Annotated in this window: 53 protein-coding genes and 2 pseudogenes (2 of these 55 only partly in view); 22 read left to right on the top strand and 33 right to left on the bottom strand. The window is 69.1% G+C overall.

All coding sequences use genetic code 11. The features are described from left to right. A protein-coding gene (locus EL288_RS10045; protein ID WP_003812253.1) for a CerR family C-terminal domain-containing protein crosses the window boundary here: on the bottom strand, positions 1 to 442 show its 5' portion. It extends 206 nt beyond the left edge of the window; only the first 442 of its 648 coding nucleotides appear in the window; it begins with the start codon at positions 440 to 442; its stop codon lies beyond the left edge, outside the window. 118 nt (positions 443 to 560) lie between these two features. Here EL288_RS10045 and EL288_RS10040 point away from each other — a divergent pair, with 118 nt between their 5' ends. The 6 genes and pseudogenes from EL288_RS10040 (at position 561) to EL288_RS10020 (ending at position 7097) form a co-directional block, all read left to right on the top strand. Then, positions 561 to 1574 carry an HlyD family efflux transporter periplasmic adaptor subunit gene (locus EL288_RS10040; RefSeq protein WP_003812256.1) on the top strand — a complete coding sequence of 338 codons (1014 nt, stop codon included), beginning with the start codon at positions 561 to 563 and terminating at the stop codon, positions 1572 to 1574. A gap of 89 nt (positions 1575 to 1663) precedes the next feature. Beyond that, positions 1664 to 2005: pseudogene (locus EL288_RS24590) on the top strand (ATP-binding cassette domain-containing protein); the annotation flags it as partial. Further along, on the top strand, positions 1994 to 3331 hold the full coding sequence (locus EL288_RS10035; RefSeq protein WP_408609327.1) for an ATP-binding cassette domain-containing protein: 1338 nt from the start codon (positions 1994 to 1996) through the stop codon (positions 3329 to 3331). The pseudogene EL288_RS24590 and the gene EL288_RS10035, both read left to right, overlap by 12 nt. Beyond that, positions 3328 to 4467 carry an ABC transporter permease gene (locus EL288_RS10030; protein ID WP_003812264.1) on the top strand — a complete coding sequence of 380 codons (1140 nt, stop codon included), beginning with the start codon at positions 3328 to 3330 and terminating at the stop codon, positions 4465 to 4467. The genes EL288_RS10035 and EL288_RS10030 overlap by 4 nt, the downstream gene beginning before the upstream one ends. A gap of 6 nt (positions 4468 to 4473) precedes the next feature. Beyond that, the gene (locus tag EL288_RS10025) at positions 4474 to 5595 is read left to right on the top strand and encodes an ABC transporter permease (RefSeq protein ID WP_010926496.1); all 1122 of its coding nucleotides are present in this window, start codon (positions 4474 to 4476) and stop codon (positions 5593 to 5595) included. Positions 5596 to 5609: 14 nt separating this feature from the next. After that, a complete protein-coding gene (locus EL288_RS10020) occupies positions 5610 to 7097 on the top strand; it encodes an efflux transporter outer membrane subunit (protein WP_003812268.1) in 1488 nt (495 codons plus the stop codon). 9 nt (positions 7098 to 7106) lie between these two features. On the opposite strand, the gene EL288_RS10015 is transcribed toward EL288_RS10020, so the two are convergent. Beyond that, the gene (locus tag EL288_RS10015) at positions 7107 to 7583 is read right to left on the bottom strand and encodes an NADAR family protein (RefSeq protein WP_003812270.1); all 477 of its coding nucleotides are present in this window, start codon (positions 7581 to 7583) and stop codon (positions 7107 to 7109) included. 219 nt (positions 7584 to 7802) lie between these two features. Between EL288_RS10015 and EL288_RS10010 the strand changes: the two genes are divergently transcribed. After that, entirely contained in the window at positions 7803 to 8456 is a 654-nt protein-coding gene (locus tag EL288_RS10010) for a GntR family transcriptional regulator (protein WP_033459744.1), read from the top strand. A 15-nt stretch (positions 8457 to 8471) separates the two neighbouring features. On the opposite strand, the gene proC is transcribed toward EL288_RS10010, so the two are convergent. After that, positions 8472 to 9266, bottom strand: coding sequence for a pyrroline-5-carboxylate reductase (gene proC, locus EL288_RS10005; protein WP_010927974.1), 795 nt, complete (start codon positions 9264 to 9266; stop codon positions 8472 to 8474). A 111-nt stretch (positions 9267 to 9377) separates the two neighbouring features. Here proC and EL288_RS10000 point away from each other — a divergent pair, with 111 nt between their 5' ends. The 7 genes from EL288_RS10000 to EL288_RS09970 all read left to right on the top strand — a co-directional run bounded on the left by EL288_RS10000 (position 9378) and on the right by EL288_RS09970 (position 16625). After that, the gene (locus EL288_RS10000; RefSeq protein WP_003812276.1) at positions 9378 to 10568 is read left to right on the top strand and encodes an NAD(P)/FAD-dependent oxidoreductase; all 1191 of its coding nucleotides are present in this window, start codon (positions 9378 to 9380) and stop codon (positions 10566 to 10568) included. 11 nt (positions 10569 to 10579) lie between these two features. Next, positions 10580 to 11650, top strand: a complete 1071-nt coding sequence (locus tag EL288_RS09995; RefSeq protein WP_033459746.1) for an Ldh family oxidoreductase — start codon at positions 10580 to 10582, stop codon at positions 11648 to 11650. Between the two features lie 35 nt (positions 11651 to 11685). After that, positions 11686 to 12675, top strand: coding sequence for a Bug family tripartite tricarboxylate transporter substrate binding protein (locus EL288_RS09990; protein WP_003812279.1), 990 nt, complete (start codon positions 11686 to 11688; stop codon positions 12673 to 12675). Positions 12676 to 12856: 181 nt separating this feature from the next. Continuing rightward, positions 12857 to 13600 (top strand): GntR family transcriptional regulator, encoded by a 744-nt coding sequence (locus EL288_RS09985; RefSeq protein WP_003812282.1) that lies wholly within the window; start codon positions 12857 to 12859, stop codon positions 13598 to 13600. Between the two features lie 25 nt (positions 13601 to 13625). After that, positions 13626 to 14594 (top strand): tripartite tricarboxylate transporter substrate binding protein, encoded by a 969-nt coding sequence (locus tag EL288_RS09980; protein WP_003812284.1) that lies wholly within the window; start codon positions 13626 to 13628, stop codon positions 14592 to 14594. A gap of 19 nt (positions 14595 to 14613) precedes the next feature. Continuing rightward, entirely contained in the window at positions 14614 to 15474 is an 861-nt protein-coding gene (locus EL288_RS09975) for a MaoC family dehydratase (RefSeq protein WP_232018725.1), read from the top strand. Further along, positions 15471 to 16625 (top strand): CaiB/BaiF CoA transferase family protein, encoded by a 1155-nt coding sequence (locus tag EL288_RS09970; protein WP_003812288.1) that lies wholly within the window; start codon positions 15471 to 15473, stop codon positions 16623 to 16625. Before EL288_RS09975 ends, EL288_RS09970 begins: the two co-directional genes overlap by 4 nt. A gap of 40 nt (positions 16626 to 16665) precedes the next feature. Here EL288_RS09970 and EL288_RS09965 read toward each other — a convergent pair whose 3' ends face one another. Next, a complete protein-coding gene (locus EL288_RS09965) occupies positions 16666 to 17160 on the bottom strand; it encodes a DUF2938 domain-containing protein (protein WP_003812290.1) in 495 nt (164 codons plus the stop codon). Positions 17161 to 17243: 83 nt separating this feature from the next. Here EL288_RS09965 and EL288_RS09960 point away from each other — a divergent pair, with 83 nt between their 5' ends. Beyond that, a complete protein-coding gene (locus EL288_RS09960; RefSeq protein ID WP_010927967.1) occupies positions 17244 to 17702 on the top strand; it encodes a helix-turn-helix domain-containing protein in 459 nt (152 codons plus the stop codon). A gap of 8 nt (positions 17703 to 17710) precedes the next feature. Here EL288_RS09960 and EL288_RS09955 read toward each other — a convergent pair whose 3' ends face one another. The 11 genes from EL288_RS09955 to EL288_RS09905 form a co-directional block, all read right to left on the bottom strand. Beyond that, positions 17711 to 18235, bottom strand: a complete 525-nt coding sequence (locus tag EL288_RS09955; RefSeq protein WP_003812293.1) for a DNA-binding protein — start codon at positions 18233 to 18235, stop codon at positions 17711 to 17713. Positions 18236 to 18238: 3 nt separating this feature from the next. After that, positions 18239 to 18508, bottom strand: coding sequence for a hypothetical protein (locus tag EL288_RS09950; RefSeq protein WP_033446780.1), 270 nt, complete (start codon positions 18506 to 18508; stop codon positions 18239 to 18241). 198 nt (positions 18509 to 18706) lie between these two features. Next, positions 18707 to 19768, bottom strand: a complete 1062-nt coding sequence (locus EL288_RS09945; RefSeq protein ID WP_003812296.1) for a LacI family DNA-binding transcriptional regulator — start codon at positions 19766 to 19768, stop codon at positions 18707 to 18709. An 83-nt stretch (positions 19769 to 19851) separates the two neighbouring features. Next, positions 19852 to 21486, bottom strand: coding sequence for a dipeptide ABC transporter ATP-binding protein (locus tag EL288_RS09940; RefSeq protein ID WP_003812297.1), 1635 nt, complete (start codon positions 21484 to 21486; stop codon positions 19852 to 19854). A gap of 1 nt (position 21487) precedes the next feature. Beyond that, positions 21488 to 22291 carry an ABC transporter permease gene (locus EL288_RS09935; protein ID WP_003812300.1) on the bottom strand — a complete coding sequence of 268 codons (804 nt, stop codon included), beginning with the start codon at positions 22289 to 22291 and terminating at the stop codon, positions 21488 to 21490. 28 nt (positions 22292 to 22319) lie between these two features. Then, complete coding sequence (locus tag EL288_RS09930; RefSeq protein ID WP_003812302.1) at positions 22320 to 23279, bottom strand: ABC transporter permease; 960 nt, start codon at positions 23277 to 23279, stop codon at positions 22320 to 22322. A 3-nt stretch (positions 23280 to 23282) separates the two neighbouring features. Then, entirely contained in the window at positions 23283 to 24797 is a 1515-nt protein-coding gene (locus EL288_RS09925; protein ID WP_003812304.1) for an ABC transporter substrate-binding protein, read from the bottom strand. A 36-nt stretch (positions 24798 to 24833) separates the two neighbouring features. After that, the gene (locus EL288_RS09920) at positions 24834 to 26090 is read right to left on the bottom strand and encodes a M20 family metallopeptidase (RefSeq protein WP_003812305.1); all 1257 of its coding nucleotides are present in this window, start codon (positions 26088 to 26090) and stop codon (positions 24834 to 24836) included. A 174-nt stretch (positions 26091 to 26264) separates the two neighbouring features. Further along, positions 26265 to 26735 carry a DUF1801 domain-containing protein gene (locus EL288_RS09915; RefSeq protein WP_015063677.1) on the bottom strand — a complete coding sequence of 157 codons (471 nt, stop codon included), beginning with the start codon at positions 26733 to 26735 and terminating at the stop codon, positions 26265 to 26267. Between the two features lie 35 nt (positions 26736 to 26770). Beyond that, positions 26771 to 27382, bottom strand: a complete 612-nt coding sequence (locus EL288_RS09910; RefSeq protein WP_003812309.1) for a LysE family translocator — start codon at positions 27380 to 27382, stop codon at positions 26771 to 26773. Between the two features lie 30 nt (positions 27383 to 27412). Then, positions 27413 to 28036 carry an FMN-binding negative transcriptional regulator gene (locus EL288_RS09905; RefSeq protein ID WP_003812310.1) on the bottom strand — a complete coding sequence of 208 codons (624 nt, stop codon included), beginning with the start codon at positions 28034 to 28036 and terminating at the stop codon, positions 27413 to 27415. Positions 28037 to 28116: 80 nt separating this feature from the next. On the opposite strand from EL288_RS09905, the gene pdxR reads away from it, so the two are divergent. Continuing rightward, positions 28117 to 29601, top strand: coding sequence for a MocR-like pyridoxine biosynthesis transcription factor PdxR (gene pdxR, locus EL288_RS09900; protein WP_033449515.1), 1485 nt, complete (start codon positions 28117 to 28119; stop codon positions 29599 to 29601). 46 nt (positions 29602 to 29647) lie between these two features. On the opposite strand, the gene EL288_RS09895 is transcribed toward pdxR, so the two are convergent. Next, the gene (locus EL288_RS09895; RefSeq protein ID WP_003812314.1) at positions 29648 to 30718 is read right to left on the bottom strand and encodes an FUSC family protein; all 1071 of its coding nucleotides are present in this window, start codon (positions 30716 to 30718) and stop codon (positions 29648 to 29650) included. Positions 30719 to 30865: 147 nt separating this feature from the next. Then, positions 30866 to 31855 carry a Bug family tripartite tricarboxylate transporter substrate binding protein gene (locus EL288_RS09890; protein ID WP_126621917.1) on the bottom strand — a complete coding sequence of 330 codons (990 nt, stop codon included), beginning with the start codon at positions 31853 to 31855 and terminating at the stop codon, positions 30866 to 30868. Between the two features lie 193 nt (positions 31856 to 32048). Here EL288_RS09890 and EL288_RS09885 point away from each other — a divergent pair, with 193 nt between their 5' ends. Both EL288_RS09885 and EL288_RS09880 read left to right on the top strand, forming a co-directional pair. Then, positions 32049 to 33110, top strand: coding sequence for an amidohydrolase family protein (locus tag EL288_RS09885; RefSeq protein WP_010926487.1), 1062 nt, complete (start codon positions 32049 to 32051; stop codon positions 33108 to 33110). Between the two features lie 72 nt (positions 33111 to 33182). After that, the gene (locus EL288_RS09880; RefSeq protein WP_225665766.1) at positions 33183 to 34109 is read left to right on the top strand and encodes a LysR family transcriptional regulator; all 927 of its coding nucleotides are present in this window, start codon (positions 33183 to 33185) and stop codon (positions 34107 to 34109) included. On the opposite strand, the gene EL288_RS09875 is transcribed toward EL288_RS09880, so the two are convergent. The 7 genes from EL288_RS09875 to EL288_RS09845 form a co-directional block, all read right to left on the bottom strand. After that, positions 34102 to 35625, bottom strand: a complete 1524-nt coding sequence (locus EL288_RS09875) for an NAD-dependent succinate-semialdehyde dehydrogenase (protein WP_126621916.1) — start codon at positions 35623 to 35625, stop codon at positions 34102 to 34104. The two genes, EL288_RS09880 and EL288_RS09875, sit on opposite strands and share 8 nt — an antisense overlap. A gap of 11 nt (positions 35626 to 35636) precedes the next feature. Beyond that, entirely contained in the window at positions 35637 to 36989 is a 1353-nt protein-coding gene (locus tag EL288_RS09870; protein WP_015063670.1) for an MmgE/PrpD family protein, read from the bottom strand. After that, the gene (locus tag EL288_RS09865; RefSeq protein WP_003812325.1) at positions 36986 to 37891 is read right to left on the bottom strand and encodes an amidohydrolase family protein; all 906 of its coding nucleotides are present in this window, start codon (positions 37889 to 37891) and stop codon (positions 36986 to 36988) included. The genes EL288_RS09870 and EL288_RS09865 overlap by 4 nt, the downstream gene beginning before the upstream one ends. 15 nt (positions 37892 to 37906) lie before the next feature. Next, positions 37907 to 38323, bottom strand: a complete 417-nt coding sequence (locus EL288_RS09860; protein WP_010926483.1) for a Zn-ribbon domain-containing OB-fold protein — start codon at positions 38321 to 38323, stop codon at positions 37907 to 37909. A gap of 23 nt (positions 38324 to 38346) precedes the next feature. Further along, on the bottom strand, positions 38347 to 39492 hold the full coding sequence (locus tag EL288_RS09855; protein ID WP_010926482.1) for a thiolase family protein: 1146 nt from the start codon (positions 39490 to 39492) through the stop codon (positions 38347 to 38349). Between the two features lies 1 nt (position 39493). Then, positions 39494 to 40747, bottom strand: coding sequence for a CaiB/BaiF CoA transferase family protein (locus EL288_RS09850; protein WP_003812332.1), 1254 nt, complete (start codon positions 40745 to 40747; stop codon positions 39494 to 39496). A 128-nt stretch (positions 40748 to 40875) separates the two neighbouring features. Next, positions 40876 to 41874: a tripartite tricarboxylate transporter substrate binding protein gene (locus tag EL288_RS09845; RefSeq protein ID WP_033459758.1), complete on the bottom strand. Its 999-nt coding sequence runs from the start codon at positions 41872 to 41874 to the stop codon at positions 40876 to 40878. 303 nt (positions 41875 to 42177) lie between these two features. Between EL288_RS09845 and EL288_RS09840 the strand changes: the two genes are divergently transcribed. After that, complete coding sequence (locus EL288_RS09840; RefSeq protein WP_033459761.1) at positions 42178 to 43164, top strand: tripartite tricarboxylate transporter substrate binding protein; 987 nt, start codon at positions 42178 to 42180, stop codon at positions 43162 to 43164. 65 nt (positions 43165 to 43229) lie between these two features. Here EL288_RS09840 and EL288_RS09835 read toward each other — a convergent pair whose 3' ends face one another. Beyond that, entirely contained in the window at positions 43230 to 44321 is a 1092-nt protein-coding gene (locus tag EL288_RS09835) for an amidohydrolase family protein (RefSeq protein WP_080707699.1), read from the bottom strand. Between the two features lie 26 nt (positions 44322 to 44347). Further along, a complete protein-coding gene (locus tag EL288_RS09830; RefSeq protein WP_003812342.1) occupies positions 44348 to 45337 on the bottom strand; it encodes a tripartite tricarboxylate transporter substrate binding protein in 990 nt (329 codons plus the stop codon). Positions 45338 to 45620: 283 nt separating this feature from the next. Here EL288_RS09830 and EL288_RS09825 point away from each other — a divergent pair, with 283 nt between their 5' ends. Then, positions 45621 to 46526: an AraC family transcriptional regulator gene (locus EL288_RS09825; RefSeq protein WP_033449527.1), complete on the top strand. Its 906-nt coding sequence runs from the start codon at positions 45621 to 45623 to the stop codon at positions 46524 to 46526. A 19-nt stretch (positions 46527 to 46545) separates the two neighbouring features. On the opposite strand, the gene EL288_RS09820 is transcribed toward EL288_RS09825, so the two are convergent. Continuing rightward, complete coding sequence (locus EL288_RS09820; protein ID WP_015039770.1) at positions 46546 to 47904, bottom strand: MBL fold metallo-hydrolase RNA specificity domain-containing protein; 1359 nt, start codon at positions 47902 to 47904, stop codon at positions 46546 to 46548. 111 nt (positions 47905 to 48015) lie between these two features. On the opposite strand from EL288_RS09820, the gene EL288_RS09815 reads away from it, so the two are divergent. Continuing rightward, positions 48016 to 49743 (top strand): SulP family inorganic anion transporter, encoded by a 1728-nt coding sequence (locus EL288_RS09815; RefSeq protein WP_015063666.1) that lies wholly within the window; start codon positions 48016 to 48018, stop codon positions 49741 to 49743. Positions 49744 to 49803: 60 nt separating this feature from the next. Beyond that, positions 49804 to 51147 (top strand): DJ-1/PfpI family protein, encoded by a 1344-nt coding sequence (locus EL288_RS09810; protein WP_126621915.1) that lies wholly within the window; start codon positions 49804 to 49806, stop codon positions 51145 to 51147. A 39-nt stretch (positions 51148 to 51186) separates the two neighbouring features. On the opposite strand, the pseudogene EL288_RS24440 reads toward EL288_RS09810, so the two are convergent. The 6 genes and pseudogenes from EL288_RS24440 to EL288_RS09780 all read right to left on the bottom strand — a co-directional run. After that, positions 51187 to 51360, bottom strand: a pseudogene (locus EL288_RS24440) (aconitase X swivel domain-containing protein); the annotation flags it as partial. Between the two features lie 82 nt (positions 51361 to 51442). Continuing rightward, complete coding sequence (locus EL288_RS09800) at positions 51443 to 52678, bottom strand: aconitase X (protein ID WP_033452164.1); 1236 nt, start codon at positions 52676 to 52678, stop codon at positions 51443 to 51445. A gap of 7 nt (positions 52679 to 52685) precedes the next feature. Next, complete coding sequence (locus EL288_RS09795) at positions 52686 to 53480, bottom strand: ABC transporter permease (RefSeq protein WP_033452163.1); 795 nt, start codon at positions 53478 to 53480, stop codon at positions 52686 to 52688. Continuing rightward, positions 53477 to 54280, bottom strand: coding sequence for an ABC transporter ATP-binding protein (locus tag EL288_RS09790; protein WP_033455293.1), 804 nt, complete (start codon positions 54278 to 54280; stop codon positions 53477 to 53479). Before EL288_RS09790 ends, EL288_RS09795 begins: the two co-directional genes overlap by 4 nt. 28 nt (positions 54281 to 54308) lie before the next feature. Next, positions 54309 to 55286 (bottom strand): ABC transporter substrate-binding protein, encoded by a 978-nt coding sequence (locus EL288_RS09785; protein ID WP_033452159.1) that lies wholly within the window; start codon positions 55284 to 55286, stop codon positions 54309 to 54311. A 28-nt stretch (positions 55287 to 55314) separates the two neighbouring features. Continuing rightward, positions 55315 to 56091 carry the end of an amidohydrolase gene (locus tag EL288_RS09780; protein ID WP_033459764.1) on the bottom strand. The gene runs 798 nt beyond the window's last position, so the window shows 777 of its 1575 coding nt (coding positions 799-1575); its start codon lies off the right edge, out of view; it ends in the stop codon at positions 55315 to 55317.

Below are 56091 nucleotides of genomic sequence, written 5' to 3'. Positions count from 1 at the left end.
TGATGTCGCCCAGGATGCCCGCCACCAGCCGGAACTTGGGCAGCACCTCTTCGTCGATCAGCGCGGCGAAATGCGCCGACGGCGCCAGCACCTCGCGCGCGCAGACCCGCGTGTGCCAGTCCTGCTCCCACAACCCCGCCACCATGCCGTCGATGAAGGCGCACAGTTTCTCGCGCGGCGACAGATCGCTTTGCGTCAGCGCCGTCAAGGTATCAAGATTGATGAAATGCTTGTGCCCCTCGACCAGCACCGCGCGGTACAGGCCGTCGCGGCTGCCGAAGTGGTAGTTGATCGCCGCCAGGTCGGCGCCGGCGGCCGCGCAAATGGCCTTGCTGGCCACGCCCGCATAGCCGTACTGGCCGAACAGCTGGCCGGCTGCCTCGAGGATCCTGGCGCGGGTGCTGGCCCCGTCGGCCCGCAGCGAACGGCGCGGTCTGGTCATGGTGATCGGTGTGGCGGTGCATTGAAAGAACGGCCTAGTGTCACCCGAAATTACTTCAAATTCAATTTTAATTTAATGTATAGTCGGCCCATCGACCCCTCCGGTGCGAGCGCCGACCATGAAGAAACCCCTGATTGCAGCGGCGGCGGCCATCGCGCTGGCGATAGCCGGCGCGGCATGGTGGCTGACCCGCGCGCAACCCCCGGACGACATCCTCACCCTGTACGGCAATGTCGATATCCGCCAGGTGGCGCTGGCCTTCGACAACAGCGAACGCATCGCCGACATGCAGGTCGAGGAAGGCGACCGCGTGCGCGCCGGCCAGGTCCTGGCGCGCCAGGAAACCCGCACCCTGCAACTCGAGGCCGAACGGGCCCAGGCGCGCGCCAGCGCGCAGGAACAAGCCCTGCTGCGCCTGCGCAACGGCTCGCGCCCCCAGGAGATCGCCCAGGCGCGGGCGCGCGCCGACGCGGCGACGGCCGACGCCGCCCTCGCGCAGCAGGACCTGCAACGTCTGCAGGGCACCGCCCGCGCCACCGATGGACGCGCCGTCAGCCGGCAGGACATCGACCGCGCCGCGGCGCGCCTGCGGGTAGCGCGCGCCCAGGCCGAAACCCAGGCCAAGGCGCTGCAGCTGGCCCTGCTGGGGCCGCGCGACGAAGACATCGCCGAAGCGGCGGCGCAGTGGCAGGCCAGCCTGGCCGAACTGGCCCTGCTGCGGCACCGGCTGGCCCAGGCCGAACTGAAAGCGCCCACCGACGCCGTCGTGCGCGCGCGCCTGCTCGAGCCCGGCGACATGGCCTCGCCGCAGCGCCCCGTCTATACGCTGGCGCTGACCGAGCCCAAGTGGGTGCGCGCCTACCTGTCCGAACCCGACCTGGGGCGCGTGCGGCCGGGCATGCGGGCCCGGGTCTACACCGACAGCCAGCCCGACCGCGCCATCGACGGCCAGGTGGGCTATATCTCGTCGGTGGCCGAGTTCACGCCCAAGACCGTGCAGACCGAAACCCTGCGCACCAGCCTGGTGTATGAAATCCGCATCCGCGTCGACGACCCGCAGGACCGGCTGCGCCTGGGCATGCCGGCCACCGTGCGGCTGGACCTGGCCGATGCGGCGGAGCCCGGCGCATGAACGAGGCGCCCGTCATCGAGGCGCGGGACCTGGCCAAGCGCTTTGGCCAGACGCTCGCGCTCGATGCGCTGACGCTGTCGGTCGCGCGCGGCCGGCTGACCGCGCTGGTCGGGCCCGACGGAGCGGGCAAGACCACCTTGCTGCGGCTGATCGCGGGCCTGATGCGGCCCGACGCCGGCACGCTGCGCGTGCTGGGCATCGATGCCGTCCAATCGCCCCAGGCGGTGCAGGACCGCATCAGCTACATGCCGCAACGCTTCGGCCTGTACGAAGACCTCAGCGTGCAGGAAAACCTCGACCTGTACGCCGACCTGCACGGCGTGCCCGCGCGCGAGCGCCGCGAACGCTACGCGCGCCTGCTGGCCATGACCGACCTGGCGCGCTTTACCGAGCGGCCGGCCGGCAAGCTGTCGGGCGGCATGAAGCAGAAGCTGGGGCTGGCCTGCACCCTGGTGCGCTCGCCCGACCTGCTGCTGCTGGACGAACCGACCGTGGGCGTGGATCCGCTGTCGCGCCGCGAGCTGTGGCAGATCGTCCAGCAACTGGTCGAGCAAACGCGGCTCAGCGTGCTGGTCAGCACCGCCTACCTCGACGAAGCGCAGCATTGCGCGCAAGTCCACGTGCTGTACCGCGGCACGCTGCTCGCGCAGGGCGCGCCGCAGGCCTTGCGCGAGCCGGCCCAGGGCCTGTGCTTTCTCGCCGCGCCGCCGGCAGGCGTGCCGGCGCGCACCTTGCAGGCGCGCCTGCTCGACGACAGCGCGCAGATCATCGACGCCGTGCCCGAGGGCGGCGCGGTGCGCTACATCCAGCGCCCCGACGCCGACCCGGCACGCCTGCGCGCCCTGCTCGGCGGCGCGCAGGCCCACGCCACGCCGGCGCGCCTGGAAGACGGCGTGCAGATGCTGCTGCGCGCGCGCCTGGCGGCCGACGCGCCCGCGGCCACGGCCGCGCCGCGCCCGGTCCCGCCGGCGCCGCGCGCCAGCGACGCCCCGGACGCGGCCCAGCCCGCCATCGAAGTCCATGACCTGGTGCGCAAGTTCGGCGCGTTCACCGCCGTGGCCAGCACCTCGTTCAGCGTGCGCCGCGGCGAGATCTTCGGCCTGCTCGGCCCCAACGGCGCCGGCAAGACCACCACGTTCCGCATGCTGTGCGGCCTGCTGCCGGCCAGCAGCGGCCAGCTGCGGGTGGCCGGCGTGAACCTGCGCAACGCGCCGGCGCGGGCGCGGCGCCACATCGGCTATGTATCGCAGAAGTTCGCCCTGTACGGCAACCTGACGGTGGCCGAGAACCTCGCCTTCTTCGGCGGCGTCTACGGGCTGGGCGGCGCGGCGCTGCGCCGGCGCATCGACGCCGTGCTGGACGAGTTCGGCCTGCGCGGCCATGCCCAGGCGCGCAGCAGCGAGCTGCCCGGCGGCTACCAGCAACGCCTGGCCATGGCCACCGGCCTGCTGCACGAACCCGAGATCCTGTTCCTGGACGAACCCACCAGCGGCATCGACCCGCTGGCGCGGCGCGCGTTCTGGCGCCGCATCACCGCGCTGGCCCTGGACGGCACCACCATCATCGTCACCACGCACTTCATGGAGGAGGCCGAATACTGCGACCGCATCGCCATCCAGGACGCCGGCCGGCTGCTGGCGCTGGGCACGCCCGACGCGGTGCGCCGCCAGGCGGGCAATGCCGGCGACATGAACACGGCCTTCATCGGCATCGTCGAACAGGCGCGCGCCCGCCAGGGCCGGGAGACGCGGCCATGAGCCCGCGCGCAGGCGCCGGCGGTTTCTGGCCCCGGCTGGCCAGCCTCGTGCGCAAGGAGTTCCGCCAGTTGCTGCGCGACCGCAGCAACCTGGCCATTGGCCTGGTCCTGCCCATCCTGCTGATCCTGATTTTCGGCTACGGGCTGTCGCTGGACCTGCGCAACGCGCCGATCGCGGTCGTGCTGGAAGACCGCTCGCCCCAGGCGCGCGACGCGCTGGCCGGCCTGGCCGGCTCGGACTACCTGGCGCCGGTCTGGCTGGCCGATATGCATAGCGCCGAAACGCTGATGCGCCGGCACGAGGTCGAGGGCATCGTGCGCGTGCCCGCCGACTTCGCGCGCCGGCTGGCTGCCGGCGACGCGCAGGTGCAGTTGCTGCTGCATGGCGCCGACGCCAACAGCGCCGCCGCCCTGGCGCGCTACGTCGACGGCGCGCTCGGGCACGCAGCGCGCCTGCGCGCCGACCGCGCCGGCCACGCCGCGCCGCCGCCCGGCGTGACCATGGTCGAGCGGCTGTGGTTCAACGCCGCCAACACCAGCACCTGGTACCTGGTGCCCGGCCTGATCGCGCTCATCATGACCCTGGTCGGCGCCTTCCTGACGGCGCTGGTGGTGGCGCGCGAATGGGAGCGCGGCACCCTGGAGGCGCTGTTCGTCACGCCCGTGCGCCCCACCGAAATCCTGCTGGCCAAGATGATCCCCTACTTCGTCGTCGGCATGCTGGGACTGGGGCTGTGCCTGGCCGCGGCGCGCCTGCTGTTCCACGTGCCGCTGCAGGGTTCGCTGGCGGTGCTGCTGCTCAGCGCCATGCTCTACCTGGTCGTGGCGCTGGGCATCGGCCTGCTGATCTCGGCCACGACGCGCAACCAGTTCCTGGCCAGCCAGGTCGCCGTGCTCAGCAGCTTCCTGCCGGCGCTGATGCTGTCGGGCTTTTTGTTCGACCTGCGCAACGTGCCGGCGGCAATCCGCTTCGTGGGCTCGCTGCTGCCCGCCACCTACTTCATGGAGCTGGTGAAGACTGCGTTCCTGGCCGGCGACAACTGGCCCCTGATCGCCCGCAACTGCGCCATCCTGGCCGTCTACGCCGTGGCGCTGCTGGCCCTGGCGCGCCGCCTGACGCGCAAATCCCTGGACTGACACGCCATGCTCGCCCGCCTGTCCGCCATGCTGCGCCGCATCGCCTTCCTGTGCCGCAAGGAGACGCTGGCCATCGTCAAGGATCCGGCCAACCGCGTCATCCTGATCGCCCCCGTGCTGCTGCAAAGCCTGCTGTTCGGCTATGGCGCCACCTACGACCTCAACCATGTGCCCTACGCGCTGCTCGACCAGAGCCGCGGCGCCGGCGCGGTCGAGCTGGCCGCGCGCATCGACGGCTCCGGCGTATTCCAGCGCGTGGCGACCCTGCGCGCGCCGGCCGACATCGCCCGCGTCATCGACGGCGGCCAGGCGCTGCTGGTGATCCACCTGGCCGCCGACTTCGACCGGCGCCTGGCGGCCGGCCAGGACGCGCCCATGCAGGTCGTGCTCGATGGCCGCAACTCCACCACCGCCGGCATGGCCGCCGGCCATCTCGCAACGCTGGTGGCCGGCTACAACGCCGCCCTGCCGGGCGTGGGCGCGCCGCCGGTGCGCGTGAGCACGCGCGCCTGGTTCAACCCCAACCTGGAAACCCGCTGGAACATCATGCCCGGGCTGATCGCCACGCTCAGCATGATCCAGACTCTCATGCTGGCCGCGCTTTCGGTGGCGCGCGAGCGTGAGCAAGGCACCTTCGACCAGTTGCTGGTCACCCCGCTCAACCCGCTGGAGATCCTGGTCGGCAAGGCCGTGCCCGCCATCCTGATCGGCCTGGCGCAATCGACCCTGATCCTGCTGGTGACGCGCTATTGGTTCGCCATTCCCCTGGCCGGCTCGCCCGCCACGCTTTACCTGGGGCTGCTGCTGTTCACCACCGCCAGCGTGGGCATCGGCCTGTCGATCTCGGCGCTGTCGGCCAATATGCAGCAGGCCATGGTCTATACCTTCGTCCTGATGATGCCGCTGATCCTGCTGTCCGGCCTGATCACGCCGGTAGGCAACATGCCCGAGGCGCTGCAGGCCGCGACCTGGGCCAACCCGCTGCGCTTCGCCGTCGACCTGGTGCGCCGCGTCTACCTGGAAGGCGCCGGCGTACGCGATGTGGCCATCGACTTCCTGCCCATGCTGGCCGTCGCCGCCGTCACGCTGCCGCTGGCCGCGTGGCTGTTTCGCAACCGTCTCGTCTGAACCCGCCCCACGCCATGCACGCCCGCCTGCCCCTGTCCGCACTCTGCATCGCGCTGGCCTGCGCGTTGGCGGCCTGCGCCGTCGGCCCCGACTACCAGGCGCCCACCCCCGCCGCCCCGGCCGACTGGACGTCGTGGCACGGCGGCCCGCCCGAACTGGCGGGCCACGCCGGCGCGGCCGGCGCGCCGGCCGCGCAATGGTGGCGCAGCTTCGGCGACCCGGCGCTGGACCGCCTGCAGGCGCGCGCGCTGGCCGCCAGCCCCGACCTGCAAAGCGCAGCCTTGCGCTACGCCCAGGCGCGCACGCAACGCCGGACAGTGGCCGCGCAGCGCGGCCCGCAGGTCGACGCGGCGGCGGCCGTCACGCGCCAGCGCCAGAGCGAAGACGCCGCCGCCAACCGCATTCTCGACGCCATCGCGCCGGCCAATCGCCAGGCCGTCACCGAACTGCTCAGCGACCCCTACACCCTGTACCAGGCCGGCTTCGACGCCTCCTGGGAACTGGATCTGTGGGGCCGCGTGCGGCGCGCCGTCGAGGCCGCCGACGCCGACGTGGCGGCCTCGGCCGCGCTGTACGACGCGGCGCGGCTCAGCCTGGTCAGCGAGGTGGCGCGCAACTACTTCGAATTGCGCACCGCGCAGCATCAGGCGCGGCTGCTGCGCCAGGACATCGCGGCGCTGCAAGAACAACTGTCGCTCATCCAGGCGCGAGCGCGCGGCGGGCTGGCCGCCGATCTCGACGTGGCGCGCCAGCGCACGCAACTGGCCGGCCTGCAGGCCCAGTTGCCGCGCTGGCTGGAGCAGCAGGCCCAGGCCGGCAACCGCCTGGGCCTGCTGCTCGGCGCGCGGCCCGGCGAACTGGGCGACGAGCTGGCCGCGCCCGAAGGCGACGGCCCGGCGCGGCCGCTGCCCGACTACGCGCTGGGGCTGCCGTCCGAACTGGCGCGCCGCCGCCCGGACATCCGCGCCGCCGAAGCGCGCCTGCACCAGGCCACCGCCCGCATCGGCCTGGCCCAGGCCGACCTCTACCCCAGCATCCGCCTGGGCGCGCGGTTCGGCTACGAATCGTACGAGAGCGGCAAGTTCGGCGACTGGGGCAGCCGCACCTGGTCCATCGGGCCGTCGCTGGACCTGCCCATCTTCGACAGCGGCCGCCGCCGCAGCGTGGTCACGCTGCGCGAACTGCAGCAGCAGGAGGCCGCCGTCGCCTACCAGCAGACCGTGCTGCGGGCCTGGCATGAAGTCGACGACGCACTCAGCGGCTATCGCGCCGAACAGCTGCAATATGCGCGCCTGCGGGAAAAGGCCGAGAGCGCCGCGCAGGCCCGCGCATGGGCGCAGGCGCGCTATCTCGGCGGCCTGACCGACTACCTGGCCGTCCTGGACGCGCAACGCGAAGACCTGCAGGCGCGCCGCGACCTCACGGCCAGCGACGGGCGCCTGCGCACCCGCCTGGTCGTGCTCTACAAGGCCCTGGCCGGCGGCGCCGAGACGCAGCCCTAGCCGCCGCGGCTACGGCCGCGCGCGCGCCAGGATTTCCCGGCGCAGCGTTTCGAGAATGCGGCAGAACACCGTGGCGGGCAGCGAGGTATGCGGGGCCTCCGGCTTGCCGGTATCGTGCACCAGGGTCATGCCCTCGGTCGCCCGCAAGGTGCGGCGCAAGCCCTCGCATTGCTTGATGCGGGCGCGGATGGCCCGCTCGATCAACTGGTGGTGTTCGGCCGAGCCGTACCGAATGCGCGCGCCGCCCCAATAGGCCCCGCTGCGGTCCGCCGTGTCGCCCAGGTGCTTGGCGTCCCAGCCGCTGGACAGGAACGCAGTGGCGCGGCGCGGATCGTCCTCGCGGAACTTGATCCCCTGGATGAACCCTTCCACCGAGGCGAACAGCTCGCCATCGAGCACGAACGGCGACAGGGGGAAATTCGACAGCGCCAGGCCGCGCCAATCGTCGGACGTACTGGAGATGTTCAGGCGAGATGCGGAGTTCATGGCACGCTTCCTTCTAGTGTCGCTGACGGCGGCCCCGATGATACCCCGTACCCTGCGCGGCGGGTCACGCAGCGCCGACGCGGGTGGTATGATGGATCCAAAATAATATCCACGCCGTTTCACCCCCCGCAGCCGCCCGCCGGGCCGCGCGCGGTGTGTATGATCGGCCCCCATCCTCGACGGCCATCCGGCCGCGCGGCTCTTCCAGGTTGACCAGGCATGACCGACGCTAATGCAGGACCCTTGACGCTGACCGCCGATGGCGTGACCGACGAGTTGCGCGCCCTGATCCTCGACGGCTCGCTGGGCATCGGCGTGCAGCTCAAGCAGGAGGTGCTGGCCAAGCGCTTCGGCGTCAGCCGCATACCGGTGCGCGAGGCGCTCAAGCGGCTGGAAGCCGAGGGACTGGTCACGCACGCGCCGCACCAGGGCTCGGTGGTCGCGTCGCGCTCGGTCCAGGAACTGCTGGAAACGCTCGACATCCGGGTGGGGCTGGAATCGCGCGCGCTGGTGCTGGCCATTCCGCACATGACGCCCGCGGTCTTCAAGGAAGCCGAGACCATCATCGCGCGCTACGACGCCAGCGAATTCCCGCGCGAATGGAGCGAGCTGAACCTCGAATTCCATATGTGCCTGTACCGCCCCAGCGGGCGGCTGCGCCTGCTCAAGACCATCGAGAACCTGGTGCGCGGCATCGATATCCATCTGCGTGCGCACCAGTCCTATGCCGTGGGCCGCAAGTCGCCCCAGAACGAGCACCGCGCCATCCTGGACGCATGCATCGCCGGCAAGGCCAAGCGCGCGCGCGACCTGCTCGAAGCGCACATCGAGCACACGCAGGACGTGCTGCGCAAGGAACATGGCCTGATCTGAGGCAGCGCCGCCCGCCTAGGGCCGCGCCAGCTCGCGCGAGCGCGCCTGCGCCTGCCGCACCGCATCGCGCACCAGCGTGCGCAGCGCCCCCGCCTGCTCGAACACTTCGATCGCCGCATGGGTGGTGCCGTGGGGCGAGGTCACCTCGCGGCGCAGCGCGGCGAAATCGGCGCCTTCCTCGCACTGCAGGCTGGCCGCGCCCAGCGCCGTGCGGGCCGCCAGGCTGCGCGCCAGCGCGGCCGGCAGGCCCAGCTGCTCGCCCGCCTGCGCCAGCGCCTCGCTGAACAGATGGTAGTAGGCCGGACCGCTGCCGCTCAACGCCGTCACGGCGTGCAGCTGATCTTCCGTATCGACCCAGAACGCCGCGCCCACGGCCTCGAACAGGCGGCCGATCGCGGCGCGCTGCGCGGGCGCGACATCGTCGCCGCCGTACAGCCCGGTGCAGCCTTGCCCCGCCATGACCGGCGTATTGGGCATGGCCCGCGCCACCGGCCGCGGCGGCTGCAGCGCCTGCCGCAATGCGCCGGCCGGCACGCCGGCCATGATGGACACCAGGCAGGCGCGCGCCAGCCGCGCCGGCGGCACGGGGCGCAAGGCCTGCTGCGCCATGGCCGGCTTCACCGCCAGCACCACCAGGTCGTAGGCCTGCTCCGGCAATTCGTCCGCCCCGCGCACCAGGCGCGCCCGCAGGCCGGCGCCATCGCGCCCCGGATCGACCGCGTCTATCCCTGCCAGCAAACCGGCGCGCAGCCAGGCTTCGCCCAGCGCCGCGCCCATCCGGCCGTAACCCAGAAACAATGCCTGCCTCATCCTCGCGCTCCCTGTCCGGCCGCATCAGGGTTTCCCGCAACACCGCGGCCCCGCCAGCCATGATTTAATTGGATCCAATAAAGGATACATTCTCGCCAACATTGGAATCGGGTGCAAGCCATGAATCAGCCGCAGGTCCAGCAGTACGACATCGTCATCATCGGCGGGGGCATCATCGGCTCCAGCGTGGCCTACCACGTGCTGGCGCGCGACCCGGCCGCGCGGGTCTGCGTCGTGGAGCCGGATCCGAGCTACGAGTTCGCCTCGGCGCTGCGTTCATCGGGCGGCTGCCGGGTGCAGTTCACCTGCCCCGAGAACATCGCCATGTCGCTCTACAGCCTGGACGTCATCAAGAACTTCGAGAACACCATGGCCGCCAATGGCCGGCCCGCGCCGGTCGACTGGGTGCAAGGCGGCTACCTGTTCCTCGTGCCGCCCGAGCGCGTCGCCATGCTCGAGCGCAACGTGGCGCGGCAGCAGGCCATGGGCTGCCAGGTCGACCTGCTTACCCCCGCCGAACTGAAGGCGCGCTTTCCCTCCATCCATGTCGACGACCTGGGCGCTGGCGCGCATACGCCGCAAGACGGCTGGTGCGATCCCAACGGCCTGCTGTGGGGCTTTCGGCGCAAGGCCGTCGAACTGGGCGCGGTGTATCTCAAGGACCGTGTCGTGGCCGCCGACGTCACGCCCGCCCGCGCGCGCCGCGTCACGCTGGAAAGCGGCGCGCAGCTGGACGCCGAAGCCTTCGTCAACGCCGCCGGCGCCTGGTCGGGCCAGGTCGCCGAGCTGTTCGGCATGCACCTGCCGGTCGTGCCGATGCGCCGCTTCGAACACTACTTCACGTGCGGCAACCCGATCGAACCCCTGCCCTACGTGAAGGATCTCAGCCGCCTGGCGTTCCGCTCCGAAGGCCGGGGCTTTTCCGGCGGCCTGGTCAACGGCGACGAAAGCCGGGGCTTCAACTTCGATGTCGATCACGACTATTTCGAGAACGTCGTCTGGCCGGCCGTGGCGCATCGCTTCCCGCCGCTCGAAGCGGCCAAGTGCCACCGCACCTGGTCCGGCCTGTACGAACAGAACGAGCTCGACGGCAACCCGGTGATCGGTGCCTGGAACGCGCGCCTGAAGAATCTGTACACGGTGGCGGGTTTCTCCGGGCACGGCATGATGCACGCGCCCGCCGCCGGCCGCGGCATCGCCGAACTGCTGGTGCACGGCGCGTTCCAGAGCCTCGACCTGTCGAAGCTGGGCTACGAACGCGTGCAGGCCAACCAGCCCTACCGCGAAGAAGGCATTCTCTGAGGGCTGCGACCATGACGATCTCCCCCGCCGCATCGCACGACGAACTGGCCGGCCACCTGGCGCGCTGCTCCGACACGGGCGCGCCCTGCCGGCTGAGCGCCGATCAGCTGGCCGCGCTGCTGGCGCGGCTGTTCGAGCGCGCCGGCGCCAGCGCCGCGACCGCCGCCGTACTGGCGCAAACCTGCGCCCTGGCCGAACAGGACGAGGCCCGAAGCCACGGCCTGCATCGCGTGGCCGGCTATGTGGCCACCCTGGGCACCGACTGGGTCGACGGGCACGCCGAGCCGGCAGTCATCGACGCCAGCGGCGCGACCATCATCGTCGACGCGCGCAACGGCTTCGCCCAATGCGCCCTGCGCGCGGCGCGCCCGCTCATCGAGGAGCGCGTGCGCCAGCACGGCCTGGCCATGCTGCTGACGCGCAACTCGCACCACTTCGGCGCGCTGTGGCTGGACGTCGAGCCCTACGCGCGCCAGCAGTGGATCGCGCTGACCGCCGTCAACAGCATCAGCCACATGGCGCCGCATGGCGGCACCACCCCGCTGTACGGCACCAATCCCATGGCCTTCGCCTGCCCGCGCGCCGGCGCGGACCCGCTGGTATTCGACCAGGCCTCCAGCGTCATGGCCAAGGGCGATGTGCAACTGGCGGCCCAGCATGGCCACACGCTGCCGCCCGACGCGGGCGTGGACAGGCACGGACAACCCACGCGCGACCCGGCGGCCGTGCTCGACGGCGGCGCCCTGCTGCCGTTCGGCGGCCACAAGGGCTCGGCCATCGCCATGATGGTCGAGGTACTGGCTGCCGCGCTGACCGGCGGCAGCTTTTCCTGGGAAGTCGATCGCAGCGCCCACCCCACCGCCCAGACCTCGCGCACCGGCCAGTTCTTCCTGTGCATCGACCCGGCGCGCTCGGCCGGCCACGGCTTCGCGGCGCGCATCGACCAGCTGGCGCAGGCGTTGTTGCGCAGCGGCCAGCAGCGCTTGCCCGGCGAGCGGCGCTACGCGGCGCGCAGGCTGGCCGCGCAACACGGCATCGCCATCGACCCGGCCGCACTGCTCGCGCTGCTGCGGCTGGCCTAGACACCCGTTCGACCCACTCTCTCCAAGGAGACGCCATGCAACCCCGACTCACCGCGCTGCACAGCGCCCTGGCGGCGCTGGCGCTATGCTTGCCGGCCGGCCAGGCGCACGCGCAAGCCGACGCCGCATATCCGGCGCGCCCCATCACCCTCATCGTGCCGTTCTCGGCCGGCGGCGGCAGCGACGTCGTCGCGCGCATCCTCGCCACCGGCCTGGGCAGCCAGCTCAAGCAGACCGTCATCGTCGAGAACCGCACCGGCGCCGCCGGCAATATCGGCGCCGAGGCCGTGGCCCGCGCCAGGCCGGACGGCTACACCCTGCTGTTCGGCAGCATGGGCGTGATGAGCGTCAACAGCCACCTGTACCGCAACATGCCGTTGCAGCCCGAACGCGATCTCGCGCCGGTGGGACGCATCTACGACACGCCGCATGTCATCGTGGTGGGCCAGCAGTCCACGCTCAAGAGCCTGCCGCAACTGATAGAACAGGCCAAGGCCCGGCCCGACGCGCTGACGTACGCGTCGGCGGGCAACGGCACCTCCACGCACCTGGTCGGCGCCCTGTTCATGCACGAGACCGGCACCCGGCTGATGCACGTCCCGTACAAGGGCAATGCGCCGGCCCTCAACGACACCATGGCCGGCCACGTGGACATGATGTTCGACCAGGCCACCAACTCCACCGGCCAGATCCAGGCCGCGCGCCTGCGCGCGCTGGCGGCCACCTCCCATGCGCGGATTCCGGACCTGCCCGATGTGCCCACGGTGGCCGAACTGGGCTATCCCGAGCTGGAGGTCACTTCGTGGACGGTGCTCGCCGCGCCCAAGGCCACCCCGGCCGCCACCATGGCCACCTTGAGCGCAGCGCTGAAGAAAACCCTGGCCGACCCCGCCATCAAGGAAAAAATCCGCCAGACCGGCGGGGTGATCAATTACCAGGACCTTCCGTCCACCACCGAATTCGTCAACCGCGAAACCGCGCGCTGGGGCGCCCTGATCCAGTCGGCCGGCATCACGGCCAACTGAGCGCCAGGACCCACCGGCCACCCAGGCAGGCGCGCAAGGCGCCCGCATAGCGGGCGATCTTGGCCGCCGCAAGACCCGGCATCCGGACCGGCGGACGCGACAGACCTGCGCCCTTGCCTGCCAAGTCATTCTAATATTAGAATTACAGAATGATATGGAAAACACCGGGCGAAATCTGAACATGGCCACCGTGAAAGACGACTTGCTGGCAAGCGGTTCGAACAAACGCTATGTCAACCTGGCGCACCTGCTGCGCATGCGTATCCGCGCCGGCGACTATCGCCCGGGCGACCGGCTGCCCGCCATCGATCAATTGGCCCGGCAGTTCAACACCGCCGTCGTCACCGCGCGCCAGGCCCTGGCCCTGCTCGAGCGCGACGGCCTGGTCCAGCGCCGCCAGGGCGTCGGCACCTTCGTCCTGGACGACGCCGTGGCGCCGGTAGGCCTGGAGCTTCCGCTGGACCAGGACTGGAGCGGCATTCGGGCCCTGTGGGGCGCCAGCCAGGTGCGCATCCTGGCCGAACGCGACCGGGTCGAGTGCCCCCCCGACTATGCCCAGCACGGACAGCCCGCGGACGCCTATTTCTACATGCGCCGCGTGCACGAGGCGCAGGGCATTCCCTATACCGTGGCCGACATCTACATCGACCGCGAGGTGTACCGCAAGGCGCCCAAGCGCTTTCGCCATGAGATTGCGCTGCACGTGCTGCCGCAGCTCCTGCCGCAGCGCAAGCTGGAGGCCTTCGAAATGATCCAGGTCGATGCCGCCGACGTGGAGCTGGCCAAGTGGCTGGATATCGCCGTGGGCGCGCCCGTCGTCATCATGAAGCGCGTCGTGCGCGATGAGTCGGGCCGCATCATCTACGCAGGAACGCCCGTCTATCGGGGCGACATCGTCCGGCTGGACCGGACCTTCAAACTATAAGTGCAATCAGCTAAGGAGAAGCATCATGTTTTGCCGCAAACTGGCCCTGGCTTTGGGCATGGCCGTCTCGGCCCTGTCGGCTGGCGCCGCCGCCGCCCCCTATCCCGCCGAACCGGTCCGGCTCGTCGTGCCCTACGCACCTGGCGGCACGACGGACCTGCTGGCGCGTCTCATCGCCAGCAAGCTGTCGGCCAAGTACGAGCGCCAGGTCGTCGTCGAGAACAAGACCGGCGCGGGCGGCAACATCGCAGCCGGTTTCCTGGCGCGCAGCCGGCCCGACGGCTACACGCTGATGATGGCCTCGATCGGGCAGTTCGCCATCAACCCGCTGATCTTCTCCGCGCCAGGCTATGACGCGGCCAAGGACTTCCAGCCGGTCATCCAGGTCACCCGGGTGCCCAACGTGCTGGTGGTCAACGCCGCCAGCAAGCTGGACTCGCTGCAGGACCTCATCAAGCTGGCGCAGGCGCAGCCCGGCGTGACCTATGCGTCGTCGGGCAACGGCTCGTCCAATCACCTGGCCGGCGCGCTGCTGGCGCACATGGCGAACATCGACATGCTGCACATCCCCTACAAGGGTTCCGCGCCCGGGCTGCAGGCGCTCTACGGCGGCGATGTGCAAGTCATGTTCGACAACCTCTCGTCGGCGCTGCCGCATGTCCAGGGCGGCAAACTGCGCGCACTGGGCGTGAGCTCCGAAACCCGCTTCTCGAAACTGCCCGACGTGCCGACCATCGCCGAGTCCGGCTTGCCCGGCTACGAGGCCTCGGCCTGGTTCGGCCTGGTCGCCCCGGCCGGCACGCCGGCGGCCATCGTCGAACAGCTGAACCGCGACGTCGCGGCCGTGCTGGCCGACAACGACGTACGGTCCAAGCTGCTGGAGATGGGCATGACGCCGCAGGGCGGCAGCGTGGCGCAGTTCCAGGCCGTCATCGATGCGGACATCCAGAAGTGGAAGCCCATCGTCCAGAGCCTCAATCTGGCCGTCAACTGAGGAGCAGCCGGTCGTGAATGTGCAAGCATTGTTAGCGCACGAGTTTCCCGTGCAGACGCAGTCGTACGGCGCGCGGGACTGCAGCCTGTATGCCCTGAGCGCAGGCTATGGCCAGGACCCGATGGACGAGCGCCAGTTGCAGTACGTCTATGGCGACGCGCCCAAGACCGCCGGCGGCATGGCCCTGGTGCTGGCCAACCCCGGCTTCTGGCAACGCCAGCCCTGGACGGGGATAGACTGGGCCCGGTGCGTGCTGGGCGAGCAGCGTATCGCGACGCACCGGCCGCTGCCCGCCGCCGGCCGCATCGCCAGCCAGCTGCGCGTCACGCGCATCACCGACAAGGGCCGGCAGTTCGGCGCGATGCTGCACGCCGAGCGCACGCTGCACGACGCCGACAATGGCACGCACTACGCCACGCTTTCCATGGTGACGATATGCCGCGGCGATGGCGGCTTCGGCGGACCGCCCGACGACTCGACGCGCCTGCCGGCCGTCCCGGCGCGCGCGCCCGACATCCAGACCGAACAGCCGACCTTGCCGCAGCAGGCGTTGCTGTTCGACCTGCACGGCATCGTCAACCCTGTGCACTCCTGGCCCGCCGCCGCGCGCCAGGCCGGCTACCCGCGTCCTTTCCTGCACGGCGTATGCCTGATGGGCCTGGTGCAGCACGCCATCGCGCGCGAGCTGGCGGCGTATGACACCGATGGCATCGCCACGCTGTCCGCGCGCTTTCGCGGCGTGTTCTATCCGGGCGAGACCCTGCTGCTCTCCCTCTGGCGCGATGGCGACCAGGTCCGCTACGAGGCGCACGCCAAGGAGCGCTCGACCCTGGCGGTCGAGGGCAGCGCCCGATTGCAGCCGGCGGGAGCAGTGCAATGACGGGAGCACTGCAAGGCTTGCGCGTCCTGGACATGGGCCAATGGATCGCGGCGCCCTATTGCACCGCGATGCTGGCGGACTTCGGCGCCGAAGTCATCAAGATCGAAAAGCCCGGCGGCGGCGACGACCAGCGGCACTCTTCCCCTTTCGTCGATGGACAGAGCGCTTTCTTCAACCTTTTCAATCGCAACAAGCACAGCGTCACGATCGACCTCTCCACGCCGGCCGGCCGCGCGCAATGCCGCGACCTCATCGGCAGCGCCGATGTGCTGGTCGAAAACTACCGGCCAGGCGTCATGGCGCGCCTGGGCCTGGACTACGCGACCCTGCATGCGGAGTTCCCGCGCCTGGTCTATTGCTCGATCTCGGGCTTCGGCCAATCCGGCCCCATGCGAGGCGAAGGCGGCTTCGACCTGGTCATCCAGGCCATGTCCGGCCTGGCCGCGCAGTGCGGCCCGACCGACGGCCCCGCGCACCGGCTGCCGATTCCCATCGTCGACGTTTCCACGGCCCTGTTCGCCACCATCGGCGTGCTTACCGCGCTTGCCGCGCGCCAGCAAACCGGCACGGGGCAATTGGTCGACGTCGCCTTGCTGGACTCGGCGCTGGCCATGGCGCCGCTGGAGGTCGCCGATTACCTGGCCACGGGCCACAATCCCGAACGCATGGGACAGGCCTCGCGCAACGCCGCGCCCTACCAGATATTCCGGACCCAGGACGGCGCCATTGCGCTGGGCGCGGCCTCGCAGGGCCTTTGGGAGAAAACCTGCGACCTGCTCGACCGTCCCGCGCTGAAGAACGATCCACGCTTCGCCGACAACACGGCCCGGCTGGCCCATCGCGCGGTCCTGGCCGAACTGGTCGAACAGGCCCTGGCCACGCAGCCGTCCGAACACTGGCTGGCGCGCCTGCGCGAGGCGGGCATCCCCGCCGGCCCCGTGCTGAGCTACGCCGACATTCTCCGCCATCCGCAGGTGGCGGCGCGCGAAATGGTGCGCCGGCCCGAAACCGCCGGCGCCGCCACGGCCGCGACGCTGGCCAGTCCGATACGCCTGTCCGATACCCCGGCCCGCTTCGTCAGCGGCGCGCCCGCCCTGGGCGCGCACAACGGGCTGCTGGCGAGCGGAACCCGGACCGGCCCGCCGGCATGATCCGCGCGCCCGCGCGGACATGCGCCGCGCGGGCGCCGGTTCAGCGCCCTATCCAGGCCAGCGCCAGGCCGGCCAGATAAAGCCCCAGGCCAAAGACCGCGTGCGCAAGCACGCTGCGCAGGCAATTCCTGAGCGGCGTGGGCGTGCGCGACGAAGCGAGTCCCGCTCCCAGCGCGGGCTGCATCACGAACCACGGCAACAGCACGGTCGCCACGCCCACCGCCAAGGCCGGCCCCGGCGACGGCGCCCGCAGCCATGCCTGGCCCGCGACGCCGACCAGCAGGCCGGCGAACAGCACGCCGGTCGCATAGTGCAGCCCCCAACCCAACGCCGCTTCGCCGCGCACCGCCGGCGCCTGCCGGATATCGGCGTGCGCAAACCGGCCATGGCGCCAGTGGCCCGCCCAGCGGCCCGCCAGGGCATAGTCCAGCACGGGCACGCCCAGGCGCCTGAGCGCCATCGTCCACACGTCCATCACGGCCGTGGCGCCCATGCCGACCAGCACGACGCGCGCCAGCATCTCCTGCGGTGCCATATCCCCTCCTGTGCGTTGACCCTCTTCATCGAGGAGGCCTATGATAGAAGTTGAAGTTAACTTTAAGTCAATGGAGGTCTTGCATGGATATTGCCGAAGTCGCCAGGCGCACCGGCGTTCCGGCCTCGACATTGCGGTACTACGACAAGGTGGGATTGATCGCGCCGGTCAGCCCGCCCGGCGCGCGCCGCCGCTATGCGCCAGCGGTGCTCGAGCAACTGGCTCTTGTCGCGCTGGGCCAGGCCGGCGGCCTGTCGCTGGACGACATACGCGCGATGCTGTCGCCGCAAGGCGCGCCGCGGGTGGACCGGCAGGTATTGCTGGCCAAGGCCGAAGAAATCGACGCCACCGTCAAGCAGTTGCAGGCCATGAGCCGCGGGCTGCGGCATGCCGCCGCCTGTCCCGCCCCCAGCCATGCGCAATGCCCGACCTTCAGGCGGCTGCTCAAGGCGGCGGCGGCCGGCGCGTTGAGCCGCCGGCGGCCGGCGTCAACGGGCGTGGCGCCGCGCTCGCCCCGCAAGCGCGCACCCGCCAGGCCATAGGCGGCAAGTCATCCCACCAGGGCGTCGAGGCCGGCGCCGGCCGAGCGCGGCAGGCGCCGCGCCTCCTTGGCCACATTGACCTTCAGCGCCATGCGCGCCACATCCAGCGTGGCCTGCGCCAGCGGATAGCCGCCGCGGGCCTGCAGCCAGCCCAGCACGTCGGCCAGGTGCCACAGCGAGGCGCTGCCCTCGTGGATGGGCGCCGGAAAGGTGGCGGGGTGCGCCAGCATCAGCTTGCGCATGTTCTGCCGCGACACGCCGACGATCTGCGCCACGTCGGTCAGGCCGACCAGGTCGGGCGCGGCCTCGATCAGCGCCGCCGTGGGCATGGCGCGGCGCACGTCGGCCAGCGCGCTGCGCACGGCCGCCTCGGCGCTGTCGGCCTCGCGGGTGAATTCGAGCGCCAGGCGGCCGGGCAGGCCCATGCCCACCAGGGCGTCGTCGCAACCGGCCTGGCCCAGACGCTCGACCAAGGCGTCCAGGTCGCTGTCGGCGTCGGCCAGCTGGTATTTGAGGGTGAAGAGGTATTCCATGGGTTACTCCTTGCTGCGGCACGCATGCGCCCGGCGATGCCTGGCGCAGTCATCCACCACGCGCCGCAGGGCGCGCGCGTGGTGGCCCGGGTTCCTGGGGGTGCTCCAGATGCTGGTGATGCAGAACTCGCCGCAACGGCATTCGCTGTCGTTGCATGGGCAGTACATGCGCCCCCAGGCATGGCCGCCCCGTCGCCGGATGTACCAGCCGTGCGCCTCGGCATGCTTGAGCGCGGCGTCGACGTCTTTGTCTGGGTGCGGGCAACGTGTCATGCGGTGTTTTTCAGTTTGAGGCGATCCGTTCAGGATGTCAACTGACAACCCTTCGATTACGACGATTCCGACCCCTGGCTGCGCCATGCGTGCCATTCGAGCCGTGTCCGTCCAGGCATGCAAATGCCAGGAATCGGGCCGGCTGCCCAGGGCAAGGGTGACGGTTTCGGCACGCTGTCCGGGCCTGCGGCCCGGCGCCTAGCGAGTGGCGGCGCGCGCCTTGCGGCCGGGCGGCCGGGCGGTCGAGTCGCGCACGACCACGCTCTCGTGCGGCAGGCACAGGCCCGCCTGGGGCGCGCCCCGCCCCTCGACGATATCGACCAGCATGGCGGTGGCCAGGTAGCCCATGCGCTCCAGCGGAAAGCGCACGGCGGTCAGCGCGGGGCTCAGCAGTTCGGCCACGATGCCGTCGGAGAAGCTGGCGATGGAGAGGTCGCGCGGAATGCGCACGCCCTGCCGGTGCGCGGCCGCCATCGCGCCGGCGGCCACGATCTCGTTGGTGGCCACCACCGCGGTGGGCGGCTCGTCCAGCGCCAGCAATTGGCGCAGTCCGTCCTCGCCGCCGGGCTTGTAGTAGCCGGCGTCGACCACCAGCTGCGGCACCCAGGGCAGGCCCGCCTCGGCCAGCGCGTCGGCGTAGCCCGCCACGCGGCGTTCGCCCACCCGCCGCTGCAGGCCGCCCAGGAAGGCGATGCGGCGATGCCCCAGTTCGATGAAATGGCGGGTGATGGCCGCCGCCGCGCCGCGCTCGTCGAGTTCGACGTAGGGATGCTGATCGTCGAGGTAGCGGTTGACCAGCACGAACGGCGCGTTCAGCGTAGCCAGCTCCTGCAGCATCTGCGCTTCGTGCCGGCCGGTGGTCACCAGCAGGCCGTCGATACGGTTGCTGCGCAACAGCCGCCCGGCCACCTTGGGGTCCTCCTCCTCGCCGCCCATGCCGCCCACCAGCAGCGAATAGCCGCGCTCCCAGGCGGCGCGCTGGGCGCCCTGGATGATTACGGGAAAGACCGGGCTGTTGAGCTCGGGCACGATCATGGCCAGCGTATTGGAGCGCGACAGGCGCAGGCCGCGCGCCTGCAGGTTGGGCGTGTAGCCCAGCGCCTCGATGGCCTGCTGCACGCGGGCGCGGGTTTCCTCGCGCACCACCAGCTTGCTGTCATTGCTGAGAATGCGCGAGACGACCGCGGGCGAGACGTTGGCCGCTTTGGCGACGTCCACGATCTTGACTACCTTGCGGTTGCCCGTAGCCTTGGTCGTCATGGCGTCATGCGCCCGGGTGCTCAGTCATGCGTCGGATTATAGGGGCAAGGCCCGCCCGTCGCCGCCCCCCGCAAAGGCCGCTGTCAGGCCACGGCCGCCTCCCGCGCGCGGCGCGCCACGAAAGCCGGCACGCTGTCGAGCAGCAGCCGCGTGTACTCGTGGGCCGGGGCGCTGAGCACCTGATCGGTGCGCCCCTGCTCGACGATGGCGCCATGGCGCATCACCACCACCCGATCGGATATCTGCGACACCACCGCCAGATCATGCGAGATGAACAGCATCGCCACGCCCAGCCGGTCGCGCAAGTCCTTGAGCAGCTCCAGGATCGACGCCTGCACCGACACGTCCAGCGCCGAAGTGGCTTCGTCGCACACCAGCACCGAAGGCTCCAGCGCCAGCGTGCGGGCAATGCCCACGCGCTGCTTTTCCCCGCCGCTGAGCTGGTGCGGATAGCGCTCGGCGTAGGCCGCCGGCAGGCGCACCAGATCCAGCAGCTCGTCCATGCGGCGATCCTGCTGGCGGCGATCCAGCCCCATCAATTGCAGCGGGCGGCGCAACACCTCGCCCACGCGCTGGCGCGGGTTGAGCGAGGAGTCGGGATTCTGGAACACCATCTGCGACTGGCGCCGCAGCCGGCGCGCCACCTCCGGGCTGGCGCGGTACACATCGTGGTCGGACAGCTCGACCGTGCCCGCATCCGGCGCTTGCAGGCCGACCAGGCAGCGGCCCAGGGTCGACTTGCCCGACCCGCTCTCGCCCACCAGGCCCACCACTTCGCGCGGCCGCAGTTCCAGCGACACGCCGGCCAGGGCCGCCACGCCTTCGGCGCGCGGCAGGCGCAGCAGCCTGGCCCAGCCGCCCAGCGGATGGGCGGGCCGGAATGTCAGGCGCACGTCGCGCACGCGCGCGATCGGCGCGCCGACGGCCGGCACGGCCGGCGCGCGCTTTTCCAGCAGCGGCAAGGCAGCCAGCAGCTTGCGGGTGTAGGCATGGGCGGGATGCCACAGCACCTGCTGCGCGGCGCCGGCTTCCTGCACGCGCCCGCCGTGCATGACCGTCACGCGCGAGCACATGCGCTCGACCAAACCGATGTTGTGGCTGATGAAGACCATGCTCAGGCCGCGCTGCACCCGCAACTCGTCCAGCAGGTCCAGGATGCGGGCTTCCACCGTGACGTCGAGCGCGGTGGTCGGCTCGTCGAGCAGCAGCAAGTCGGGCGAGCAGGCCAGCGCCGTGGCGATCACGATGCGCTGCTTCATGCCGCCGGACAACTGGTGCGGATAGGCGTCCAGCAACGTACTGGCGCGCGGCAGGCGCACCTCGTCCATCAGCCGCAGGGCTTCGGCGCGCGCGCTGCGGGCATCGGCGCGCCCGCGTTCGACCAGCGCCTCGGTGATCTGGCGGCCGACGGGCAGGCTGGGATTGAGCGCGGTAAATGGGTCCTGGAACACCATGGCAATGCGGTCGCCGCGCAGCCCGGCGGCGCGTTCTCCCGTGATGTCCTCGCCGTCGAAGGCCACGCTGCCGGCGGTGACCGCCGCGCCGGGCGGCAACAGGCCCAGCACCGTCCAGGCAATCGTGCTCTTGCCCGAGCCGCTCTCGCCCACGATGCCCAGCGACGCGCCGCGCGGCAACTCGAGATCCACGCCATGCAGCACCTGGTTGCGGCCGTAGCGCACCTCCAGGCCCTTGATATTCAGGATAGTGTCTTGGTGCATCTCAGTTCCTTTGCTCGCCGCGCGCATCCAGGCGCTTGCGCAGGCCTTCGCCCATCAGGTTGACGGCGATGACGGTCAGGCAGATCGCCAGCCCGGGCGACAGGGCCACCCAGGGCGCGCGCTCCAGGTAGGGACGCGCCTCGGCCACCATCAGGCCCCAGTCCGAGGACGGCGGCTGCGTGCCCAGCCCCAGGAAGCTGAACACCGCGCCCAGCAGGATGGCGAAGCTGACGCGCAGCGACGCCTCCACCACCAGGGGCGGCAAGGCATTGGGCAGGATCTCGCGCAGCAGGATCCAGGCCAGCCCCTCGCCGCGCGCGCGGGCTGCGGTGATGAACTCCTCGTTGGCCAGCGACAGCGTCATGCCGCGCGCCAGCCGGATCATGATGGGCGTGTAGATGATCCCCACGGCCAGCGCCGCCTTCCACAGGCTGGGCTCGGTGGACGCCAGGATGAGCAGGCCCAGCATGACCGGCGGCACCGAAATGACGATGTCCACCGTGCGCATCACCGCGTCGTCGATCCAGCCGCGCAGGTAGCCCGCCAGCAGGCCCAGCGGCACGCCCACGACGAAACTGAGGGCGGTGGCCGACACGCCCAGCAGGATCGACGTGGTGCCGCCATACAGCACGCGGCTGAACACATCGCGGCCGAATTCGTCGGTGCCCAGCCAGTGCTGCGGCGACGGCGGCAGCATGCGCGCGGCGGCGTCCATGGCGTCGAAATCGTATTGGGCCAGCCAGGGCGCGCCCAGCGAAACCAGCACGATGGCTGCCAGCATCAGGGTGCCCACGACCAGGGCCATGGGCAGCGGCGCGCGGGCGCGGCCGGCTTCAATGGGTGTCGAGATTTCCATAGCGGATCCGGGGGTCGAGAATGGCATAGGCGATATCCGCCGCCAGGTTGGCCAGGGCATAGATGACGGTGACCGCGAGCACGCCGGCCTGCAGCACGGGCAGGTCCTTCTGCTCCACGGCGAAGATGAGCAGGCGGCCCAGGCCGGGATACGAGAACACCGTCTCCACCACCACGATGCCGCCCATCAGGATGCCGAAGTCCAGCGCCAGCACCGTCACGGTGGGAATCAGCGCGTTGCGCAAGGCATGGCGGTACAGCACCGTGCGTTCGCGCAGGCCCTTGGCGCGGGCCGCGCGCACATAGGGCGCGCTCAGGGTCTCCAGCATGCTGGAGCGCTGCAGGCTGGTGACGTGGGCCACCAGGCCCAGCACCAGCGTACATACCGGCATCACCAGGTGCGACAGCCAGGCGCCGAAGCCGGCGGACAGCTCCACATACCCGGTGGCGGGCAGCCACCCCAGCGTGCCGGCCACCAGCAGCACCAGCACGATGGCGATCAGGAACTGCGGCAGCGAAATCGACAGCCACGAGAACGCCAGGATCAGCCGGTCCTGCCAGCGGCCATGGCGCACCGCCGCCACCACGCCCAGGAAAATGCCCAGCGCCGCCGTCAGCACCAGGGCCGCCACCGCCAGCAGCGCGGAGCGGCCCAGCGCCTCGGAGATCAGCGGGCCGACGGGCCGGCCCATCACCAGCGACTGCCCCATGTCGCCGTGCAGCGCGGCGCCGGCCCAGCGCCAGAACTGCGTCCACAGCGGATCGTTCAGGCCCAGGCGGGCCTCGATGGCGGCGACCTGTTCGGGCGAGGCGAAGTGCCCCGCGATGGTGTAGGCCACGTTGCCGGGCATGGCCTGCGTGATCAGGAAGATCAGCACCGCCATGGCCGCGACCACGAACACCACGTGCCCCAGTCGCCTGACGAGATAGGCCCACATGGCTCAGCGCGCCCCGCCGGTTTTCTCGACGTCGTACAGGTCGAGCCAGAGGAAGGGATTGGTGTGGTAGTTCTTGATGTCGGCGCGGTAGGCCGTGGCGACATTGGTCACGTAGCCGATCACGCCCGGCACCTCCTCGGTGAGCGCGCGCTGGAAATCCTGGTAGTGGCGGATCTGCTCGGCGCGGTCGGTGCTGGCGCGCGCCGCGTCCAGCGCCTGGTCCACGCGCTTGCTCGAGAAATGCCACATGCGCGCGTTCCACGAACCCGTGCTGTAGAACCAGGGCGACGTCGCCGCGTCGATCACCGGGCTGGCGAAAAAGCCATCCACATACATGGGCGCGATTCCCGCCACGCCAGCCGAATAGCGGTTGTAAGGCACCCGCTGCACGTTCAGCTTGATCCCCAGCGGCCGCAGCAGCTGCTGCGCGGCCACGCCCAGCCGTTCGCGCGAAGGCCGGCCCGCCGGCACGAAGATGTCCACCGCGAAACCCTTGGCATAGCCGGCCTCGGCCAGCAACTGCTTGGCCTGCGCCAGGTCGGGGGCAAAGCCGATATCCTTGTTGAACGCGGGATCGGTCGGCGCGATCGGGCTGTGGGTGGGCGAGCCCTCGCCGAACAGCGCGAAGTTCACCAGCTCCTTCTTGTCCAGCGCCAGGAACACCGCGCGGCGCACCCGCACATCATTGAACGGCGGCTTGGAGTTGTTCAGCACGATGCCATCCCAGCTGGCGCTGGGCACCGAGTCCACCACTACCGCGGCGTCCTTCTTCAGGTCCGGAATGGTCTCCAGCGGCAGGTTCCAGATCATGTCGATGCTGCCCGAGCGCAAGGCCGCCACGCGCGCGGCCGCCTCGGGCATGACGCGCATCACCACCCGGTCGATCTTGATGCGGTCCTTGTCGTAGTAATCGGGATTGCGCTCCAGCTCGAGCTGGTCGCCCGGCGTATAGCGCACGAAGCGGAACGGGCCCGTCCCGCTGGGCTGGGTCTTGATGGTGTCGATGCGATCCTGCGCCACCACGCGCAACTGGCGGCCGGTCAGCAAGCCGGGAAAATCGGCATACGGCTGCGTCAGGGTGAAATGCACCGTGGCGTCATCGGGCGCGTCCACCGACTTCATCACCTCCAGCTGCGTGCGGCCGGGCGAGCCGGTCGCCGGGTCGACGATGCGCTGGAACGAAAACACCACATCGCTGGCCGTCAGCGGCTTGCCATGGTGGAACTTCACCCCGGGCCGCAGCTTGAACGTCCATTCGCGCAGATCGGCCGACGGCGTCCAGCTTACCGCCAGGTCGGGCACCACCTTGGAGTTGGCGTCGATGCGGGTCAGCCCGCCGAACACCAGCCCGTTGAACACATACTCCTCGCCCAGCGTCGTGACGTTGGGGTCCAGGCTGTTCAGGCTGGTGGACAGGGCCACCTGCAGCGTCGACTCCGCCCGCGCGGCGCCGGCCAGGCCCACGCTCAAGCACAGCGCGGCCAGCGCGGCCGCCATCTTTCCCGTCTTGCTCATCATGCATTCCCCTTGTGTTGTGTGCGGCCGTGGCCGCTCTCAGGCAGCGCCGTTCAGGTAATCCCACCCGGCCGCCGCATGGACCTTGGCGACCGCGATGAACTCATCCAGGTCGACCGACTCGTTGCTCATCGCCATGCGGCCCGGCGCCGGGCCGTAGACGTACGCCGGCACGCCGCTGCGGCGCCAGTAGCGGCAATCGGTGGACCCGATCGATGGCACGGCCACCGGCCGGCGCCCCACGATCGCCTGCGCATTGTCGGCGATGAAGTCCACCATGGGATGATCGTGCGCGCAGACGTTGGGCGGCGTGCTGTGCCATTGCTGCACTTCCATCGAGGCCTGCGGAAACTCCGCCAGGATGCCCTCCAGCCGGGCCAGCACCACGTCGGGCTCGGTGCCCACGGGCAGGCGGATATCGACCTCGAACACGCAGCGATCCGGGATCATGTTGATCTTCAGCCCGCCGTTGAGCACGCCCACGTTCAAGGTGGTGCGCGTGACCACGTCGGCCGCGCCCTCGCCCATCGCCACGTCGAGCGCGCGGCGCACGTCCTCGCGCTGCAGGTGCGCCTTCAGCGCCGCCGGCAGGGACGGCTCGATCGCCTCCACTTCGGCCAGGCGGCCGATCAGCGCGGCCGCGATGCGGGTGGGGCTTTCGCTGCGATGCACGTAGGCGCCGTGCGCGCCGGCGGCCAGCACCTCGAACTTCAACCGCAAGGTGCCCTTCTCGGAAAAGCGGATCGTGTCCAGGCTGCTCGGCTCGCCGTTGAGCACGCAGTCGCCGCGCCAGCGCGTGTCGTTTTCCAGCAGCCAGCGCGTACCCCAGCGCCCGCCCGTCTCCTCGTCGGACACCGCGGTCAGCGCCACGCTGCCCGCCAGCTGCGCACGCCGCGCATACAGGTAGGCATAGGCGATCACCGAGGCGGCGGTTCCCGTCTTCATGTCGCAGGTGCCCCGGCCGTGCAGGCGGCCTTCCTCGATATCGCCCGACCACGGGTCGCGCGTCCAGCCATGGCCATCGCCCACCGGGAACACATCCATGTGGCCGTTATAGACCAGCCGCGGACCGGCGCGCCCACCCTCGCATTCGCTGACCACATTGGGCATGCTCTCCTGGGGGCCAAGCAGCTCGTTCGGCACGCCGCGCGCGCTCAGGAACCCCTGGATCACCGCCGCGGCGGCCCGCGTGTCGCCAGGCGGATTGGGCGACGCCGCCCGCACGAACTCCTGCAGGAACCCGATCAACACTTCGCGCTCGGCCTCGATGGCATCGAGCATGGCTTGCTTGGACATGGCCTCTCTCACGACGTTAGTAAATCGATTTAACGAATCGTACGAGCGTGGCCGCGGGACGGTCCATCATGGTTTTCCCGATGCGGGTTTGCTTGGAATGTCCATGCTCCAGGTGCCTGTCCCCGCGGGGACAGGCACCTGCCGATCGCTACGCGGCGTCCGGGCCGCGGGCCTTCACATCCGCTCGCCCGGCAACCGGCTTGCCTGCGCCACCCAGTCGGCGAACCGGGCCTCGTCGAATGGCGCATCTTCGTAGATATCCAGGTAGCGCACATCCTTCTGCTTGGACGCGCCCGGCGGCAGGGGTTGCAGCGAAGCGCCGCGAAAGAACGCGACCTTTATGTACTTCGTCATGCAATGGAAGCTGAGAAACCAGCCCTCGCCCTCGAAGCCGTAGAAGGGCGAGTTCCATTTGACGGCCTTGTAGACGCCGGGCACCGTGCGCTCGACTATCGCGTCCAGGCGTTCGCCGATCGCGCGCTTCCAGCCCGGCATGGCCGCGATGTACGCCTGCACGGGCGCATCGCCGTAGCCCTTGGCGATCTGCGGATTGCCGCCAGACAGCAGCACGACCTCGCCCAGCCCGCCCTTGCCGGCAGCCTTCGCGCCGCCCTTTCCTGATCCTTCGGTACGCTTGTCAGCCATCGCATCTCCTTGTCGCGCGCCAGCGGCGCCGGCCGCTAGTCTCGCCGCGCCAGCGCCAGAAAGACGCCCAGGCCCACCATCGTGGTTCCCGACACGCGCGTCAGCACGCGAGCGCGCGCAACGCGAGCCGCCTCGGATCGCAGCAGTCGATGGGCGGCGACCACCGCCATCACATCGACCAAGGTATTGAGCGTAACGCAGATGCCCCCCAGCAGCGCCAGTTGCGGCGCCAGCGGCGCGCCGGGATCGACGAACTGCGGCAGGAACGCCAGGAAGAACAACGCCGTCTTGACGTTCAGCGCCTCGACCAACACGCCCTCGGCCAGCGCGCGCCGCGCGCCCTGCGGCGCCACGACGCGCACCGCCGCCGGGCGCGGGCTCAGCCACATGCGCAGGCCCAGGTACACCAGGTAGGCGGCCCCCGCATACTTGAGCAAGCTGAAGGCCAGCGCCGACTCGGCGATCAGCACCGACAGGCCGAGCGCCGCCGCCAGCACGTGCACCAGGCCGCCCAGCGCCGTGCCCAGGCACGAGGCCAGTCCTTCGGCGCGGCCGCCGGCCACCGTGCGGGCGACCACATAGGCGATGCCGGGCCCGGGCGTGATGGCCAGCAGCGCGGCGGCAAGCAGAAAGGCCAGCAGGGACATGGCAGTGCCGGGCTCAGCGATGGGCCCGCTTCATTCGGCCCGCGCCATGCCCTGCGCCAGCGCGTCCTGGCCACGCGCCTGCAGCGCCTGGACCGCGCCCAGGCGATCGCGCTCGTCCTTGTTCTGGCTCAGCTTGCGCTTGCCGACCAACGACGTGATGGCGACTTCGATGCCCACGATATTGCGCAGCATGCTGTCGATGTACTCCGGCGTGGAGTCCGTCATCTTCCAGGGCCGCGGCTCGCCCGCCTCGTGCCGGCGCGTCAGCCGTGCGACCACGCCGCGCACGAAGCGCTCGTCGTCGCGCACCGCCAGCGTACCGTGCGCATGCACCACCTCGTAGTTCCAGGTGGGCACCTGCCGATGCGCCTCGTGCTTGCTGGGATACCAGTTGGGCGAGATATAGCCCTCGGCCCCGCGGAACACGACCATCACCGCCGCCCCGTCGGGACAGCGCTGCCACAGCGTATTGGCGCGCGCCACGTGGGCGATCAGCGTGCCATGCGGCCCGGCGTCGGGATCGAACTCGAACGGCAGGTGGTCGGCGTCCAGTCCCTGGGCGTCCTGGGTGACCAGCATGCCAAGCGGATGCGCGCGGATGATGCGGGCAAGTTCCTCGGGCCGGGTTTCGGCGAAATGGGCGGGCAGATACATGGCGGGCAGCCGAAAAAATGGATAGCGTCACTGTGGCGCCAAACCGGCATAATGAAAAGATCCAGTTCAAAGGTATTTAAATGGGCCAGTCAGGCAAGCCCGCCAGCCGCCCCAGCGGTCCCAACGGGGCGGGCCGACGCATCTACGACTTGCTGCGCGGCCAGATCGCCGACGGCACGCTGGCCGCCCGCGCGCCGCTGCCATCGACCCGCGCCCTGGCCGCCGAGCTCGGCGTCTCGCGCACCACGGTCACCGCCGTCTACGAACAGCTCGCGGCCGAAGGATTCCTGGATACCGCCCCTGGCCGCGCCGCCCGCCTCGCCAGCCCCCTGGCCGCGCCCGACCCCGACGCGACGCCCGCCAGCCCGCCGGCCGGCCGCCCGCTCACCCTGTCCGCCTGGGGCCGGCGCGTGGCAAATATCGGCACGCCGGCGCCGCTGCCGCATCCGCCGGTGCGTTACGACTTCCTCTACGGCGCGCTGGCCTCGCGCGACTTTCCCAGCCTGGCCTGGAAGCGCGCCTATCAGCAGGCCCTGCAGCGCCCGCCGCACAGCCTGAGCTACGCCCCGCCCGAGGGCGAGCCGGCGCTGCGCCGCGCGCTGCAGGGCTACCTGCGGCGCGCGCGCGGGATAGCCTGTGAACCCGGACAGATCCTCATCGTGCAGGGTTCGCAACAGGCCATCGACCTGTGCGCGCGGCTGCTGCTGGATGCCGGCGACGACTTCGTCTTCGAGAACCCCGGTTACCTGATGGCGCGACACTGCTTCGCGGCCACCGGCGCGCGCCTGCTGCCGGTCGACGTGGACGAGCACGGCCTCGACACCGAACAGCTGCCCGACACCGCGCGCGTGCGGCTGGCCTACGTCACGCCATCGCACCAGTTCCCGCTCGGCGGCGTACTGCCCATCGGCCGCCGCCGGCAACTGCTGCAATGGGCCCGGCGCCACGATGCCTGGATCGTCGAGGACGACTACGACGGCGAATTCCGCTACGGACAACGTCCCATCGACGCCTTGCAATCCATCGACACCGATGGCCGGGTGATCTATGTCGGCACCGTCTCCAAGGCCCTGTCGCCACGTCTGCGGCTGGGCTACATGGTGCTGCCGCGCCACCTCGTCGAGGTGTTCCGGCAAGCCAAGCGGCTGGCCGACCGGCACGCGCCGGCGCTGGACCAACAAGTCCTGGCATCGCTGATCGATAGCGGCGTCTACGAGCGCCATGTGCGCCGCATGCGCCGCGACAACGAACGCCGCCGCACGGCGCTGCTCGAGGCCATCGCGCGGGAATTGCCGCAAGGCGCCCGGGTCGACGGCACGGCGGCCGGCCTGCACGTGGTGCTGTGGCTGCCCGGGTTGTACGCGCGCGACGAGCCGGCGCTGGTGGCGACGGCGCGCGAGATGGGCGTGGGCGTGTATCCGCTGGCGCCGCTGCACGCCCCGGCCGGCGCCGGCCAGGCCCACCGCCCCGCCGGCCTCATCCTGGGCTACGCCAGCCTGGACGTCGAACAGATCCGGCAAGGCATCGCCATCCTGGCCGCGGCCATCGGGCGCACGAAGGACTGATGGCAAGCTCGCGCGACCCGGCCGGACGAGGCGCAGCAGCCTTGCCCTAGCGCCAGATCCGCAGCTTGCGGTAGCGGCGCGCCAGGTGGACGCGGTCGTCGACGGTGGAAAAGATCACGGCGAAGACGATGCCGATCGCCGCGCCCACGATGGTGTCGACCACCCGCTCCACCGGCATGTTGCTGGCCGGCGCGGGCGAGGCCATATAGGTCATCAGCAGCGCCATCGGCGTCACCGTGACCTGGCCCAGCGCATAGTTGAAGCCGATGGTCACTTCCGTGATGACCTGGCACAGCACCACCGCCGCCACCAGCGTCCAGAACGACGGGTCCTGCGCCAGGATGGCCCACACGATGCAGGCGCCGACGATGGTGCCGGCCATGCGCTGCAGGGAGCGGTTCATCGTCAGGTGCAGGTGCGTGCCCTGCATCACCGCCGCGGCGCCGATCGCCGCCCACGCGGGGTACTGCCAGCCGGCCCAGAAAATGATCAGGGCCGCGGCGCCCGCCCCCACCGCGATGCGTCCGGCGACCATCAGCTGCAACGATAGCGGCGGCAAGGGCGCGGCCGCCATCGCCACGGCGCCGTGCGGCCGCAAGCGGTCGGTCAAGGCGCAGGCCAGCCAGGCCACCAGCGCGCCCCAGGCGGTGGCCAGGGTCCGTTCCATGACCGCCGCCGCCGAATCCACGGGCGCCAGGGCCGCGCCCACCGCGAACACGAAAATGACCGCGCCCGGCCCGCCGGTCAGCCCCCAGCGCCACACGGCCAGCGTATACAGTCCGGCGGACAGCGCCAGCAGCAGCACCATGGACAACGCGCCCGCCCCCGCATAAGTGGCCAGCGACGGCACCAGCACGCCCGCCACCAGCAGCAGGCCGCAGACCATCACGATACGCTGACGGCCCTGCGCCGATGCGAAGCGCCCGAACAGCGCCGCCAGCCCACCAAGCGCGGAAAACCCGACCAGATGCGGCCAGGGCGACAAATGCGCGCTGACCAGCGCCACGAAAATCGCCAGCCCCGCCTGCAGGCCCGCGACCAGCGCCACCCGGACCGAGGCCGGCTGGGCAATCAGCAGGCTCTGCCGGAGCTGGTTGCCGGCAAGCAGGTGGCGCACGGACTGGCCGCGCGAGGCCTTGCGCCCGCCTTGCGGCGGCCTGGGCGCGGTTTTTCTTGCGGCGGAGAGTTTCCTGGAAGCCATGGGATCGATGCGGAGCTGGCGACCAGCCATGATACTGCGCGGCCCCCTGCCCGCGCGGCCGTCCTATTGCGTTTCGATGTCGGCCTCTTTGATGACCTTGGCCCATTTGGCGATGTCGTGCCGCATCAGCGCCTGCACGTCCGCGGCCGTGCCCTTGCGTATCGCAATGCCCTGCTGGACGAAGGATGCGCGCAGCTCGGGATCGTCCAGGATGCGGTCCAGGCCGTCGGACAGCGCACGCACGACGGTCTCGGGCGTGCCAGGCGGCGCCATGATGACGTTCCAGTCCAGCGCCTCGTAGCCGGGAACCGGGCCGCTTTCCGCGACGGTAGGCACCTCGGGATGCTCGGCGCTGCGCTCGCGGCTGCCCACGCCCAGGGCGCGCAGCTTGCCGGCCTGCACCATGGGCCAGGCCGCCGTCTGTCCGGTAAAGGTGAACGAGGTTTCGCCCGCCACCGCCGCCACGGTGGCCGGACCCGAGCCCCGGTAGGGAACGTGCGTGGCCTTGATGCCGGCCATGGAAGCGAACAGTTCGGCGGCAATGTGGCTGGCGCCGCCCACCCCGGCGGTCGAGAAGGTCAGCGAGCCGGGGTTCGCCTTGGCCTGGCGTATCAAGTCCGCGGTCGACGCGATGCCCGACGCCGAGGAGGTCACCAGCACCAGCGCCGAGGTGCAGATCATGCCGACCGGCGTGAAGTCGCGCGTGGGATCGTAGGGCAGATTGGGATACAGCGTCGGGTTGACCGATAGCGGGCCCGCCGATCCCAGCAGCAGCGTATAGCCATCGGACCGCGCCTTGGCGACGAAGTCCGTGCCGATGCTGCCGCCGGCGCCTGCCCGGTTCTCCACCACGATGGACTGGTTCAGCGCCTGTCCCAGCTTGGTGGCGACGGCGCGCGCTACCGCATCGGTGGTGCCGCCGGGCGCGAACGGCACGATCAGCCGGATGGGCCGGGAGGGGTAGGTCGGCTCGGCGGCCGCCGGCTGCAGGGCCAGAAGCACGCCGCAGGCCAGGCTGCCCAGCAGACCGCGCAGCTGTTGTTTGAATGCCATGGTAGGACCTCTTTTCGTTATGGACCGATGCGGCAGCGCGCGGCGCGCTTTGCCGGTAACCGCGATTCTGGCCAACCCTGCGTTGCCCACCTTGTACGTTCTTGCTCACTTTGCGGCGTAATGCGGGTCAACGATTGCATCTGCGCCATGCGCCGCGAATAATGGCCCGACCGTCCGCCATCCCCAAGCCTGCATGGACATCGCCGACCCCGACGCCCCGCCTCGCTACGCGCCGCCTGAAATCCCCATCCGCCCCGGCTGGCTGGCAATGCGCCGCGAACCCGTGCTGGAACCCGGCTTGCCCATCGTCGACGCCCACCATCATCTGTGGGACCGCCCGGGCCAGCGCTATCTGTTCGACGAATTGCGCGCCGACCTGCAGACCGGGCACAACGTGCTCGCCACCGTATACGTGCAATGCCGTTCGATGTACCGCTGCGACGGCCCGGCGGCGATGCGGCCCGTGGGCGAGACCGAGTTCGCCAATGGCATCGGCGCGCAAAGCGCCAGCGGGCTGTACGGCCGCCTGCGCGCCTGTGCCGGCATCGTCGCCTATGCCGACCTGTCGCTGGGCGCGGCGGTCCGGCCGGTGCTGCAGGCACACCTGAACGCGGCGCCGCAACGCCTGCGCGGCATACGCTGCATGACGGCCGCCCACGCCAGCCCGCACATCCAGCCCAATTCCGGCAAGGTGCCCGAGCACCTGCTGATGGCGCCGCGCTTTCGCGAGGGTTTTGCCGAACTGGCGCCGCTGGGCCTGTCGTACGACGCCTGGGCCTTTCACACCCAGTTGCACGAAGTGCTGGACCTGGCGCGTGCCTTCCCGCAGACCGTCATCGTGGTCGACCACGCCGGAGGGCCGCTGGGCATCGGCCCCTACGCCGGCCGCCGCGACGCGGTCTACGCCCATTGGCACGCGGCGATGCGCGCGCTGGCCGCCTGCCCCAATGTCAACGTCAAGCTGGGCGGGCTGGCCATGCACTTCAGCGGACTGGACTTCCACCTGCTTGCCGAGCCGCCGGACTCCCGGCAGCTGGCCCATGCCTGGCGTCCGTATATCGAAGCGTGCATCGAACTTTTCGGCGCCGGCCGCTGCATGTTCGAGAGCAATTTCAGCGTCGACAAGGGCATGCTGTCCTATGCCGTGCTGTGGAACGCCTTCAAGCGGCTGGCGGCGCAGTGCTCGGCGCAGGAAAAGGCGCAGCTGTTCGCCGGCACGGCCCGCCGCGTCTACCGGCTGCCGCCCCAGCCCTGAGCATCCGCCATGCGCCAGACGCCCCGCAAAGGATTGCCGCGACCGGTCCCGGCCGCGCCTACAATCCCCGCCATGGACAATATCGACATCAAGCTGCTGCGGACCCTGCTGGTGCTGATGAGCGAGCGCAGCGTATCGCGTACCGCCGACCGCCTGGACGTCAGCCAGCCTGCGGTCAGCCACGCGCTGGCGCGCCTGCGCATATTGTTCGATGACCCGCTGCTGCTGCGTTCGCGCGCCGGCATGGTCCCCACGGACCGCGCCAGCGAGATCGAGGCCCGCGTGCGCCGCCTGCTGGCCGAGTACGATGCCCTCGCCCACCGCCCGCAGCCCTTCGATCCGTCCGTTTCGGAGCGCCACTTCGTGCTGTCGGCGCCCGAGTATGCGGAGCATCTGCTGATGCCCCCGATCTTCCGTCACTTGCGCGCGCATGCGCCGAACATCCGCGTCGAGGTGCGCGCGCCGGATCCCGAGCGGGCCTACGAATTGCTGGAAAGCGGTGAGGTGGACCTGCGCATCGCCTGGCTGCGCAAGCCGGCGCAATCGCTGCGTTCGATGCAGCTGTTCCAGGACCGCATCGTCTGCATCGCGGATCGCGACCATCCGGCGCTCGACGGCACGCTCAGCCTGGCCGACTTCCTGCGCTATCCGCACGCGCGGCCCTGGGGCATGGGACGCAACATGTCGGGGCGGGTCATCGACGAAGCGGTGGAGCTATTGGGCAAAAAGCTGGCGCCCCCCTTCCTGGTGCAGAACTTCCTGACCATCCCCTATACCATCACCGGCAGCGACCTGCTCGCCGTGCTGCCCCTGGTGCTGGCGCGCGCCTTCGCCGCGCAACAGCCCATCCAGATACTGGAAGTGCCGCTGCGGCTGCCGCGCATGCGCTATGGCGCCTACTGGCACGAACGCAGCCACAAGGACGTCGGCCACAAATGGCTGCGCTCGGTGGTGCTGCAGGCCGCGCAAGGCCTGCAGGCGCCGCCCGCGGCTATTTGAGAATGTCGCCCACGCACATGTATTTGATCTCGACGTAATCGTCGATGCCGTGCCGGCCGCCTTCGCGCCCCAGGCCGGATTGCTTGACGCCCCCGAACGGCACGTGCTCGGTCGCCAATATGCCGACATTGACGCCCACCATGCCCGACTCCAGGGCTTCGGCGGCCCGGAATATCCGGCCCACGTCGCGGCTGTACAGATAGCTGGCCAGGCCGAATTCCGTGGCGTTGGCAGCAGCGATGGCATCCTCGTCGGCGTGGAAGCGAAATACCGGCGCGAGCGGGCCGAAGGTTTCCTCGCGCGCGCACAGCATCTGCGAGGTGGCGTCGACCAGCACCGTCGGCTCGAAGAACAGCCCGCCCAGCCGCCGGCCTCCCGCCACCACCCTGCCGCCCTTGGACACGGCGTCCTTGATGTGCCGTTCGATCTTGTCGACGGCCTCCGGTTCGATCAAGGGCCCCTGCGTGACGCCCTCGTCGAAGCCCGGCCCGACCTTCAAGGCCCGGACCGCGTCCGCCAGCTTCTCGACGAAGGCGTCGTAGACGCCATCCTGCACATAGATGCGGTTGGCGCACACGCACGTCTGTCCCGCATTGCGGTACTTGCTTTGCATCGCGCCCTCGACGGCGCTGTCGAGGTCGGCATCGTCGAACACGATAAAGGGCGCGTTGCCTCCCAGCTCCAGCGACAGCTTCTTCACCGTGGCGGCGCTTTGCGCCATCAGGATGCGCCCCACCTCGGTGGACCCGGTGAAGCTGAGGTGGCGGACCGCATCGTTGGCGCACAATTCCTTGCCGATGGCGATGCTGTTGGCGCCGTCGGCGGGCAGCACGCCCAGCACGCCGGCCGGCACGCCGGCGCGCACGGCGAGCTGGGCGGCGGCCAGCGCGGTGAGCGGCGTGTGTTCGGCGGGCTTGACGATGACCGGGCAGCCGGCGGCCAGCGCTGGCGCGACCTTGCGCGTAATCATTGCCAGCGGGAAATTCCACGGCGTGATCGCCGCGCACACGCCGATGGGTTCGCGCAGCACCAGCAGGCGGCGATTGTTGTCGAAGGCCGGCAAGGTCTCGCCGTTGATGCGCTTGGCCTCTTCGGCGAACCATTCGACGAAGCTGGCCGCATAGGCGATCTCGCCGCGGGCCTCGCCAAACGGCTTGCCTTGCTCGGCCGTCAGCAACCGAGCCAGGTCGTCCTGGTTCGCCAGCAGCAGGTCGAACCATTTGCGCAGGATGGCGCTGCGCTCCTTGACCGTGCGCGCGCGCCAGGCCGGCCATGCCGCCTGCGCGGCGGCGATGGCCTCGCGCGCGTGGGCGGCGTCGAGGTTGGCTACGTCGGCAAGTTTGCGGCCCGTGGCCGGGTCGTGCACGGCGAAGGGCCGGCTCGCGGCTATCCAGCGGCCGTCCACCAGGGCGTCGGTACGCAACAAGGACGGGTCGTTCAGCAACTGCAGGGGCGAAATGGTCATATCGATCGAATCAGAAGAAAAAAACCGTGGGACGCACCCACGGCCGGGCATGGCGTAACCCGCTAGGCGGATCGCAGGACCTCCAGCAAGGCCTGCAGCGGCGCTGCGTCCAGCTCGAAGCAGGCGCGCGCCAGGCGCTCGGCGGACAACGCAACCTTGCCGTGTGCCAGGCAGTCCGCGCCCTTTTCCACCAGCTCTGCGTCGCTGAGCGGAAATTGCGCGCTGCCGCGCAGGCCTTCCACGCGTATGCGATGGCTGACCCCGTCGCGCAAATGCACCACAACTTCCGCCCAGCGCGGGAACATGGGCGGTTCGCCCTGGCTCAGCTCCACTTTCTCGAAGAAGGCCTGGATAGCGGGACGCCGCACGGCTGCATCCTCGAAGCTGGCAAGGTTGACCGCGCCGTCATGCAAGGCGGCGGCCACGGCGTAGTGCATGCTGAACTTGGCCTCCAGTCCGGTTTGCGGCCGGTCGTAGATCAGCGGCACGGTCGCGCGGTAGTTGGTCTTCACCTCGACCCGTTCCACCTCGGCGAATGCCAGCGACTGTTGCTTGCGCAGGTCGAGAATCCCCTGGATGGCCCGGTGGGTGGCATAGCAGAGGGGATACTTCTTTACCTCGATGCCGGCCGCGTCGATTTCCAGGGGCAATTGACCCAGGGTGTCGAACTGCGCATGGATGTCCTGCCCATCGGCATACAGCACCGTATAGCCATGGGGGCCGTCCATGGCGGACATCGACGCATCGAAACCCAGCTCGGCCAGCAACGCCGCGCGCAGCGCCATCACGTTGGCCTGCCCTGCCTGGAACGGCTTGGACATGGTGCCGAAGTTCTGCCGCGTGCCGGCCACCTGCGAGACCAGGATGCCCATGGCATGCGCGATGCGCGCAGCGTCCAGCCCCAACAGCCGGGCGCACGCGGCGGTGGCGCCGAACGCCGCGATCGACGGCGTCGAATGCCACCCCTTGGCATATTGGTCGTCCACGATGGCGCGCGCCAGCTTGATGGTGACCTCGAAGCCCGCCAGATAAGCGTCGAGCAGCGCCTTGCCGCTCACGCCCCGGCTCTCGCCCAGCGCCATCAGCGCCGGAAAGATCGCAACGCTGGGATGCCCGCGCAAGGGCGAACTCACATCGTCGAAATCCAGCGCATGCCCCATGGTGCCGTTCACCAGGGCCGCCAGCTCCACCGGCAGGCGATCGCCGGTGGCCCAGACAGTGGCCATGCCCGGCGCGCTCTGGCCGCGGGCGTAATCCATCATCAACCGCGACGCCGGTTCGTCGGCGCCGGCGATCGCCACCGCGATCGTGTCGTACAGGGCGCGCGCGGCGACATGGCGGGCGGCGGGCGTGGCGCCGGCCGGGTCGAAACCGGCGACGAAAACGGCGATCTTCTCGATTGCGGTGGGTGTCATGGCTGGGGCTCCTTGCCGCCCGGCGCAAAGCCGTACAGGCGGGCGGGGTTGTCGCTGAGGATGGCGTTGCGCAGGCGCCGGTCGGGCACCCACAGCTGCAGCAGGTTGAGCAGGCCGCCGTCGTCGGGGATGGCGCCCGGCTCGCGGACGTGGGGCCAGTCGGTGCCCCAGACCAGGTGATCCGCGCCGGCATCGACCAGCGCATGGGCGAACGGCACCACGCTGGCATAGGGCGGCGTGGGGTCGCCCATGCGGTTGGCGCCGGAAAGCTTTACCCAGCAACGTCGCTCGCGCAGCAGGCCCAGCAGGGCCTGGAAGCCGGGGTCGCCGATACCGGCGGAAGTCGGCATGCGGCCGATGTGGTCGATCACGACCATCACCGGCAGACGTCGGATCAACGGAAGCAAGTCCGGCAAGGTGCGCGCATCGACCAGCAGCTGGATATGCCACCCGAATTCCGCGATGCGCCGCGCGATCTCCAGGACATCGTCTTCCTCGTTCCTGTGCCCGAAGATGAAATTGAAGCGCACGCCGCGAAAGCCCGCAGCATGCATATCGGCCAACGCGTCGCGCGTGACGTCGCGATCGACCAGCGCGATGCCGCGCCACTTTCCTTCGGAGGCCAGCAAGGCATCGCGCGTCACCGAGATATCGGTTCCGTAAGCGCCGGAGTGCACGATCACCGCGCGCTCCAGCCCCAGCGTGGACAGCAGGCGCCGATAATCGTCGATGCCGGCGCGCGGCGGGTTGAAGGTGCGCTTGGGATCGAGCGGATAACGGGAAACGGGCCCGAAGATATGGGCATGGGTATCGCAGGCGCCCGGGGGCACCTCGAACGCCGGCGGCGTATAGGCAGACAGCGGCTCCTGCGATTCGAGCAGGGGTTCGGCACTCGCATTCATACGGTAAACCTCATCTCAGCAAGCATGGCTCAGCCGGAACACCGGCAGGTTGATATCGGCCGATACCGGGCGGAACACCACTTCCACCGGCGCGTCGGCCCGCAAGGCGGCGCAGTCCGCCACATCCACCAGGTTGCTGATCAGCAGCGGGCCTTCGTTCAGCTTGATCACGGCGACGCGGTATGGCAGCAGACTGGCCACCGAGTCCCAATAGCCCTTGTGGAACTCGCACCACGAAAACAGGGTTCCGCGGCCGCTGGCGGGCACCCATTCCTGCTGTTCGGAAAGACAGGCCGGGCATACGGGGGCAGCGGGAAAATGCACGTCGCCGCAATGCCGGCAGCGTTGCAGCGACAGCACGCCGCGCTGCGCAAAATCCCAGAACGGCCGGCTCAGCACGTCGGGCTTGGGTAGGGGAAAACCAGGCGTCATAGGTGTATCCTCGTGGCGGCGCGTCAGTCGGCCGTGTAGATGATGGAACGGGTGCACGGCGTCGCCGCCACGTACTGCACGACGCGGCAACCGGGCACCTGGCGTTCGCCGCCGTCGCCGCGCGCCTGGCGCACGGCCTCCGCATTCAGGCCCCATCCCTGCATGTACGAATTGGAAAGATGGCCGCCGTCCGTATTGGTGGGCAGGCCGCCCCCCAGTTTCAAGCGGCCGTCGCGCACGAAGGCGCCACCCTCGCCGCGGCCGCAGAAACCCATGCCCTCCAGGCTGAACAGCACCGTGGGGCTGAAGTTGTCGTAGCACATCAGGGCATCCACATCCTGGGGCCCTATTCCCGCCATCCCGTAGACCTCGGCCGCGGTGTCCTGCAAGGCGTCGTACCAGAAGTCGCTGGAAAAATTCGGCAGCGAAGACTCGACGTAGGTCTCGCGCGCGCCGATGCCGGAAATCCTGACCGGCGGACGCTTCAGATCGCGCGCGCGCTCGGTGGATGTCAGGATCAGGCAGACCGCGCCGTCGTTGATCAGGCAGTAATCCAACAGGCGCAGCGGCGCGGCGATGTGCCGCGAATTTTCGTGGTCGTCGATCGTGATGGGGGTCTTCATCACGGCGTCGGGGTTCAGGCAGGCGTGGTGGCGAAAGGCCATCGCCACTTCCGCCAGGTCGCGCCCCGTGGTGCCATACTGTTGCGCATGGCGTTGGAACATCAGCGCATGGCCGGCGCCCGGCGAGGTGAAGCCCCACGGATTCCAGATGTTGGGGCTTTCGTCGCCACCATAGTTGACACGCCTGGAGCGTCCGATATTGGTATAGATCAGCGCGACGTAATCGGTCAGCCCCGCATTGAGCGCTGCCACCGCCTCGACGATGGAAATGCCGGACATGCGGCCATGCGCGGGCAGGGTCAGGGTCCAGCGCGGATTCAGCCCCAGCACCTCGCCCATGCGGGTGTACGACGGTACGCGGCAGACGCCCAGGCCGTCGACCAGATTCTTGTCCAGGCCGCAATCATCGATGGCGTTCTTGAACGCCCATGCGCCCAGGCCGTATTCGTCCAGCTCGGGAAAACTGCCATACGGCGTGGTGCCCACGCCGACCACCGCATAGCGGTCCTTCAAGGCGTACAACGGATTGGTTTTGCGGTTGCTCATGTCACGCTCCGGCGGACTCGGGTTCGCGGCGCGAAACGATCGCGTCCCGCTCCAGGGCCGCCACCTCCGCGGCGCTCAGCCCGAACATGCGCGTCAGGACGTCGTGGGTGTGCTCGCCCACCAGCGGCGCACGCCGCTGCGGCTGGGTTTCGGTCTTGGTGAACTTCAAGGGCGTGCCAGCCACCTGCACCTTGCGCGGGGCATGCGGGTAGGGGTCGATGTCGACCAGCATGCGGCGCTTGCGCACCTCCGGGTCGGCGAAGATATCGGCCGCGTTGTTCACGGGCGCCGCCAGTACGTCGTGGCCCAGCAAGGCGGCCATGACGTCGTCGCGCTTGCGCACGCTGGACCATGCCCGCATGATGTCGTCGATTTCGCCGCGGTGTTCGCGGCGCGCGGCGCGCGTGGCGAAACGCGGGTCGGCGCCCAGTTCGGGCTGGCCGATCGCGGTGGCGATACGCCTCCAGAATTTGTCGTTGGGTGCCGCCACCACGAAGTTGCCGTCGGCGGCCGGGTACATGGTGTACGGCGCCGAGAACGGATGCGCGTTGCCCATGGGCCCGGGAATTTCGCCGGTATAGGAATGCTGATACAGCATGCGCTCGCACAGCGAAAGCATGCAGTCGTACATCGACGTATCGACGTACTGGCCTTCCCCTGAACGCTCGCGCCATTGCAGGGCGGCCAGGATTCCTACCAGGCACATCGTGCCGGGGAAGATGTCGCCCACGCCCGGGCCGATCTTGTAGACCTGGCCATCGGCCGAACCGGTGATGCCCATGATGCCCGAGACGGCCTGCACCAACAGGTCCACGGTCGGCCGCTCCGGATAGTGCGTGCCCAGGGTGCGCCGGTCGCCGAAGCCGCGCACCGATGCATAGACCAGGCGCGGATTGATCCTCGACAGCGTTTCATAATCCAGCCCGTATTTCTCCATGACGCCGCCGCGGAAGTTCTCCACCACCACGTCGACGTCCTTGACCATGCGCAGCACCAGGTCGCGGCCGCCCGGGGATTTCAGGTCGATGCAGATACCGTGCTTGCTGCGGTTCAGGCTGTTGAAGAAACCGCCGATGTCCTGGTCCTTGGTCGCCGCGTCCAGGTAGGGTCCGCTGGTGCGGGTATGGTCGCCGCCGGGCTCCTCGATCTTGACCACGTCGGCGCCCAGGTCCGCCATCAGCATGGTGGCGTAAGGTCCCGCCAGGAACCGGGTGAAATCCAGGACGCGTATTCCTTGCAGAGGTCCCTTGCTCATGATCTTCCTTTGATTGATGCGTTGTTGCGAAAAAAAGGCTGCACTGTCCCGGCCCGCGCGGCGCGAAGCGCCTGCGGGCTGGAAACCGGTTGGGGAGAGAAAAGGCGGCCGGGCGGGGCCGCCCGGCATTACTCGGCGGCGATGCCCGCCGTCTTGATGACCTTGCCGTACTTGGCCAGCTCGGCATCGACGAACTGCTGGAACTGCGCCGGCGGACCAGGCTGGGACGGCTCGGCGCCCAGCTCGCGGATGCGGGTCTGCACATCCGGCAGCTGGAGCACCGCGTTCAGCTCGGCGTTCAGGCGGGCCAGCACCGCGGGCGGCAGGCCGGCAGGCGCCATCAGGCCATACCAGGCGCTGATTTCCACCCCGGGCAGGCCCGCCTCGGCCATGGTCGGGATCTCCGGCGCGGCCGACGTACGTGCCGCCCCGGTCATCGCCAGCGCCTTCAGCTTGCCGGCGCGCACCATCGGCAGCGCCGACGGGATATTGGCGAACATCATCGTCACCTGGCCGCCCAGCACGTCGGTCAGCGCGGGCGAATCCCCCTTGTACGGCACGTGGATGATGTCCAGGCCCGAGATGCTCTTGAAGAGCTCGCCCGCCAGTTGCGGCGAAGACCCCACGCCCGAGGAGGCGAAGCTGATCTGGCCCGGCCTGGATTTGCTCAGCGCGATCAGATCCTGCAGGGAGTCGGCCTCGACCTTGGGGCCCACCACCAGCAGCAGCGGCACCGAGGCGATCAGGCCGATGGGCGTGAAATCCTTGTCCGCGTCATAGGACAGCTTGGCGTACAGATTGGGATTGATTCCATGCGTGGCGGAATTTCCCATCAGCATGGTGTAGCCGTCGCCCGGCATCTTGGCCACGTACTCGGCGCCGATGATGCCGTTGGCGCCGGCGCGGTTTTCCACCACGATGCTCTTGCCCAGCCGCTCGCCCAGCTTCTGCGCCATCAGGCGCGCCAGCAGGTCGTTGGTGCCGGCCGCCGCATACGGCGAAACGATGCGCAGCGGGCGATCGGGCGTCCAGTCCGTGGCGGCGGCGGGAGCGGCCGCCGCCAGGGCGGCAACCGCCAGGGTCGCGGCAAGCGCTGTCTTCAGGCGCGTCAGATTGATGGGATACATGGGCGGCTCCTCCGGTCCGTGGTCGCCCGCCGCGGCATCTTGCGCGGCGCATGGCGGTTGTCTGGATTTCTGTGAGTAGCCAGTCTACGGCGCGCCGTGGGCAAGCCGCTTGTACGTTCTTGCGGACCTGAACGGCCAGTCCTCATGCGGTCCGGGCAAGTCAGCAATTTCATCCTATCGACCCCGCCCTGCCCCGGCCAGACTCCCGCCTGCGGAGCACGGCCGCTCACCCGTATGCCGTGCGCCGCCCCGCGCAATGCGGCGCCGCGACAGCCGGCCCGCCCCACGATACGGAGACCACCCATGCTGATACCCAAGACCCTGGCCGGATTCGCCCTCGCCGCGGCCGCCGCCATGCCCGCCCTGGCCCAGGGCGACGGCGGCCGCCCCGACAACCCATTGGCCGGCAAGACCGTACGCCTGCTCGTCGGCTTCTCGCCCGGCGGCACCTCCGATGCGGTGGCCCGCATCATCGCCGAGAAACTGGGGCCGCTGCTCGAGGCCCGGATCGTGGTGGAAAACAAGCCGGGCGCCAACGGCAACATCGCCGCCGCCGACGTCGCGCGCGCGCGGCCGGATGGGTTGACCTGGTACCTCGGCTCGTTCAACAATCCCGTCAACCAGGCCGCCGGACGCAAACTGCCCTTCGACTTCGTGCGCGACTTCGCGCCGGTGGCGATGGTCGCCTACGCGCCCAACGTGCTCATCGTCAATAACGACCTGCCGGTGCGCAGCGTGGCCGACCTGGTGGCGCTGGCCAAAAGCAGGCCGGGCGAGCTGACGTTCGGGTCGGCGGGCGCGGGTTCGTCGCTGCACATGGCCGGGGAACTGTTCAAGAACGTCGCCGGCGTGAACATGGTGCACGTTCCCTACAAGGGCAGCGCGCCCGCCATGACCGACCTGGTCGGCGGCCACCTGGCAACCATGTTCGACAACCTGCCCACGGCCATGGCGCAGATCAAGGCCGGCACCGTGCGCGCGCTTGCCGTCACGGGCAACCGCCGCGTGGGCTCGCTGCCCGACGTTCCCACCGTGGCCGAAACCCTGCCCGGCTTCGACGTCACCTCGTTCTTCGCCTTGTATGCGCCCACCGGCACGCCCCCGGCCGCCATCGCGGCCATCAACGCGGCCACCAACCGCGCGCTGGCCGACCCCGACCTGCAGCGCCGCTTCGCCGAACAGGGCGCCGAACCCGGCCCCGGCACGCCGCAGCAATTGGCCACGCTGGTGCGCGATGAAGTCGTCAAGTGGCGCGAGGTGATCGTGGCCGGAGATATCCGGCTGGAATGAGCAGCCCGCGCGCCGGGGCCCTGCGTTTGGGCGCGGGGCCCCGGCGGCCTGCCCTGTGCCAGGGCTCAGGCCAGCACCGAGGCCGGCAGGCGATAGACGCGCGCGGCCGTGCCCGCGAACAGGGCTTGCCGCTCCTGCGGCGTCGCGCCCCGCGCCAGGCGCTTGAAGGCGTTCCATACCGCGGCATAGGCCGCCATGCCCTTGTCCACCGGGAAGTTGCTTTCGAACATGCAGCGTTGCGCGCCGAACCGCTCTATCGCGGTCTGGACCCACGGCCGCCAGGCCTCGGCCAAGGCCTCGGACGACGGCGGCGCGTCCTGCTCGTGAAAGCGCAGGCCGCTGATGTGCATGCCCAGCCCGCCCAGTTTCAGCGCCACGTTGGGGCAATCGGCCAGCGCGCGCAGGTGATGGTCCCAATCGCGCATGACCGCGTCGCGCTGCCCGGCATACGGGCCTATCCCCAGCGGGCCGCCGGCATGATTGACGATCAAGGCCGTGTCCGGATACGCACGCGCCAGGTCCAGCACTTCGGCCAACTGGCTGTGGAAAGCCCATACGTCGTACGACAGCCCCAGCGGCGCGAGCCGCGCATAGCCGGCGCGAAACCGTGCATCCGACAACAAGCCTTCCGGCACCCGGCCGAAGCCTGGCGCCACCGCCGGCGAGGCATGCGCCGCGGTCATGTTTCGTACGCCCCGCAAGCGATCGGGCGCGGCCCGCACCAGCGCATGCAGCACCTCCTCGACCGCGGCGCCCAGTGTCAGGTCCGCGTAGCCCACGATCGCGGCGCAGGCGCGCATGGGGCCGTACATGCCGCTGGCGCTGCGGGCCGCCACGCCATTGACGAACTCGGCCTCGCCCACCGGCCGCATTGCGGCGGGCCCGTCCAGGCGGTACATCGAGCGGCATTGCACGTACACGGTCGCGCGTATGTTGTGGCCGCTGCCCGTGTCGCGCAGAAAATCCTCGAACATATAGCGTTGCCCGGGCCGGTCCCACAAATGGTGGTGGGCGTCGACAATGGGCAGGCCGGGGTCGAGGATCGCCTCGCGCTGCCGGTCCAGCCAGTCCTCGCGGATGGGGATATGGGGCGGTCCGAAGCGCGGCAATTCCGCGGACGGCGCCGTCAAGGGCAAGGTACTCAAGGCATTCTCCATGTTCGCAATACGGGCCAGACGCCGCGTCAACCGTTCTTTATGCCGAGGCTGCGGATCGCCTCGACCTCTTCCCTGAACAGCGCCTTGGCCGCTTGCTCGTAATCCTCGCTGTTGAGGTAGGCCAGCGGCATGTCCAGGCGTTCGATCGCGGCCTGATGCTGCGGCGAATACAGCGCCTTCCTGAAGCCGTCATGCAGCACGCGCTTGACGTCGGGGTCCAGGCCACGCGGCGCGACCAGGCCGTAGGGCGCGATCTGAGCGATATCCACGCCCAGCTCGCGCAGCGTCGGCACGTCCGGAAACCGCTTGACGCGCTCCACGCCGAACGTGGCCAGCAGGCGCAGCTTGCCGGCGTTGACCAGCTCGGCCCAGTACGTCGACGACGCCACCGCGTCGATCTGCCCGCCCAGCAGCGCCTGCGCTTCGTCGCCGCCGCCGCGAAACGGCACGTGCAGCCACTCGACGCCCAGCTTCTTGGCCACCTGCATCATGGTGATGTGCTGCGTCGTGCCCACGCCGGCCGTGCCCAGGGTCACCTTGCCTGGATTGGCCTTCGAATACGCGACGAATCCGTCCCAGTCCTTCCAGCGCGAATCGGCCCGCACGACGGTGCCATAGGAATAGCCTACCAGCTGGATGATCCAGCTGTAGTCGTCCATCACGTCATACGGCGGCTTGTCCATCAGCGCCGTCATGCGAAACGCCGTGGTGTGCATCTGCGTCAGCAGATAGCCGTCGGCGCGTTTTTCGGCCGCAATCATCTGCGCGCCCAGGATCCCGCTTGCGCCCGCCTTGTTCTCGATGACGACCGACTGGCCGAAATCGCGGCCGGCCACGTGGGCCAGCGCACGCAACTCGTTATCGGCCGCCGACCCGGGCAACCATGGCACCACCAACCGGATGGATCGATCCGGAAAACGCGACCGGGCAATGGCCGGCCTTGCGATCATGGCGGCGCCTGCCAGCGCCAGCAGCGCGCGCCGCCGGGGTTGGTGCGCCGAAGGATTTCCAGACATGCCTGCTCCCTGTCGTTCTGCGGGAACGCCTCGTGCGTTCCGGGCAGCCAGTGTAGGAAGCGACGGCAGCCGGCCTCTTGTACATTCTTGCGAAAATCCTCCGCGCGCCAGGCATGCTGCGCGCCCCATGAAACCCCGCATTGGCGCGGAGAGTCGACCGCCGTCCCGGCACAACATAAGCAATGCGGCATATTACTTATTCACCTTGCTTTATGGAGTGTCGGCGCCGGTTTGCCTAGACTGCCCTCATAACGAATTCCAACAACGGAGGCAGGCAGCGGCCATGGACAAGACGGCAAACCCGATTCCTCCTGGCGTTTCCCGGGAGCCTGGCGTCCTGTGCGACGGGCAAAGCGCCATACACGCCTGGCGCTGCGGCGGCGTGGTGCTGGAGGCGCATACGGGCATGCCCACCGCCTTGCCCAGGCACGCGCACGACACCTACCAGATCGGCATCACCACGCGCGACCCCGGCCAATACCTGTGCGAGGGCAGAACCTGGAACGCGCCGCCGGGCAGCGTCATCCTGTTCCATCCGGGCGACGTCCACAGCGTCGTCACGGTGGGCGTGCGCAATCGCCGCGACACCTCGCTGCTGATGTTCGTCGATCCGCGCCAGATGCAGGACATCGCCACGAGCCTGCGCGGCGTAGACTGCGGCCTGCCCGTATTCGACGACCTGGTGATACGCGACGCGGCCTTCATCCGGCGCTTCGCCGATACCCATGCGCGCACCCGCGCCCACGCCAATCCGCTGGAACAGGAATCGCGCCTGCTGGCCTTGCTGCAATGCCTGGTCGGCGGCTTCAGCGCCGGGCCCATCGCGCCCCGGCCGGTGGCTCGCAACCGCCGCAAGGCCCTGCTGGTGCGCGACTACATCGATGCCCATTACCGCGACACCCTCAGCATGGCGCAGCTGGCCGACGTGGCCCATACCAGCCCATACCACCTGAACCGCCTGTTCGCGCGCGAGATCGGCATTCCGCCGCACGCCTACCAGACGCAGCTGCGCGTCGAGCGCGCCAAGCGCCTGCTGCTGCGCGGCACGTCGATCACCGACGCCGCCCTGTCCACCGGCTTCTTCGACCAGAGCCATTTCACGCGCTATTTCAAGCGCATCGTCGGCGTGCCGCCGCGCCGCTACACCTCGCCCGCCGCCTGGCATCCGCCGCGCGGCCAGGCTGGCTAGCCTCGGTCCGCCGCGCCGCTCACAGCGTGTAGCGCCGATCCTGCACGGGTACGATGGCCTGCCAGTTCAATTCGCGCTGGATGCGCTCGCGCAGGGCTTGCGAGGCCTGCGGCTCGCCATGGACGATGAAGACCCGTCGCGGCGCCTCCTGAAAGCCCGCCAGCCAGCGCATGAGTTCATCGCTGTCGGCATGCGCCGACAGCATCGGCAGCTCGGCGACTTCGGCCCTGACCGGCATCCACTGCCCGTAGATCCTGGTTTCGGTGGCGCCATCGAGCAGCTTGCGGCCGCGCGTGCCGGCCGCCTGGAAACCGGCGAACAGCAAGGTATTGCGATGGTCGGCGCCGAAGGCGGCCATGTGGTGCAGGACCCGGCCGCCGGTTGCCATGCCGCTGGCCGAGATGATGACCTTGGGATAGCGGTTGGCCGACAACGCCTTGGAACCCTCGACGTCGCGCACATAGGTCACGGCCGCGCAGGCGGCCTCGCAGTCCTGCGCGCTCAGCTTGTGTTCGCTGGCGTGGCGCGCCAGCAGTTCGGTGGCGCTGGTCGCCATGGGGCTGTCCAGGTAGACCGGAACGTTGTGCAGCCGGCCCGCCTGGCGCAGCTTCCACAGCGCATGGATCAGGGTCTGCGCCCGGCCCACGGCGAAGGCGGGAATGACGACGGTGCCGCCGCGCAGCACGGTACGCTCGATGACCGCGCCCAGCGCCTCGACGGGATCGGCGGCGTCATGGCGCCGGTTGCCGTAGGTGGATTCGATGACGAGGTAGTCGGCGTTGCGCACATCTTCGGGATCGTGCATCACCGGGTCGTTGTAGCGGCCCAGATCGCCGGAGAAAACCACGCGCATGCCGCCGATGTCGATCTGCGCCGTGGCCGCGCCCAGGATATGCCCGGCGCGGCGCAATGTCAGCGTCGCGCCGCCCGGCAAGGCGGTCTCCCGGTGCAGCGCCACGTCGGAGAAGCGCGCCAAGGCGCGTTCGGCGTCGACCACGCGATAAAGCGGCAGCGCCGGCGCGTGGCGGGAATACCCCTTGCGGTTGGCGAACTCCGCGTCCTTCTCCTGCAGGTTGGCGCTGTCGAGCAGGATCAGCTCGGCCACATCGCGGGTCGCCGGCGTGGCGTGGATCCTGCCCCGGAAGCCTTCGGCCACCAGCCGCGGCAGGTAGCCGCAGTGATCGAGATGGGCGTGGGTCAGCACCACCGCGTCGACATCGGCCGGCGCGACCGGCAAGGGCTGCCAATTGAGTTCGCGCAGGTTCTTCAGCCCCTGGAACAGGCCGCAGTCGACCAGCAGGCGGGTGTCGCCGTGGCGCAGCAGGTGCTTGGATCCGGTGACGGTGCCAGCGCCGCCCAGGCAGGTCAGTGTAAGCATGGTTGCTTCCTCCGAATGGCCGCGCCGCCAGGCGGGTCATCCTGATTATGGATCAGACGGGCCGGGTCGGTAGAATCGGCCCCACCGTACCACTCTCCGCAAAGACGCTGCATGGCTTCCTCCCCTGCCGATACGCCCCACCGAAACTGGCTGCGCTGGCTGCCCGGACTGGCCGTATTGAAGACCTACCAGGCCGCCTGGCTGCCGCGCGACCTGGCCGCCGGCCTGGTGCTCACGGCCATGCTGGTGCCGGTGGGCATCGCCTATGCCGAAGCGTCGGGCGTGCCGGGCGTCTATGGCCTGTACGCCACCATCGTCCCGCTGCTCGCCTACGCGCTGTTCGGCCCCAGCCGCATCCTCGTCCTGGGTCCGGATTCGGCGCTGGCCGCGCCCATCCTCGCGGTCGTGCTCAGCGTCTCGGAGGGCGACCCCATGCGCGCGGTGGCCACGGCCAGCCTCATGGCCATCGTCTCCGGGCTGTTCTGCATCATCCTGGGCCTGCTGCGGCTGGGCTTCATCACCGAGCTGCTGTCCAAGCCCATCCGCTACGGCTACATGAACGGCATCGCGCTGGTCGTGCTGGCGAGCCAGCTGCCCAAGCTGTTCGCCATCCCCACCGACGACGGCGGCCCGCTGCGCGAACTCTGGCAGCTCGCGCAGGCCGTGCTCGACGGCAGGACCAACGGATACAGCCTTGCGGTGGGAAGCGCGACCCTGGGCCTCATCCTGCTGCTCAAGCGCTTCAAGCGCCTGCCCGGCATCCTGATCGCCGTCGTCCTGGCCACGCTGGCCGTCAGCCTGTTCGGCCTGGACGGCCGCGGCGTCCAAGTATTGGGCGAGATCCCGCAGGGGCTGCCCGGTTTCACCATACCGTGGCTCAGCAACGCCGACCTGGCCAGGATCGTGCTGGGCGGCTGCGCCGTCGCCCTGATCTCGTTTGCCGACACCAGCGTGCTTTCGCGCACCTACGCCGCGCGCACGCATACGCGCGTCGACCCGAACCAGGAAATGGTCGGCCTGGGCGTGGCCAACCTCGCGACCGGCTTCTTCCAGGGCTTTCCGGTCAGCAGCAGCGCCTCGCGCACGCCCGTGGCCGAAGCCGCGGGCTCGCGCACCCAGCTGGCCGGCGTGGTCGGCGCGCTGGCCGTGGCCGCCCTGCTGCTGGCCGCGCCCAACCTGCTGCGCCACCTGCCCAGCAGCGCCATGGCCGCCGTCGTGATCGCCGCGGCCATCGGCCTGTTCGAATTCAAGGACCTGCGGCGCATCTTCCGCATTCAGCAATGGGAATTCTGGCTGTCCATGCTGTGCTTTGCCGCCGTGGTCGCATTCGGCGCCATCCCCGGCATCTGCCTGGCCGTCGTGGTCGCCGTCCTCGAATTCCTCTGGGACGGCTGGCGGCCGCACTTCGCCGTGCTCGGCCGCGTGCCCGACCTGCGCGGCTACCACGACCTCAAGCGCTACCCGCACGCCGCGCTGATCGACGGCCTGGTGCTGTTCCGCTGGGACGCGCCGCTGTTCTTCGCCAATGCCGAACTGTTCCAGCAGCGGCTGCTGGAAGCCGTGCAAGCCTCGCCCACCCCGGTGCGACGCGTCGTGGTCACGGCCGAGCCCGTCACCAGCGTCGACGTCACCTCGGCCGACATGCTGCGCGAGCTGAGCCATCACCTGGCCGAGTCCGGCATCGCCCTGCACTTCGCCGAAATGAAGGACCCCGTGCGCGACAAACTCAAGCGCTTCGAACTGTCCGAGGTATTCGGCGCCGACCGCTTCCATCCCACGGTGGAGAGCGCCGTGGACGACTACCTGAAGCCGCCCCCGCAAGGGACCATCGACCCGTAGCCCAGGTAGTGGTAGCGTTGAACCTGACGGCTGACGCCTCCCCCGCGGAGAACCCCGATCATGTTCAAGCGCCGCCTCCTCCGGGCCGCACTGCCCCTCCTGCTGCTCTCGCTGGGAGGCTTCGGCGCCTGGCTGATCAGCCTGCCGTCCGCTCCCGCCGGCCTGGCCAGCCCGCCCATCGCGGCCAGCGAAACAACCGCCCTGCTGGCCTCGCTGGCGCCCACCCGGCGGCAACGGCCGCTCATCGCCGTCGTCGGCATCAACGACGCCACCGAAACCACCGACTACCTGGTGCCCACCGGCATCCTGCGGCGCGCCGACGTGGCCGACGTCGTCACGCTGGCGACCGGCCCCGGCCCGGTCAGACTGTTTCCGGCGCTCACCGTCAAAGCCGACGCGACCCTCGACGCCTTCGACGCGCGCAACCCCGCCGGCGCCGACTACGTCATCGTCCCCGCCATGAGCCGCGACGACGACCCCGCCGTGCTCGCCTGGCTGCGCGAGCAGGCGCGCAAGGGCGCAACCATCATCGGCGTGTGCGCCGGCGCCAAGGTCGTCGCCGCCGCGGGCCTGCTCGACGGCAAGCGCGCCACCACCCACTGGTACTACCTGAAGGAACTGCTAGGCCGGCACCCGTCGATCCGCTACGTCGCGGACCGGCGCGTGGTGGCCGACCGCGGCGTCGTCACCACCACCGGCGTCACCGCGTCCATGCCCATGACGCTGCTGCTGATCGAAGCCATCGCCGGGCGCCACAAGGCCCGCGCCGTCGCCCAGGATCTGGCCATCCCCGCCTGGGATATCCGCCACGCCAGCGGCGCCTTCGCCCTGACACGCCCGTTCGCGACCACCGTGCTCGGCAACGTGCTCGCGTTCTGGAACCGCGAGCAAATCGGCATCGAACTGCGACCCGGCATGGACGAAGTCTCGCTGGCCCTGGCCGCCGACGCCTGGTCGCGCACCTACCGCTCCCAAGCCGTCTCCTACGCCCAGGCATCCGGCGCCATCGCAACCCGCAACAGGATCCGCGTCATCCCCGACGCGGCGGCCGCCGACTGGCCGGCCACGCGGCGCATCGACACCTACACCGACCAGGCGCCGGCGCAAACCCTGGACCGGACCCTACGCGCCATCGCCGGCCGCTATGGCGCGCCCACCGCCAGCGTCGTCGCCATGCAACTCGAATACCCGTGGCGCGGCGCGTCCGCGGCAACGGCTTGGCGTGCGACATCCGCGTACGCTGGGCGTGTTCTTTCGCATGCCGCAGCCCCGCTATTGCCCGCCAGCGCCGCGCCTCAATACCTTGAGCTCTCCGGAAATGCCATCCAGCTCGACCACGTCACCCGTTCGCACCGCCGACCTGGGACTTTCCCGAAAGCCATCCATGATGGGCAGCCCGGCTAGCGCGGCGCCCTGCACGAATACGGGATTGGTCGTGTCGCAAACCAACGCAATAGGCGCCGTCCCCCTGGACTTGAGGTTCAGCAACGCCCAACCAGTGGCGACTCCGCCTTTCGTGTTCTTGAAAATCAGCACCTTGCCAGAAATGCTTTGACCATAGAGGTCATGCGACGGGCGCACGACCTTGCCGGTCGACGCATCGACGTCATACCGCATACTGATGGCGTCGTTCGAGACCAGCGCCTCGCCCATCACCTTGTCGGGAAGGCTGCGCAGGGCCCTCAATACCGGAAGGTCTCTATTCATCGCGAGGCTCCGTAGCGGCGCGGATGCAGTCCTCCAGGCGACACAACTGTATCTGGTAGCCGTGCCCACCCATTATGTTGGCCAGCTTCGCGGAATTCGTCGTCAGACGTGAGAAGCGATTCAGAGAAGCCAGAATCCGCGGAGTCAGCAGGTAAAAACAGACACCTGTCAGGATTTCCACGCCCGCGGCAATCAGCCTGTTCTTGACGCCGCTGGCCTCGATCTCGGCGACCACTGACTCGGGCGCCGTGACGAACATGCGCACGCCGGCCGCTACATTCTTTCCCAGCATGGCGTCGGCGATCAGCGTCAATTCTTGGGCGGAGAGTTGCGGCGCGCTGAACACCACGATGTCCGGATGCACGAAGTCCGCATCATAGGCCTGAAAGACGCGCTCCAGCGCGTCTGCTTCCACATCCAGGATCCTGATATTACGCTCGGCGCTAAGCGTGGACGCCAGGTCCGGCGCTTCCGGCGTCACGCCCACGATGTGAAACATCGCAATCGAGCCAAAACTGGCCAGCGCCGCACCCAGATGCTTGAGTGCATCGCTGTCGGGGCGAACGTCAATCCCGGTGAAAACGGGAACATCCCAATAGCCGTTCATGGTCTTGCCAACCAGGCAGCCCAGCGCTCCCCATTCCGCCAACTCACGCGGCGCAGCATGCACGCGGACGATGACGTTCGCCTTGCGCGGCTCGTCCAGATGAAAACCATAACGGGGCACGCGTCCGGTCATGGACGCGGCCAGGGCCGACGGCCCGGCCTCAAAGTTCGAGCGCGCACCGTAAACCGAATTGGCGTAGATGACCGAGCCTGTGTCACCCCACCCCAGGTGCTCGCCCAGGCCGGGCTGCATGTGGGTCTGGTAGATGATGCAGTTGTTGCATTGCTTGAAGCCCATTTCGCCGAAGGCGGCGACCGTGCGCGTCTCGATCTCGATGGCGCCGGGGTCCTGCCGTAGCCTGGCGCCGTGGAACTCGACGCCACGCGGGTCCGTAATCGTATGCGTGGCGCATGAACCGCCCTGGCGCGCAATGTGCTCCAGGAACTCCGTGCCTACGACGCCCAGCTCCTCCACGTCGCCCGATACATGTACGGAACTTACTTCGACCATGTCTTCGGCGCCGAAGTATTCACCGACCTGTTTCTGCAACTGCAGGGCCCACTGCAACACCGGCCCGCGTCGGCCATCCAGCATGGCTTGCTCTTCCAAGGTCAAATTCATGATGTGCTCAGCGTGAAGGATTGGGATGGTATTTGCGCGCCCAGCGACCAATGATTAGGTCGAATATCCGATCGGCCCCGTATCCCAGGCAGCCCAGCACGAAGATCCCGACGAAGATCTTGTCCGTCGCCATCCAGAGCCGCGAATTGAGGATCAGGTAGCCGATGCCGGATTCCGCCGCGAGCATTTCGGCGGCGATGACGGTCATGAAGGAGATCCCCATGGAGACGCGCATCCCGGTAAGAATGGGGCTCACCGTCGAGGGAATGATGACGTGCCTGAAGATCTGCCAGCGTGTCGCGCCGAACATCTGCGCCGCGCGAATCTTGTTGACATGCGCGTCGGCCACCCCCGCGACGGCACTCAGGGCGACCGTAAAAACGGTTCCATAGACGATGATGAATATCTTGGACGTCTCACCCACACCAAACCAGATCATGGCCGGAGACACCCACGCGATGGGAGGAACGAAGCGGAAGAACTGCAAATAGGGATTGAACGCCGTACGTACCATGGGGAAGTAGCCGATGAGCAACCCCACTACGATGCCGATCGCTGACCCGATGGTGAAACCGGCCACGATGCGGGCCAAGCTGACGGCGGCGTCCACGATGATCGAGCCGGACTCCAGCATCCGCACGCCTTCCTGCAGCGTGGCCTGAGGCCCCGGAAAGAGAATGGATGGAAACAGGCTGCCGCTGGCCCAGGCCCAGACGGCCAGGCCGCAAAGAATCGAGACGATGAAAATGGTCAGGTGCTGAAGTTTGCCTGGAGTTGACTCCGGCAGGACATACGCTTTCATGCCAACGCTCCTTCCAGTCGAGCGCCACGAGCGGCGGCGACCTCTTCGCTGATCAGTCGGCTGATGCGGTTGTACATCTGGCCGAAGTCGGGATGGCCCCGGTCTCTCGGCCGGGGCTGGCTGCAGGTCACCACCTCCTTGACGCTGGAACTCGGTCCCGCTCGCATCACCACGATGCGGTCCGCCAACGCTACGGCTTCCGCAATGTCGTGCGTGACGAAGAACACAGTGCGATGGGTCTGCCTCCAGATCTCGACCAGTTCGTCCTGCAAGGTCGCGCGCGTCTGCGCGTCGAGCTGGCCGAAAGGCTCGTCCATCAGCAGGACCTCTGCGTCGCACGCCAGCACTCTCGCGATATTGACGCGCTGCTTCATGCCGCCCGACAGTTGCGAGGGAAACTTGTTCTCCTGCCCGCGCAGGCCCACGATATCGAGATAGGCGCGCGCCTTCTGGCGGCGTTCCCGCGGCGGCACGCGGGCAATGCGCAAACCGAACTCCACGTTCTCCAGGGCAGTCAGCCAGTGATACAGGGAGTCGTCTCCCTGGAAGACGACGCCGCGCTCCATGCCCGGCCCCTCGATCGGCTTGCCGTTCAACGAAATGGCGCCCCGGTCCGGGCGTTCGAACCCGGCAATCAGGTTGAGCACGGTCGTCTTGCCGCAGCCGCTGGGGCCAAGAATGCAGACGAACTCGCCGCGCCGAAGCTGCAGGGACATCCCGCCGAGCACATCTGGGTCCCCAGGCTTGGCGCCCGGGTGCTTGAACCGGACGTCATCCAGGACCAGATAATCGAATTCCATGACACCCCCCTTGTTCACGCACGAACTCTTATTGGCTTACGACCGCCGCCGGCACGCTGCGCAGGACATCGGGCACAAGCATGCCATCGACCAGCCCCGCCACGTCTGCGCTCTGGATCAAGCCCTTGTCCTTCAACCACCCTCCCGCGCGAACCAGATCGGCCTTGAGCACCTCCGGCGATTCCAACCTGTATTTGAGCTGCTCGAACTGGCGCGGCGCATCCGCCTCGGGCACCTTGAATACGCGGGACAGGACCGCCGCGGCTTCGGCCGCGTTATTGGGATCGTTGAGCCAACGGGTGGCATCGCCGATCGCCAACAAAGTCTTCTTTACGTCCTCGGGCCGCTCGTGCAGGAACTTCTCGGAGAAATTAGTCAGAAACTGCATCGTGTAGATGCCGTTCTGACCGGACATCTCTACGACCTTGAAATCCTTCACGACAGACCTTGCCCGGCTGAACCAGGGCTCCCAGGCGAAGATGGCCTGCACATCTCCGCGCGCGAGCAAGGGAACCATCTCCGGCGTCGCGACGTTGACCAGCTTCAGCGCATCGCGCGAGATGCCGTAATGCTGGAAGTACTGGTCCATGTAATACTCGCCAGCGGTTCCCTTTGGATAGGCGACGCTTTTGCCGACCAGGTCCTGCGCGCCATTGATGCCGCTGATCGCCGCCAGTCCGATCAGGTCCTTGCTATAGGCGCCACGGGCCACGGTCTTGATCTTGGCCCCTTTTGCCCTGGGTCCCAAGGTCGATATTTCCGATGACATGGCGACGTCCGCATCGCCGGCGACCACAGCCTCCAGCGCCATGGCCCCGCTGGCGAACTGCTTGTACGCCGCGTCTACGCCGCGCTGCTTGGCGTATCCCTTGTCCACGGCAATCACCAAAGGCAGGAATACGGCGTCCACGCCGGTGGCGAACTTGACCGGCTCTGCCGCTTCCGAACGGGCGGCGGCCGCAACGATGAGCAGCGACAGGACTGCGATGAGATTTCGACGAAGCATGGTTGGACTCCCTCAAAGATAATGACGTTTACGGCCTGGACGACTCGAACACCAACTTTCCCCCTACATAGGTCTTCAGGATGGGAATCGCCGCAATCTCATGCGGCATGCACTGGTGCGGATCGCGGCCCAGCATCACGGCATCGGCCGCCTTGGATACCGCGAGCGTGCCCGTCTCGCTTTCCTGAAAACCCAGCCAGGCGCCGTTGTAGGTGCACATCCGGATTGCCTCGATCATCGAGACGCTCTGGTCCTGGTCGATCTGGTTGTCGACCAGCAACTGGATCCAGCGCAAGGGGTCGGCCGGATGCACGGGCAGATCGGCGCCGCAACTGGCAATCGCGCCGCTGTCGAGAATCTCGCGGTAGGTATCGATGCGCTTGTATCTCCGCTCGCCCAAGCGCTCGAAGAAAATGCCGTCCCGGCCGCCCCACAAATGCGTGAAGATGGGCTGGACCGCCAGCCCGACCCCTAGATCTGCGGCGCGGCGCACATGGTCGCGCGAAGGAACATGAAAATGCTCGATACGCGGCCGCAGATCGGTCCGGCCCGTCTCTTCAATAGCGCGTTCGTAGGTGGCGAGCAGTTGCTCGATAGCCGCATCGCCCATGGCGTGCATGCCAACCTGCATGCCCCGCTCGAACGCCGCAATCACGAAGTTGTGCAGTTTGATGCTCTCCTGGAACAACGAACCCCGCTCTTCGCTGCAACAGTACGGATCCACCATGGCGGCCGTCTGGATATTGGGCATTCCATCCAGGCAATTCCGCCCGCACCCGCCGACGCCACTCACCCCCAGCTGCAT

The organism is Bordetella bronchiseptica, assembly GCF_900636925.1.
GTDB classification, from domain to species: Bacteria; Pseudomonadota; Gammaproteobacteria; order Burkholderiales; family Burkholderiaceae_B; genus Bordetella; species Bordetella pertussis.
The sequence above is the reverse complement of the archived record's forward strand: the minus strand, read 5'-3'. Positions and strand labels throughout refer to the sequence as shown.

Coding starts and splice junctions, on each gene's coding strand:
- EL288_RS10040 (WP_003812256.1), top strand. CDS start 561: ATGAAGAAACCCCTGATTGCAGCGGCGGCGGCCATCGCGCTGGCGATA.
- EL288_RS10035 (WP_408609327.1), top strand. CDS start 1,994: ATGAAGCAGAAGCTGGGGCTGGCCTGCACCCTGGTGCGCTCGCCCGAC.
- EL288_RS10030 (WP_003812264.1), top strand. CDS start 3,328: ATGAGCCCGCGCGCAGGCGCCGGCGGTTTCTGGCCCCGGCTGGCCAGC.
- EL288_RS10025 (WP_010926496.1), top strand. CDS start 4,474: ATGCTCGCCCGCCTGTCCGCCATGCTGCGCCGCATCGCCTTCCTGTGC.
- EL288_RS10020 (WP_003812268.1), top strand. CDS start 5,610: ATGCACGCCCGCCTGCCCCTGTCCGCACTCTGCATCGCGCTGGCCTGC.
- EL288_RS10015 (WP_003812270.1), bottom strand. CDS start 7,583: ATGAACTCCGCATCTCGCCTGAACATCTCCAGTACGTCCGACGATTGG.
- EL288_RS10010 (WP_033459744.1), top strand. CDS start 7,803: ATGACCGACGCTAATGCAGGACCCTTGACGCTGACCGCCGATGGCGTG.
- proC (WP_010927974.1), bottom strand. CDS start 9,266: ATGAGGCAGGCATTGTTTCTGGGTTACGGCCGGATGGGCGCGGCGCTG.
- EL288_RS09995 (WP_033459746.1), top strand. CDS start 10,580: ATGACGATCTCCCCCGCCGCATCGCACGACGAACTGGCCGGCCACCTG.
- EL288_RS09990 (WP_003812279.1), top strand. CDS start 11,686: ATGCAACCCCGACTCACCGCGCTGCACAGCGCCCTGGCGGCGCTGGCG.
- EL288_RS09985 (WP_003812282.1), top strand. CDS start 12,857: ATGGCCACCGTGAAAGACGACTTGCTGGCAAGCGGTTCGAACAAACGC.
- EL288_RS09980 (WP_003812284.1), top strand. CDS start 13,626: ATGTTTTGCCGCAAACTGGCCCTGGCTTTGGGCATGGCCGTCTCGGCC.
- EL288_RS09970 (WP_003812288.1), top strand. CDS start 15,471: ATGACGGGAGCACTGCAAGGCTTGCGCGTCCTGGACATGGGCCAATGG.
- EL288_RS09965 (WP_003812290.1), bottom strand. CDS start 17,160: ATGGCACCGCAGGAGATGCTGGCGCGCGTCGTGCTGGTCGGCATGGGC.
- EL288_RS09960 (WP_010927967.1), top strand. CDS start 17,244: ATGGATATTGCCGAAGTCGCCAGGCGCACCGGCGTTCCGGCCTCGACA.
- EL288_RS09955 (WP_003812293.1), bottom strand. CDS start 18,235: ATGGAATACCTCTTCACCCTCAAATACCAGCTGGCCGACGCCGACAGC.
- EL288_RS09950 (WP_033446780.1), bottom strand. CDS start 18,508: ATGACACGTTGCCCGCACCCAGACAAAGACGTCGACGCCGCGCTCAAG.
- EL288_RS09945 (WP_003812296.1), bottom strand. CDS start 19,768: ATGACGACCAAGGCTACGGGCAACCGCAAGGTAGTCAAGATCGTGGAC.
- EL288_RS09940 (WP_003812297.1), bottom strand. CDS start 21,486: ATGCACCAAGACACTATCCTGAATATCAAGGGCCTGGAGGTGCGCTAC.
- EL288_RS09935 (WP_003812300.1), bottom strand. CDS start 22,291: ATGGCCCTGGTCGTGGGCACCCTGATGCTGGCAGCCATCGTGCTGGTT.
- EL288_RS09930 (WP_003812302.1), bottom strand. CDS start 23,279: ATGTGGGCCTATCTCGTCAGGCGACTGGGGCACGTGGTGTTCGTGGTC.
- EL288_RS09925 (WP_003812304.1), bottom strand. CDS start 24,797: ATGATGAGCAAGACGGGAAAGATGGCGGCCGCGCTGGCCGCGCTGTGC.
- EL288_RS09920 (WP_003812305.1), bottom strand. CDS start 26,090: ATGTCCAAGCAAGCCATGCTCGATGCCATCGAGGCCGAGCGCGAAGTG.
- EL288_RS09915 (WP_015063677.1), bottom strand. CDS start 26,735: ATGGCTGACAAGCGTACCGAAGGATCAGGAAAGGGCGGCGCGAAGGCT.
- EL288_RS09910 (WP_003812309.1), bottom strand. CDS start 27,382: ATGTCCCTGCTGGCCTTTCTGCTTGCCGCCGCGCTGCTGGCCATCACG.
- EL288_RS09905 (WP_003812310.1), bottom strand. CDS start 28,036: ATGTATCTGCCCGCCCATTTCGCCGAAACCCGGCCCGAGGAACTTGCC.
- pdxR (WP_033449515.1), top strand. CDS start 28,117: ATGGGCCAGTCAGGCAAGCCCGCCAGCCGCCCCAGCGGTCCCAACGGG.
- EL288_RS09890 (WP_126621917.1), bottom strand. CDS start 31,855: ATGGCATTCAAACAACAGCTGCGCGGTCTGCTGGGCAGCCTGGCCTGC.
- EL288_RS09885 (WP_010926487.1), top strand. CDS start 32,049: ATGGACATCGCCGACCCCGACGCCCCGCCTCGCTACGCGCCGCCTGAA.
- EL288_RS09880 (WP_225665766.1), top strand. CDS start 33,183: ATGGACAATATCGACATCAAGCTGCTGCGGACCCTGCTGGTGCTGATG.
- EL288_RS09875 (WP_126621916.1), bottom strand. CDS start 35,625: ATGCCCGGCCGTGGGTGCGTCCCACGGTTTTTTTCTTCTGATTCGATC.
- EL288_RS09870 (WP_015063670.1), bottom strand. CDS start 36,989: ATGACACCCACCGCAATCGAGAAGATCGCCGTTTTCGTCGCCGGTTTC.
- EL288_RS09865 (WP_003812325.1), bottom strand. CDS start 37,891: ATGAATGCGAGTGCCGAACCCCTGCTCGAATCGCAGGAGCCGCTGTCT.
- EL288_RS09860 (WP_010926483.1), bottom strand. CDS start 38,323: ATGACGCCTGGTTTTCCCCTACCCAAGCCCGACGTGCTGAGCCGGCCG.
- EL288_RS09855 (WP_010926482.1), bottom strand. CDS start 39,492: ATGAGCAACCGCAAAACCAATCCGTTGTACGCCTTGAAGGACCGCTAT.
- EL288_RS09850 (WP_003812332.1), bottom strand. CDS start 40,747: ATGAGCAAGGGACCTCTGCAAGGAATACGCGTCCTGGATTTCACCCGG.
- EL288_RS09845 (WP_033459758.1), bottom strand. CDS start 41,874: ATGTATCCCATCAATCTGACGCGCCTGAAGACAGCGCTTGCCGCGACC.
- EL288_RS09840 (WP_033459761.1), top strand. CDS start 42,178: ATGCTGATACCCAAGACCCTGGCCGGATTCGCCCTCGCCGCGGCCGCC.
- EL288_RS09835 (WP_080707699.1), bottom strand. CDS start 44,321: ATGGAGAATGCCTTGAGTACCTTGCCCTTGACGGCGCCGTCCGCGGAA.
- EL288_RS09830 (WP_003812342.1), bottom strand. CDS start 45,337: ATGTCTGGAAATCCTTCGGCGCACCAACCCCGGCGGCGCGCGCTGCTG.
- EL288_RS09825 (WP_033449527.1), top strand. CDS start 45,621: ATGGACAAGACGGCAAACCCGATTCCTCCTGGCGTTTCCCGGGAGCCT.
- EL288_RS09820 (WP_015039770.1), bottom strand. CDS start 47,904: ATGCTTACACTGACCTGCCTGGGCGGCGCTGGCACCGTCACCGGATCC.
- EL288_RS09815 (WP_015063666.1), top strand. CDS start 48,016: ATGGCTTCCTCCCCTGCCGATACGCCCCACCGAAACTGGCTGCGCTGG.
- EL288_RS09810 (WP_126621915.1), top strand. CDS start 49,804: ATGTTCAAGCGCCGCCTCCTCCGGGCCGCACTGCCCCTCCTGCTGCTC.
- EL288_RS09800 (WP_033452164.1), bottom strand. CDS start 52,678: ATGAATTTGACCTTGGAAGAGCAAGCCATGCTGGATGGCCGACGCGGG.
- EL288_RS09795 (WP_033452163.1), bottom strand. CDS start 53,480: ATGAAAGCGTATGTCCTGCCGGAGTCAACTCCAGGCAAACTTCAGCAC.
- EL288_RS09790 (WP_033455293.1), bottom strand. CDS start 54,280: ATGGAATTCGATTATCTGGTCCTGGATGACGTCCGGTTCAAGCACCCG.
- EL288_RS09785 (WP_033452159.1), bottom strand. CDS start 55,286: ATGCTTCGTCGAAATCTCATCGCAGTCCTGTCGCTGCTCATCGTTGCG.